Here is a 57,269-nt window from a genome sequence, read left to right on the forward strand (position 1 = left end):
ATGCCGATCAGCACGTTCTCGAACGCGCTCATGTGGTTAAAGAGCCGGATGCCCTGAAACGTGCGCGCTATGCCGCGATGCACGTTGCGATGGGGCGCGCCACCGGCAAGCGCTTCGCCGCGCCAGACGAGCCGTCCGCCGGTTGGGCGGATCACACCCGTCAGGCAGTTGAACACCGTGGTCTTGCCCGCGCCGTTCGGGCCGATCAGCGCGAGAATCTCGCCGCTGCGCACCTGGAAGCTGATCCCGCCGATCGCGCGAACGCCGCCAAAGCGACGCTCGAGGTCATGCACCTCGAGCAGGGTTTCGCGCGCGGCGGCGGCTTCGAGGCCGCCGCTATCGGCGAGAGAAACGGCCGCCGTGGATTCCTTGCCCGCCGCTTCTGCGGCTTCCGCTTCGTGCGCCACCGTCGCTTCCTCGGGCCTCGGTGCGGCGCGCCTCACGCGCGCGGGCCACAATCCTTGCGGACGCAACAACATGAGCACGACGAGCGCCACGGCAAAGCCGAAAATGCGCCACAGGTTCAGGAAGCGCAGCATTTCCGGCAGGCCCGCAACGATCAGCGCGCCGAGTATCACGCCGGGAATGCTGCCGCGCCCCCCCATCACGACGACGATGAGGATCGTCACCGACTGCAAATACGTGAACGCCGTGGGATCGATCGTGCCGAAGCGTGCGGCGAACAGACTGCCCGCCAGGCCACCGATCAGCGCGCCTAACACGTAGGCGAGCATCTTCACGCGCAAGGTCGCAACGCCCACCGCTTCGGCAGCGGCTTCATCCTCGCGGATGCTGGTCCACGCGCGCCCCAGGCGCGAACGCCCGAGCCGCACGGCGAACACGAGCACGACGATGAAGAACACCATGCCCAGCACGTACACCGAGCGCGGCGAACTGAACTCGAAGCCGAACAGGCTCGGCGGCTCGATACCGTAGATGCCGTTCGGGCCGCCGGTAATGTCGAGATTGGTGGCGACAATGCGCGTGATCTCGCCAAAGCCGAGCGTGACGATGGCGAGATAGTCGCTACGCAGGCGCAACGTGGGATAGCCAATCACGACGCCGGAAGCGCCTGCGAACGCGAGGCTGAACGGCAGCGTCGCCCAGAACGAGAAATGCAGCAGGGTTTCGAGCAGCGCCGTGGTGTAGGCGCCAATGGCAAAGAACGCCGCGTAGCCGAGGTCGAGCAACCCGGCGTAGCCCACGACGATGTTCAACCCGAGGCCGAGGATCGCATACGTGATGATGGTGAGCCCGACGTCGACGATATAGCCGCTTGCAAAGGCCGGCAACGCGGTCGCCGCCGCGATCAGCACGACGGCGGCGACCCATGTGGTTTGCCGGGATTGCCCAGCCTGTGCGCGCATGCCTCACATCCTCTCGACAACGCGTTCGCCGAACAACCCTGTCGGCTTCACCACGAGCACGGCAATCAGCACGCCGAACACGAACACGTCGGTCCACTGGGAGGACACATATCCCGCACCGAACGCTTCCAGCAAGCCGATCAGGAAGCCGCCCACCATCGCACCGGGAATATTGCCGATACCGCCGAGCACCGCCGCCGTGAATGCGCGCAGGCCGAGCACGAAGCCCATGAAGAAGTTGATCTGCGTGTAGAAAAGCCCTTCCATCACTCCGGCGACCGCAGCGAGCGCCGAACCGATGAAAAACGTGAGCTGGATGAGCCGCTCGACGTCGATGCCCATGAGGCGCGCCGCATCCTGGTCGATGGCGAGCGCGCGCATGGCCGTGCCGATAAACGTATGGTGTACGAACAAATACAGCGCGCTCATCAGCGCGAAGCTGGCCGCAACAATGCCGATCTGCGCGAACGTAATGTGCACGTTCGCAATATCGAAGCCGGTATGCGTGAGCAGGTGCGGATACGTGCGAAAGCCCGCGCCGTAGGCAATCAGCACGCCGTTCTCCAGCAGCAGCGAAACGGCGAGCGCCGTAATGAGAATGGAAAGGCGCGGCGCGCGCAGTAACGGCTGGTACGCCACGCGCGCGATCGCCACGCCGAGCAGGCCGGTCGCGAACATGGCCACCGCGAAGGCCACGAACAGTGCGAGCGCGAGCGGCAGGTGCGCGGCCGCGAGGGCGGCGAGCGCGGTCCAGCCCATGAACGCGCCCACCATGAAGAGATCCCCGTGTGCGAAGTTGATGAGCCGGATGATGCCGTAGACCATCGTGTAGCCGAGAGCGACGAGCGCGTAGAACGAGCCGATCGTCAGCCCCTCGACAACGAACTGGAAAAAGGTGCTCATGAGCGACCCGGGGCGCTTACTTCATGGTCACCCACTTGCCGTTTGCATCCTGGCGCTGATAAGGCTCGAACTGATCGTTGTGCACGACGACCGTGATGTACACGGCGCGGCTGCGATCGCCCTTCGGATTGAAACCGATCGTCCCCGTGGCGCCCGGATAGTTCGCGATCTTGTGCAGCGCCGCGCTGATGTCCGCGGGCTTGGCCGACTTCGCATCGGCCATGGCCTTGGCCGTCACGCCCACGGCGTCGTATTCATACACGGAGTACGGCCCCGGCCCTTGACCATAGGACTTGTTGTACTGATCCACGTAGTCGTGCGCACCCGCGAGGAACTGCGCGAGCGGCGCGGTCGTGATGATCATGCCATCGGCGGCCGGCCCCGCCGTCTTCATGAGCGTCGGATCATTGGTGCCATCGCCGCCCATGAAGGTCATCTTCAGGCCCACCTGGCGCGCTTCCTTCACGAGCAGACCCGCCTCCGAGAAGTAGCCCGTGTAATAGATCACGTCCGGGTTCAGTGAGGACACCTTGGTGAGCGTCGGCGAATAATCCATCTGGCCCGGCGTGATCGAGTCGGCATACACCACGTCTACGCCCATCTTTTTGAGCGATTCGACCGTGTTCTGCGCGAGACCCTTCGCGTAGGTCGTGTTGTCGTCGATCACCGCCGCGCGCTTCACGTGCAGCGAATTCTTCATGAAGCTGGCCGCAAACGGCCCTTGCTCGTCGTCACGGCCAATCGTGCGAAACACGTTGTCGTAGCCCATTTCCGTGAGCTTCGGATTGGTCGAGGCATCGAGCACATAGGGAATGCCGGCCCGGTGGAACGCAGTCAACTCGGGCAATGCGGCGCTCGAGCAGTAGCCGCCCGCCACGGCGACCACGCCTGCATCCACGAGCTTTTGCGCAGCCTGAACCGCCGTTTGCGCATCGCAGGCGTCGTCTTCGGGTACGAGTTCGATCTGCTTGCCGAGCACCCCGCCTGCCGCGTTGATCTTCGCGGCCGCGAGCTTCGCGCCATTCAGGATATCCGTGCCCGCTGCGGCGCTGCTGCCCGAAAGCGGCACCGGCACGCCGATCTTGATCGTCTGGGCTTGTGCGAAGCCAGGCGCGAGCGCGGCAAGCGAAAGGAAGGTGAGCGCGAGGGTTGCGTGCAGCGTGCCATTGTTCTGAGGATTCATGTGAGCGGCTCCTGAGCGTGGACCCGACCGGGCGATGCCGCAACGCAGGCGAGCCCGCGCGGTCAGTTAGCGAAACGAAATAATTCGTCCGGTGCGATGCCCTGCAGGACTCGCTCGCTCATGGCGCGCAGCTTGCATGGGGACCGGTGCATAACGACTTATCCATGATAGATGCATGCCAGCGTTTAACTGCTATAGGGTATGCGCGTATACAAATCGCGTGCGCTTGGGGCGGCGTGAAGGTACTTTGTATACACGCATGGAGGCGCGCGAATGAAGACCATCGTGCTGGGCGGCGGCATAGCAGGCGTCACGAGCGCGTACTACCTCGCGCGCGACGGCCGCGACGTCACCGTGGTCGAGCGACGCGGGGGCGTTGCGCTCGAAACCAGTTTCGCCAACGCGGGGCTCGTCGCGCCTGGCCATTCGTACACGTGGGCTTCGCCCCGCGCGCCGAAAATCCTGCTCAAATCGCTGTTCGTCGAGGGCCAGGCGCTGCGCCTGCACCTCAGGGCCGATCCGCACATGTGGGCATGGTGCGCGCAATTCCTGGCCAACTGTACCGAAGCGCGCTCGCGCGAAAATACCTCGCGCAAGGTGCGGTTATGCCGCTATTCGCAGCATCAACTGCAAGAGGTCACGACGCGCGAACAGCTCGAATACGACCGTATCAGCCGCGGCCTGCTCTATCTCTATCGCGACGCCGCCTCGTTCGAACGCGGCCGCGCTCACATGTCGATCCTCGTCGAAAACGGCCTGCCGCTCGAAACGCTCGACGCCGCGGCCGTCGCCGCACGCGAACCTGCGCTCGCCCACGCGCGCGAGCGCATTGCCGGCGCGATTTACTGCCCGAGCGACGAGAGCGGCGACGCGCACCGCTTCACGCGCGCGCTCAAAGAGGTTTGCGAACGTATGGGCGTGCACTTCGTGTTCGACGCCCCGATCGAGGCCATCGAAGCCGCCGGCGACCGCATTACCGGCGTGCATACGCGCGCCGGCGTGATCCAGGGCGACGACTACGTGCTCGCGCTCGGCTCCTGGTCGCCGATCCTCGCGCGGCCGCTCGGCTACCGCATCGCGATCTATCCCGTGAAGGGCTATTCGGCGACGTTCCCCTGCGGGCCCGAACATCGGCCGCCCGACATGGGCGGCGTGGACGAGAATCACCTCGTGGCGTGGGCGCGATTCGGCGCGCGCCTGCGCTTCACCGCCACCGCGGATTTCGCGGGCTACGACACGCGCCATACGCCCTCGGATTACACGTCCATGATGCAGGCGGCACACGAACTCTTTCCTCAGGGCGCCGACTACACGCAGCCGACCTACTGGGCCGGGTTGCGCCCGATGACGCCCGAAGGCACGCCGCTGATCGGCCGCACGCGCCATCGCAACTTCTTCCTGAACACGGGGCACGGGCACATGGGCTGGACCATGTCGTGCGGCACCGCGAAACTGCTCGCGGACATCATGGCCGGGCGCGAACCCGAACTCGACATGACGGGACTGACGCTGAGATGAACACTACCGCACCGCCGCAAGATCACGAGGACGCCTACACGAAGCTCGATTTCGCGCTCGACGGCGGCATTGCCCGCCGCGCCGCGATTGGCCTCGTCGTGCTGGCCACCGACCATACGATCGAACACGAATGGCGCGACTTGTTGCGCCAGCCGGGCGTGGCGTTCTACGAGAGCCGCGTGGAGAATTCGCCGGACATCACGCCGCCGCGTCTGGCGGAAATCGAAGCGCGCATCGCCCCGGCCGTGAGCCTGCTCTTGCCCGGCGAGCGGCTGGACGTGGTGGCGTTCGGCTGCACCTCGGCTTCGATGGTCATAGGCGAAGAGAAAGTCGCTTCGCGCATTCACGAGGCACGGCCCGGCATCGAATGCACCACGCCGATCACGGCGGCGCTCGCCGCGCTGCGCGCACTCGACGTGCGCCGCGTGGCGCTGCTGACGCCCTATGTGCGAACGATCAACGACTTCATGCGCGATTACATCGAGGCGCGCGGCGTGGCCGTCACGCGCATGGCCTCGTTCGAGCATGCGAACGACAACGAGGTGGCACGCATCGACGCGAGTTCGATTCGCAGTGCGATAGACAGGCTCGCGCGCCACGACGACGCCGACGCGGTGTTCGTCTCGTGCACGAGTCTGCGCGTGGCCTCGCTGGTGCCGGAGATCGAAGCGCAGACCGGCAAGCCCGTGCTGTCGAGCAACTACGCGATGGCCTGGCACGCGCTGCGGCTCGCAGGGGTGCGGGATAGCGAGCCGCAGTTGGGGAGGTTGTTTGCGCGTTAGCGAGAGTCAAAGCGAATCACGCGTAAACCGGCTTCCCGGCAAGCGCGCTGCGAATCGCCCCCGCCAGATCGCCAGCGGCGAACTTGGCCACATAACCGCTCGCGCCAGCGTTCTTCACGTGCGCTTCATTCGCGGTGCCCGTAAGCGACGAATGGATCACCACGGGAATATCCACGGTACGCGGGTCCGCCTTGATCTTGCGCGTGAGCGTGAAGCCATCCATCTCCGGCATTTCGAGGTCGGTCAGCACGAGCGCAATGCGATCCTTCGCCCGCACGCCGTCGCGCTCCGCGCTCGTCGCGATCGCGTCGAGCTGTTTCCATGCTTCGAGGCCCGTCTTCGCCATCGTGTATTCCACGCCGAGCGCCTTGAGGCTCTGGCCGATCAACTCGCGCGCGAATCCCGAGTCGTCGGCGGCCAGCACCTTCGCGCCCGCCGGAATCATCGCGGGCTCGCCCACGTCCTCCGCCACGACCGCGCCGTGCTGCGCCGGGAACACGTCGCGCAGCACCTGCTCCACATCCACCACCTGCACGAGCCGCTTGCTCTCGGGGTCGTTCTCGAGCCGCGCGATGCTCGTCACGCGGTTGCCCATCGTGACATCGGCGGTCAGCACCTGGCTCCATTCGAGCCGCACGATCTCGTCCACGCTTTCGAGCGCGAAGCCCTGCGTGGAGCGCGCGAATTCGGTCACGAGCAGGATGTTCAGCCCCGTGGCCGGCTCGCAGCCCATGAGCCGCGGCAGGTCGATCACGGGCATCACCTGGCCGCGAATGTTCGCCGCGCCCAGCACGTAGGGCGACGACGCCGCGATCGGCGTGATCGCCGGCATGCTCAGGATTTCCCGTACCTTGAAAACGTTGATGCCGAAGACTTCGCCCACCTCGCTGCCCGGCGCCGCGCCGAGACGGAATAGCAAGAGTTCGAACTGGTTCGTGCTTGTCAGGCGCGTTCGTTCGTCGATTGCGAAGCCGCTGTCCATGATTCTCTCGTGTCCTTATCGTGTGCCGCTTTGTCCGGTGCGAACCGATGCTCGTGGCATCGGTTCCCTGTCTTCCGTCTACGGCCTCGCGCGGGAATTCTTGAGCCAGCTTTCAACCTGTTACTTCCGCACGACCGTGCCGTATCCGGGCACATCCACGCGCCCTCACGCGCCCTCCCGCACGTGGCCGGCGGCATGCTCGCGCAGCAGCGCCGCGCAGGCCTGGGCGCTCACCGGACGGCCGAACAGGTAACCCTGCTGCCGCTCGCAGCGCAGCGAGCGGAGAAACGAGGACTGCTCGGGCGTTTCCACGCCTTCGGCGGTCACGCGCATGCCGAGCGAATGCGCCATCGCCACGACGGCCTGGGTGATCGCCACGGAATCGCGGTTGCCCGGCAAGCCCGCCACGAACGTGCGATCGACCTTCAGATGGTGCAGCGGAAAACGCTTCAGATACGAGAGCGACGAATAGCCGGTGCCGAAGTCGTCCACCGAAATACGCACGCCAATGTCGTTGAGCGCGTGCAGCAGAGGCAGCACGCTCTGGCTGTCGCTCATGAGAATGCCTTCGGTGATCTCCACTTCGAGCGCGTCGGGCGCGAGTCCGGTACGCGCAAGACAGTCCTCGACCTGTTCGACCAGCCCGTCCGCAATCTGGCGCGGCGAAAAGTTGACCGCCATGACGAAGTCGGGCGCAAAGAGGCGCCGCCACTGCGCGGCCTGGCGGCACGCATGCTCGAGCACCCACTGGCCGATCGGGATGATCATGCCGGTGTCCTCGGCCACGGGAATGAACTCCGCGGGCGAGACCTGCCCCAGCTCCTCGCTCTCCCAGCGCAGCAGCGCCTCCGCGCCGATCATGCGGCCGCTTTCGCCATCCACGATCGGCTGATACACGAGGCGCAGTTCGCCCGAAGCGAGCGCGCGGCGCAGCCCCCGCTCGATCTGGAAACGGCGCTGCAGGCGCTGGCGCAATTCGGTCGTGAAGAACTGGAACTGGTTGGTGCCGCGCTGCTTGGCCGCGTACATGGCCGAGTCGGCGTTGCGGATGAGCGCGGCGGCGCTGCGGCCGTCGTCGGGATACAGACTGATGCCAATCGACGCACCCAGGTAGTACTCGTTGCCCGCCACCGCGAACGGCGCAGCGATCGCGGCGAGCACGCGCTGCGCCAGCGCGACGAGTTCGTCCACGCTCTCGTAGCAGCACACCGCGATCACGAATTCGTCGCCGCCCACGCGCGCGAGCGTGTCCGCGTCGCTCACGCAAGCGGCGAGCCGCCGCCCCACGTCGCGCAGCAGCGAGTCTCCCGCCTCGTGGCCGCCCGTGTCGTTGACCTTCTTGAAGCCGTCGAGATCGACGAAGAGGAGCGCGGGCCGCGCCGAGCAACTCGCCGTTTCGAGCAGCGTGTGCATGCGCTCGGCGAGGAACGTGCGGTTATAGAGCCCCGTGAGCGGGTCGCGCGTGGCGAGATAGCGCAGTTGCTGCTGCGCTTCGCGCACGGGCCCGATGTCGGTGAACGAAACCACCACGGAAACCGGCTCGCTTTCGCCGGGCCGGAAAATCGGCAGCACGTTCTCGCTCACCCACACGATCTCGCCATCCGCGAGTTCGAGGCCAACCGTCTCGCCGAGCACCGGCTTGCCCGTCTTGAGCGCCTGCATGCTCGGGCGCTTCGAGATGGGCAGCGGCTTACCGCTTTCGTCGAGCACGCGTGGAATCACCTTCAGGATGCTCAGGCCGATGGCGTGCTCGGGCAGCCGCAGCATGCGCCGCGCGCTGCGGTTGCAGGCGAGCACGGTGTCGTCGCGGGCCTGCATCACGATGCCTTCGTTGAGGTGATCCACCACGAGCCGATGATGCTCTTCGCTCAGCGCGAGACGCTCGGCCATGGTCTGCTGGTTGAGCATGGCCGCGACGCTGCTGGCGATATCGCACAGCAACGCCTCCTCGGCCGCGGTGGGCCGCCAGGGCCGGCTCTGGTACACGGCGAGCGCACCCATCACGCCGCCACTGTCGTCGTCGAGCGGTGTGGTCCAGACTGCGCGCAGGCCGCTGTCGAGCGCGATGCGGCGGTACTCGCCCCATTCGTCTGCGCGTTCGAAGTCGTCGACGCAAACCGTGCGCCGCTCGTGGATTGCCGTGCCGGACGGGCTCGTGCCGGAACCGACCGGCGTGCCGTCGAACGCGGCGTGATACTGCGCCGGCAAGGACGGCGCGCTGCCGATGCGCAGGCGCCGGCCGTCGCCGTCCAGTTGCAGGATCGCGCAGTTCGCGCCCTCGCCCAGCAGCCGTTCGGCGCGGCAGCAGACCTCCGCCAGCAGTTCCGGCAGCGGCATGCTGCGCGACACCAGCCTGAGTACGTTTCGCTCTTCAGCGAGCGCCGCATCCGCTCCGCTCACGGCCTCGCTCGATTCTTTCGACACCTCCGACTGACCGCCCCGTGATCCCGCTGCGCCGAACGCTCCCGCCGCCTGGGAATAGACCATACCTTCTTCCCCTCTTCTTGCCGCAGTGCGTGTGATGCACGTCGCGCCCGCGGCCGGCCCGATCTTTGTTGTGGTGTGAGGCGCACCGTTCGCCGCGAGGCGAGCGATGACGCCGCCCCTGCATTAACGGCAGGGGTGGCGGTATCTTGAAGTGTTGAGTGGGAACGCCGCGAGGCGGATTACAGGGCGCAGACGGGAAGGCGCGCCGAGTGGACCGACGCGCGCGAAGCGTAGGTACGCGCGAGGGTAAACGCCTACGAATGCCCGCGCGTAGCTGAAAACCGCCTTACGCCTGGCTCTTCTCGCTGCTTTCGCTGCTGCCGTCCTTATGGAACACGCGCTTGGTCGCACGCTTCGTGGCCTCGTAGCCTTCTCGCGACACATGCGCGATGCCGTGGCCCACTGTCTTCGCCGCATTCGCGGTGGCGTGGCCGAAGTCGCGCGCGGCGTGGCCGGTTTTCGTGGCCGCTTCCTTCGAGTCGTGCTTGATGTTCTCCTTCACTTCGTGAAGGTCGGCGTGCGCCATCGTGCTGGCCATGCCCAGCACGAGCGCGGCAAGTATGAACCGTTTGGATTTCATCGTCGGGCTCCCTTTTGTATTGTCATCGAATGACTGCGGACGCGTCGAGCATGACCGCCGCGCGTCCCGTCAACAGCACGCGGCCCTCGCCGCGCAGCGTAAAACCATAGAGGATCGTGTTGCCGCTGCCGCTCACGCGCTCGGCTTCGATCGCGAGCGGCATAGCGAGCGTATCGAGGCGGTCAACGTGCGCAATCACGTTGCGCACGCTAGCAAGAAAACCCACGCGCGGGCGGTCCGCCGCTGCACCATCCATTGCACCGAGCAACGCGCCGTGCACCGCCATCGCCTGCGCGGCATATTCCACGCCGCATACCGCCGCGAGACGGCCGCGCGAGCGCAGCGGATTGTGTGGATCGCGATGGCTCGTTGCCGTGCAACGGATATGTGTTTCGTCCCACGCTTGCACGCCATCGAGCAGGCACATCGCGCCGCTATGCGGTATGCGCGCCGCGATCCATGCGCGGTCGATCGGCGCAATCGTCGCGGCGCTCGCGATCACGTCCGCGAGGCTACCCGGCAGGGCGGCTTGCGTCGTCATGCGCCCTCTCCAAACGCACCCGCGGGCGCCACGTCGATTTGCACGCGCAATTCGGGCAAATAGTCGATAACCACGCTTGCCGGCCGGCCGGACTTCTCCATGCACGCCAGCGCTTCGAGCAACGGCAGCGCACGCGCGGCGGGATTGTTCGTGCGCAGCGCTTCGAGTTCCGGCGAGGCAAGCGGCGTCGCGAGCGCTTCGGTGAGCGTCACATCGAGCCGCGCGATCGTCGCCCCGCTCGCCTGCGGCGCAAGCACGAGCGCCACGCCAAATGCATCGGCCACGGGACGCAGCGCGTGCAGTGGCTCGGGATAGTCGGCGTCGTAGGCGATCAGCAAGGTAGGCACGCCGTCCACGGCCACCTGGCACGCGCTTTCGATCAGTCCCGCTGCGAAGCTGCCGTCGTGCGCGCACAGCACGTTCGACGTGGCCTGGTCGCGTGTCGCGATGCTCCAGTAGCCCGCCGGCGCGTTGTGCACCGAGTTGTGAAAACGCGTAGGCGAAAGCAGACGATCCTCGCCGGCAAGCGCGTCGCAGATTATGTGGCAGTTCTGACCATCTCCGCCCGAAGCGGCGAACACAGTGGCCAGCGTGGTGGCGTCGCGGCCGCTCGCCGCGACGGCTTCGTGGCCCACGGCCAGCGCGGTCTTGACGACCGCGCCGGTGCGGCGGCGCTCTGCCGCCGGCAGACCTTCCGGCGGCGGCAGCACCGTGCGTGCGCTCGCGTAGGGCGTGCGCGCGGCGAGCACGTCTGCGGCCTGCGGCCAGCTGGCAAGACCCGGGCCAATCACGCCGACGCTTTCAATGAATGCGCAAAGTCTCATGGCGGTCATCCGTGATGTGCGCGGTCCGCGCGGCCGAACAGGAGGCTGCAGTTCGTGCCGCCAAAACCGAATGAGTTGCTGAGCGCGGCACCCACTTGCGACTCGCGGCTTTCGAGCACATAGTCAAGGCCGAGCGCCGCGTCGGGCTGCGTGGTGTTGACGCCGGCGGGCACGAAGCGATGGCGCAGCGCGAGCGCCGAGATCACCGCTTCGAGCGCGCCCGCCGCACCGAGCGTGTGCCCCGTCGCGCCCTTGGTCGAACTGCACGGCGTGCGCTCGAACAGGGCGTTGACCGCGCGGCTTTCGGCGGCGTCGTTGCTCGGCGTGGCCGTGCCATGCAGATTGATGTAGCCGACCTCGCTTGCGGCCACGCCTGCTGTGGAAAGCGCCTGCGTCATCGCGGCGCGCGCGCCGAGTCCCTCGGGATGCGGCGACGACATGTGGTGCGCATCGCTCGATTCGCCCACGCCAAGCAGCAGGATGGCGTCGTCGTCCGGCGTGGCGGGCGTACGTTCGAGGAAAGCGAACGCCGCGGCCTCGCCAATCGAAATGCCGTTGCGATTCACGTCGAACGGGCGGCACGGGTCGCGCGAAAGCAGTTCGAGCGAATTGAAGCCATACAAGGTTGTCAAGCAGAGCGAATCGACGCCGCCCACCACCGCCGCGTCGATCAGCCCCGCTTCGATCATGCGGCGCGCGGACCCGAACACCTTCGCGCCCGAGGAACAGGCAGAAGAAATCGAGGTTGCCGGTCCGCGCAGGCCGAAATACGCACGCACGAATGAGGCCAGCGCGAACGGGTTGTGCGTTTGTGCGTAGTGGAAGCCCGGCCTGAGCGCGCCGCTTTCCAGGTCCCGCTGCCGGTACGCGTTTTCGGTTTCGAGAATGCCCGAGGTGCTGGTGCCGACGAACACGCCCACGCGATCCGCACCATAGCGTGCAATCGCGGCCTGAACGTGCTCGGCGAACCCGTCCTGCGTGAAGCCGATTTGCGCGAGGCGGTGGTTGCGGCACGCGTAGTCCGCGAGGTCGGCACGCACGGTCTCGCTCTCCAGGTCCGCCACCGCGCCGATCCACGTATCGAGATCCGCGCGCGCGAAGTCGCAGCGCGCGAGCCCACCGCGCTTGCCGCGCAACGCAGCGAGCGTCGCGTCGAGCCCGCGCCCGAGGCAGCTGGTAGCGGTGAAATGCGAAAGGAGGAGTGGTTTCACGTCAGTCGGTCCGTTGTCCGTTGTCGCTGCGGTGGAATCAGGGTTGACCGGCTTCGCCGTCGAGGCACGCGCGCAGTGTGGTCCACTGCAGCTGGCGTTCGGCGGCGGCGCGCAGGAGCGGCGGCAGCACGTCGAGCACGAGCGGCTCGCCGCGCGCGTCGCGCGCTGCATGGCCATCGTGCACAAGAAGGATGTCGCGCTCGGCCAGGCCATCGAGCAGGCGGTGCGTGACCGTGCCGGCGTCTTTCGCGCAGGTGTCGAAGCCGCGCCGCGTCCAGCTTGCGAGGCGCAGGCCGAGGCCGCACAGCACCGGCTCGAGGAACGGATTGCGCAGGCCCGCCGGTGCGCGGAAGAAGCGCGGCGGCGTACCCGCGATTTCGGTGAGCGTGCGCTGCGCCGCCTCGATCTCGCGCTTCATCGCGAGCGGCCCCGATAGGGAAAATGTATGCCGATGGCGCTGGCTATGATTCTCGACGGCATGGCCGCGCGCCACGATCGCCTCCACCAGATGCGGGTAGCGTTGCGCCAGATCGCCGATGCAGAAGAACGTTGCGCGCGCATCAAACCGGTCGAGCAGGTCGAGCACACGCGGCGTCACTTCGGGGTCCGGACCATCGTCGATCGTGAGCGCGATACGCTGCCCCGCGTGCTCGGGCAGTCGCGTCCAGTTCGGGCCGAGCAATGCGCTGCGCGGCCACAGGCCCGCGGCAGTCAGCGCGAGATGCGAGGCGACTACGCTACCCGCGGCCCACGGCCACGCACCCGGATGCGCAACCAGGCCGGCGGCCGCGCCCGCGTGCACCGCTGCCGCTGCGCCAATGAACGGCGAAGGCTTCCAGCGGCGCGCCGTAGCGGTCGCGGCCTTCACGCGCGTAGAGGGCAACGAAGCCGAGTTCATGCGCGGCCTCCGTGCGGGTGGCTCATGTGCGTGCGTTCGGTGCGCGGGCTGGCCGCCTGCCGCTCTTCGGGGTTATCGGCAGCCCTATGCGCCTCGTCGCTCCCGCGTACGAGCGGCGGCGCGAGAATCGCCGCGAATATGAGCGCGAGCATCGCGCCCGGCCCAACCGTGAGCCCGAACGTTTCGAGCAGCGGCACGTGCGAGAGCGCGAGCAGGCCAAAACCCGCTACCGTCGCGAGATTGGCAACGAGCAGCGAGACGAGCGTGCGCGGCGTGATGCCCGCTTCGTCGTCGCGCTTGCAGAAGAACAACGCATAGTTCGAGCCCACCGCGACGATGAGCAGCATGCCGATCAGGTGCAGGATGGTGAGCGATACGCCCGCCAGCGCGAATCCCGCCGCCACCACCAGCACCGCCGCGACGAGCGGCGCGAGCGCACGCGCCGCGCGCGAGAACGAGCGCAGCGCGAGCGCCAGCAGCACGACAATGACGACAAAGCCCGCGAGCGAGAGGCGGATGTCTTCGTGCACGTAGTCGAGGTACATGCGGTCGGCTTCGGTCTTCAAGTCGACGAACAGTGCGCCCGGCACGTTCGCACGCGCGACGGCGTCGCTCACGGTGCTGGCGTCGAGGCTCGGCGTGTTCGCGGCCTGCGTGGCCTGTGCGCCCAGTGAATGGCGCGGCGCGCGCAAGGCGAGCATGGCGTTCCACTGGCCGTCGCGCTGGGTCAGGAGCGCGTCGACGGCGAGTGCCATCGACGTGCCTTTGAGGTCCGTGCGCGTGACGAGCGGCGCGTTGCGCGCCGCCTCGACATCGGCGAGGAAAGGCGCGAAAGCGTCGGGTCTCACGTCCACTGGCTGGTTCTTGATTGCCTCCTGCATGCGTGCTGCGAGCACGTCCTTCTCCGGCAGGCTCGCCAGGCGCGCATGCTGCGTGGCGTCGCTCGGCAGGTAACGCGCGGGGCTCTCGAAGCCGCCCAGCAAGCCACGCTCGACGAGCGGCTGCAGTTGCGCCCCGACCTTCTCCGCGCCTTCGAGCGCGGCCTGCTCGCTCGCGGCCGGAATCACCACGAGATAGCGCACGTCGGGCGCACCCACGTCCGCACGCAGGCGCGTGTCGAGCGCCTGGCTCGCGGCGGGCACGGGGCTCAGGGAGGCAAGCTCGTGGCTCCAGAGGTCGTCGCGATGCAGCCAGAGCGAAGCGACACCCGCGAGCACAAGTGCCGCGAGCGGCCAGCGCAGACGCGGCGCCGCGTGCGCAAGCCGCGCGAGCACCGCGCCGATGCGCGAAACGTCGCGAATCGCCACGGCGCCGCCGCACAACTGCGGCAGCACGAAGCGCGTCACGAGCGCGGCGCTCACGAGGCCCGCAATCGAATAGAGCCCGAGTTGCACGAGGCCCGGAAAGCCCGAGAACAGCATCGTCGCAAAGCCGCACACCGAGGTGAGCACGCCAAGGCGAATGGTCGGCCAGTAGGCGGCAAGCCATGCACGCATGGTGTCGCGGCTCTGCGGCGCGCCACTCGGGCCGCCCTGCGACGACTGCACGAACAGATAGATCGAGTAGTCCACCGCCTCGCCCATCAGCGTCGTGCCGAAGCCGAGCGTCAAGCCATGCACCGTGCCGAACACGAGCGATACCGTGGCGATGCCCGCCGCCACGCCCGAAAGCACCGGCAACAGGCCGAGCGCCAGCGTGCGCGGCGAGCGGTACAGCGTGAGCAACAGTGCGACGATCAGCACGAGGCTCAAGGTGGAGAGGCGCTCCACGTCGTGGCGGATGGCGTCGCGCGTGGCGACGCCGAACACGCCGGGCCCCGTCAGCAATACCTGGTAGGCCGAAGCATTGGGCAAGGTGCGCGTGGCGGCAGCGAAGGCCGCGCGCACAGCGTCGATGGCATGGGCCTGCGCGTCGGTGTCGGAGCCGGCGGCGGCAGTTTGCGCCACTAGCACGGCGCGCCGGCCGTCGCGCGAGGCCCATACGCCGCCGCGGCTCTCGGGCTGCGACGCGCTGTCGAGCTGGCCGAGCATCGCCGCCACTTCGCCGGTGGGATCGCGCGGCAGCAGGTCCTTGGCAACCAGCCCGGCCGAAGACGTCAACAGATCGAGGCTCTCGCCCAGCGCCTCGTGCAGCCCCTGTTGCGTGAAATGTTGCGGCGTGACCGCGGGGCTCAGCACGTAGCGGTGCGAGAACATGAACTGCTCGTCACGTGCGTCGTTCTGGCCCGAGCCGTTGTGAATCGCCACGAATTGCGGGTCCGCACGCAAGGTCGCCGCCACGCGGCGCGAGAGCGCGGCGCGCGTGCTCTCGTAGCCGCCGTCGATGCCAATGAGAATGAGCCGCGAAGCCAGACCGTCGCGCAGTTGATCGACGAGCACTTGCTGCGTGGGGGTCGGCGAGCGCGGCAGGAACGCCGAGAGGTCGGCGGTGAAATTCGCGCGCCCGATCGCCACCGCGCACGCAACGAGGCACAGCAGCCACACCGCGACGGCGCGGCGCTGCGCGAGCGCGAAGCCGCGTGCGAGGAGCGGATGGGCGCGCGGGTTCATCAGTTCGTGTCCGCGGAAAGGGCGTGCAGGCGCATCACCGAATGGTCGCCGTCGGCCTGCTGGATCGAGACGCTGCGCATCGCGTCGCGCGTGCCGTCTATCGTGATCGTGCTCACCACCTTGCGCATGCGCGAGTCGAGCGGCGTGAGCGTGAGCGTCCAGTCGTCGCCCTCACCCGCGAGCGCGACCTTGTAGACCTGTTCCAGCGCGAAGCGGTTGCCCGCGAGCGTCGCACGGATGCTTTCGATGAACGCGCCCAGCTCCGGATAGCGCGCAAGCGCGAGCGTGTATTTGTGGTTCTCGCGCTGCACGGTCAGCATGTCGCCGTCCACCACGAGGTGTTCGGGCTTCGGGTTCTGTGTGATCTTTTCCAGATGGTCGGGCGCGACGAACACGAGTTCTCCTGACGATTCCACGGGCTGCGTGGCGATCGAGAGGTATTTCGTCTCCGTGAAGCTCGCGCGACCGGACTTGCGCTGCGCCAGCGTGGACATCAGGCGGTCGAGCGTCCATGCCGGTTGCGCCGATTCCGCAGCCTGCGCCTGCACGACCGGCGCGCCCGCCGTCACGATGAAACCGCTGAGGAAAGCGGCGCTCGCCAGCGCGCGCAGGCAGCGCGCGCGTAACCTTGGGGAACGGTGGATCGCGCTCATGCGTCGGTCACCTCGTGCACGGGAAGCTCGGCGTGAGGTCGCGTTTCACGGCGGCGCACCGGGGCCGGCGCGCGGGATGCAGCAGTTGCCGCCACAGTTGTGGATAGCGGCGCGCCGACACTCGCGCCCTGCTTGCCGCCCTGCCAGAAGTCGTAGTAATTGAACCAGTTGTACGGCGCCTTGCGGCAATAGCGGTCGAGCAGCGTGACGTAGCGCACGAGCGCGGCGTCGATCGCGCGCTGGCGCGCTTCGCGCGGCACGTCGGTGAAGTCCGCCAGCGTTTCGAAGTGCACGTCGTAGCGATTGCCGCCACGGTACAGACCGGTCATGAAGAGCACCGGGCGCTTGAGCATCGCGGCCATATAGAGCGGTCCGAGCGGGAACGCCGCCGGCTCGCCGAGAAAACCCATGCGCCGCATGGTGGCCGTGTCGTCGGCAAGCAGCGTGCGGTCCGCGAGCATGCCCACCATGCAGTTCTGGTCGAGACGCTCGTGCACCTTCAGCATCGAGCCGACCTGGCCTAGCCCGATCACTTCGGGCTTGGCCGCAGGATTCACGGCGGCGAGCGTCGCGTTGATCTTCTGCGCGTTCTCTTCGTACATCGTCACGACCACACGCAGATCGGGCCGCGTGCGGCCGAGCGCGCGCACGACCTCGAAGCTGCCGAGGTGCGCGCCCATCAGAAACACGCCGCGCCCCTTGGCGAGCGTTTCGTCCACGAGCGTATGGCCATGGGGGCGGATGTCGAACAGGTCGAAGCGCGCGTTGGCCAGATAAACGCGGTCGTGGATCGTCGAGGCAAACGTGAACACGTGGCGGTACACGTCGCGCCAGTGCGCCGGGCGGCCCAGCACGCGGCGCAGGTAGTCGCGCGAGGCCGCGCACGCGCGCGGCGAAAACAGCACGAAATACAGCGCGATCAGGTGCAGCAGCGCGCGGCCCGCGCGGCGGCCGAGGCGCAGCGAAAGCCACGTCATGATGCGCAGGAGCAGCGTATTGCTGCGCTCCTGCTGGTTCGCCCAGTCGGTGCGCTTCGTCATGGTCGCGCTCCGGTTTGCGCGCTTGCAGGCGCGAGCGGTCCGGCGCGGAATACGTCGCTCATCGCGTCACTGAGCACGCCGCTCGCGACATCGCGCGCGCCCGCGCGCAGCGTGAAGCGGATTGCGCCGCTCGCCGCTGCGTCCCAGGCAAGATCGAGTGTTTCGCCGGGCGCGGCCGGGCTCAGGAATTTCGCGCTGCTGAGCTTCCACGTGGCGAACGGCCGGTTCAGCGCCGTGCCGATCGCGTCGATGGCGCGATCGAGCAGCACGACGCCGGGCACGATCGGGTGGCCCGGAAAATGGCCGGGCAGCGCGGGATGATCGGCGGGAATCGCAAACGAAAGCGTGGACGCGGGTGCCGACGCGGCGCTCGCTTGCGTCGCCTCGGGGGCGCGCTTCGCGGCGCTCGCGAGGCCGCCGCGCATATGCAGCGCGACGAACGCCGCGAGCACGTCGTGGGGCAGCTTGCCGGTGTCATTGCGCGGCAGCGCGTCGACGAACACGAGCGGACGCGGCAGGAACGCACGATCGATGCGCTCGCGCAGCGCGCGCTGCAGATCGGCGAGCGGCAGTGTGGGCGCGACCACCAGCGCGACGAGGCGCTGCACGACGTCGTGGCCCGTGAGCGCATCGTGCTCGAGGTGGGCAGGCATGAAGAACACGCCGTCCTCTACGCCCGCAATCGCATTGAGCTGATGGTTGAGGTACGCAAGCGAGGTCCGCTTGCCCGCGATGTTGATGAGGTCCGCCTTGCGCCCGTGCAGCAGGAATCGCTCGGCATCGAGCAGTTCGATGGCGTCGCCCATCGGCACCGGCTCTTGCACGTGGCCGCCCGAGACCCACATCGTCGGGCCTTCGTCGTCCTGTGCCGCGCTTTCGCGCGCTTCGAAACGGACCTGCGGGAACAGTTGCCACGTCGCGCCCTTCGCGGTGCGGCGCGTCGCGATCTGGCCGGTTTCGGTGCTGCCGTAGATTTCGACGAGCGGCGCCTTCAGGCGCGCTTCCGCTTCGAGTGCGAGCTTTTCCGAGAGCGGCGCCGTAGCCGAAAGTACCAGTTCGGCCGGCGGCAGCGCGTGGCCGGTGGCGAGCAGCGCGCGCAGATGGATCGGCGAGGTCACGAGCACGCGCGGATGCGGCACCGCTTCGAGCTCACTGCGGATATCGACGGGATAGAACGGCAGCCGGTTGCTGAACGCGAAACCGCCGATCAGCGGGAGCAGCACGGTCACTTCGAAACCGTACATGTGCTGCGGCGGCACGGTGCCCACGATCGTGCAGTCGTGCGCGCTGAGGAGACCGTGGCGCTCGGCCGACGCGCGCACGCCCGCCACGAGCGCGCCCCAGGTCTTGCCGTGCGGCACCGGCGCGCCGGTGGAGCCCGACGTGAACACGTAAGCCACGATGCGCGAGGCGTCGATCTGCGGGACGGCGAACGGCGCGTCCCCAGCGGCTTCTTGCTGCGCTTCGGGCCAGGCGAAACGCGGCAGGTCGATCGCGCAGTCGGGCGCGTCGTGCAGGCAGAACGCGTCGGGCGCGAAGGTTGCGAGCTGGCGCACCGTCTCCGGCGTCTGCGTCGAGGGCAACAGGCTGACGCGGCCCGAGACGAGCGCCGCGCACACGCCCACGGTAAAACGGTAGCGGTCGCGGCAAACGTTGAACACGTGGCCGCCCGCCGGCAGCGCCGCGGCCACACGCGTGACATCGGCGAGGAAAGCGCGCACCGTGACGGGCGCGCCGTCGCGCCAGGCAATGACCTGTTCGGGCGACGTATGAAAAACGAGCGGATGAGTCTGCATAACTTCGGTCGATACGAATTCCTGTGCGGATTCCTGTGCGGATTCCTGTGTTTGGCCCTGCTTCGACTCGGGCGGGCGAGCGGCACCCATGGTCAGGAATGCTCCGCGTGCGCCGGCGTCGTGTGCCGGGTCGTCTGCCGGTAGGCGCGAATCGCGTCGAGCATGCCGGCATTCGGCTCGCCCGGCAGCGCGAAACGCCGGCAAGCATGCTCGGCGACGAACATCACCGCCACGAGCGGCAACGCCAGATAGTTGGCGAACGTCGACCACGCGACGATCGGTGCAACCGCGAACAGCAGCGTCGAAACGCCGGCAATCGCGACGAAAAAGAGCGCCCATGCGAGCGTGATGCGCCGCGTATAGCGCGCGACGGCCGGCGGGAGCGTGCCGCCATGGATCATCGTCGCGAACTGCGTGCACAGCGGCACGCGCCCCGCCGCGAGCGTGCGCCCGAACAGCAGCGCCATCGCGAGGTTGAAGCTCACATGCTCCAGATACAGCCCCCATTCAAAATGCAGAGCAAGCGGCGTGCGCATGAACCACAGCGCGAGCGCCACGAGTGTCCACAGCGGCAACAGCCACGCACGGCGCGGCGAGCGGGCGGCCGCGGCCAGCGCAATGGCGAGCGGCGGCACGAGCGCCATGGCAAGGCCGAAGCCATGCGCACCCGGCGTCGCCACCGCGTAGTGCGCGCCGATTTGCCAGGCGGCCACGGCCGCCACCCCAAGCGCCGCGCGCGCCGCCGCTGCCAGCGCGCTCATCGCTTGCCTCCGCAAAGGCGCGCGCCGCCCTGCCGTGCACATGGCGCCGGCGGGCGGGCGGCCCCGGTGCAACCCGAGGCGCAATGGCTAAGCGGACAAGGCATCTGGCAACGATCGCAAATGGCGCTGTAAGTCAATCGTAGGGCGTGGCAAGCGCGACGAATCATCATAGGAAATGCAAGTATCGGGCCGGTTTCTTGCAAGCACGCACATTTTAAGATTGGCGGGACCCGATCACCTGTCCTGCCGGCTGCCGGTTTGTAACTGAATGTTCGGAATCGCGCCAGGTAAGGCTTTTGTCCGATCCAGACAGGCCCGAAGCCGCGCAAGCATCTCGCGCGTTCCGATCCCAAAAATGCGCGCCGCCTGGCACCGACCCTCTGTAACCCTTTCGCCGGGGAGCACCGTATACGCACCGATACCCTTCACTTAGAATCCTGGTAACTTTTACATCCAACGAACCCTAAAAACGGGCAGCCGCCGCTACGGTCCGCATGCCCGGAGAGCCCACGCATGATGAACGAACTGGAACACGAGCTCGCCGCGCAGATCGTGAAAGAGCTGAATCTGGAAGATGTCTCGCTCGACGAAGTGAGCGCCGACACCCCGCTGTACGGCGAAGGCTTCGGGCTCGACTCGATCGACATCCTGGAAATCGCGCTGCTGATCTCGAAGAAGTACGGCTTCGAGCTGCGCTCGGACAATCCGGAAAACGAGAAAATCTTCGCGACGCTCGGCTCGCTGGCTGCCTATGTCGCGGCGCACCGCGTGCGGTAACGTCATTGCCGGCGCCAGCCAGGATTGATGGAGAAAAACGCATGCGTGCACTCGTGACGGGCGGCAGCGGCGCACTCGGCCAGGCCATCAGCGTTGCGCTCGCGCAAGCGGGCCACGAGGTCTGGGTGCATGCGAACCGGCGTCTGGCAGAGGCCGAAGCGGTTGCGCAGCGCATCGTCGCGGCGGGCGGCAGCGCGCACGCCATTGCCTTCGACGTGACCGACGCCGACGCGACCGAGGCCGCGCTTACGCGCCTCGTGGAAGACGCGCCCGTGCAGATCCTGGTGAACAACGCGGGCATTCACGACGACGCGCCGCTGGTGGGCATGCGGCGCGAACAATGGCGCCGCGTGATCGACGTCTCGCTCAACGGCTTTTTCAATGTCACGCAGCCGCTTCTCATGCCGATGATCCGCACGCGCCGCGGGCGCATCGTCAACATCGCTTCGATCGCTGGCGTGATGGGCAACCGCGGCCAGGCGAACTATGCGGCCGCGAAGGCCGGGCTGATCGGCGCAACGAAATCGCTTTCGCTGGAGCTGGCCTCGCGCGGCATCACCGTGAACGCCGTGGCGCCCGGCATCATCGCTTCGCCCATGGCGGAGCGCGCGTTTCCCGCCGAGCGCATCAAGCAGCTCGTGCCCGCGCAGCGCGCCGGCCAGCCCGCGGAAGTCGCGGCCATGGTGGCGTACCTGGTGTCCGACGCGGCCGCCTACGTGACGGGGCAAGTGCTCTCGATCAACGGCGGCCTGGCCTGAACACGCGGCGCGTATTCCGCCGCTGCATCCTCTGAGGAAATACGAGTGTCTGTGCAACCCTTCGACGCAAAGCGGCAGTCGCGCTCCGCGCCCGGCACAAGCACGGGCTCGAGCGCCGAAGCATCCGGTTACGAAGTCCCCGCGCACGATGCGCCGGACGTCCGCCACGGCGGTTATGCACGCGCAGCGGCGCGACCTAAAATTTTTTCAGGGTCTCACGCTGTAGAGGCACCCGCTGCCATGTCCACGCCTTCGTCCACGCATCTTGTCCTGATCCCGAGCTACAACCCCGGTGCCAAGCTCGAAGAGACGGTGCGCAGCGCGCGCGCGCAATGGAACCCCGTATGGGTCGTGGTGGACGGCAGCACCGACGGCAGCGCCGCGCGCCTGCAAGCCATGGCCAACGACGACCCCGGCCTGCACGTCATCGTGCTGCCCACCAACCGCGGCAAGGGCGGCGCGGTGCTCGCCGGGCTCGAAGCCGCCGCCGCGCGCGGTTTCACTCACGTGCTGACGATGGATTCGGACGGCCAGCACCCCACCGCGTTGATTCCCGAATTCATGGCCGCCTCGCAGGCCGCGCCTGAAGCCATGGTGCTGGGTCGGCCGAAGTTCGACGCAAGCGCGCCGCAACTGCGCGTACAGGGACGGCGCGTCTCGAACTTCTTCGCCGACTTCGAAACGTTGTGGGCCGGTATCGGCGATTCGCTGTACGGCTTTCGCGTGTACCCCATCGCGCCGCTCAAGGCGATCATGGAGCGCCAGACGTGGATGCGCCGCTTCGACTTCGATCCCGAAGCCGCCGTGCGCCTGTGCTGGGCCGGGGTGCGGCCCATCCAGATCGAAGCGCCGGTGCGCTACTTCGGCGCCGATGAAGGCGGCGTTTCGCATTTCAACTACGTGCGCGACAACCTGCTGCTCGCGGGCATGCATTTGCGGCTCGTGAGCGGGTTTGCGCTGCGCCTGCCGCGCTTGATCGGCAGGCGCCTGCTTCCCTGATCGCTTTTACGCCTCTCACGCCGTGGCGCGCTGCGCCGCGGGCGTGCGGTAGTCCGCGAGCAAGCGCTCCTTCTTTTTCTCCACCGCAGCGAGATTGCGCGCCTTGACGTGGCCGAAGCCGCGAATTTCATCGGGCAGCGCGGCAAGCTGGAGCGCGGCGGCCAGGCGCTGTGTGTCGAGGCTCGCGCAGAATTCGTCCACGAGCGCCACGTATTCCACGATCGAGCGGCGTTCGTCGCGACGTTCTTCGGTCTTGCCGAACACGTCGAACGCCGTGCCGCGCAGCCCCTTCATGCGGGCCAGCGTGCGCAACACCGGCAGCACCCACGGACCGAAGCGGCGCTTCACGAGATGGCCGTGCTCGTCGCGCTTCGCGAGCAGCGGCGGCGCGAGCCAGAAGTTCAGCTTGTAGTCGCGGCCCGGCTCGCCTTCGAACTGCTCGCGCAATTTCTGCAGATACGCAGGATCGGCATAAAGACGCGCGACTTCGTATTCGTCCTTGTACGCCATCAGCTTCGCGAGATTCACGGCAACGGCGCGCGTGAGCGGCAGCTTCGTGTCGCCGCCAAGCGCTGTCTCCTTCGCGCGAATACGGTCGACTACGCGGCGATATTGCTGCGCGTACGCGGTGTTCTGATATGCCGTGAGCAACACTTCGCGCGCGGCGATCACCTTGTCCAGCGATTCGGGCATCTGCAGAACGATGGCCTGCGGCGCTGCGGGCGTTTTCGTGAACGCGCGCACGGCCGCCTCGCCATGATGCGCGACGTAGCGCCCCCAGTTGAACGCCTGCTGGTTCTTTTCCACGGCCACGGCGTTGAGTTCGATCGCGCGCCGCAGATGCGTGAGTTCGAGCGGCAGCCAGCCCATTTGCCACGCGTAGCCGAGCAAAAGCGGATTGCTGTAGATCGTGTCGCCAAGCAAGGCGAGCGCGAGTGCATTGGCATCCACGAACGCACAACCCTCGCCGATGCTCGCGCGCAGCTCCGCTTCGGTTTGCGTGCCCGGAAACGTCCACTTAGGATTCTTGACGAATTCCGCAGTAGGCGTCGCGCCGCTGTTGATCGCGGCGACCGTCACGCCATGCTGGGTGCGCGAAAGCACGTCGCCCGAAGCAGAGACGATCGCGTCGCAGCCGATCACGAGGCGCGCCTCGCCCGTGGCGATGCGCGTGGCATGCAAGGCAGCGGGCGTGGCCGCCACCTGCACGTGGCTCAGCACGGCACCGCCCTTTTGTGCGAGGCCAGCCATATCGAGCACGGTCACCCCCTTGCCCGCGAGATGCGCGGCCATGCCGATCAGCCCGCCGATGGTCACGACACCCGTGCCACCCACGCCCGTCACGAGAATGCCGTAGGGCTTCGCCAGTTGCGGGAGGAGAGGCATGGGCAACGCGTCGAAATCGATCGATGCGGCGCTCGACGCATTCGCCGCGCGCGGCTTGCGCAACTGCGCACCTTCGGCCGTCACGAAGCTCGGGCAAAAACCCTTGACGCACGAGAAGTCCTTGTTGCACGACGACTGGTTGATCTTGCGTTTCGTGCCGAGCGGCGTGTCGAGCGGCTCGACGGAAAGGCAGTTCGACTGCACCGAGCAGTCGCCGCAGCCTTCGCACACGGCGTCGTTGATAAACGCGCGGCGGGCCGGGTCCGGATACGCGCCGCGCTTGCGGCGGCGGCGCTTTTCCGTGGCGCAGGTCTGGTCGTAGATCAGCACGGTGGTGCCGGCGGTGTCGCGCAAGGTGCGCTGCACGCTATCGAGCTGGTCGCGATGATGGACGTCCACACCGGCGGGTAGCACGATAGTGGAGTCGTATTTTTCCGGCTCATCCGTCACGATAACGATGCGCTTCGCACCTTCCGCATGGACCTGGTGCGCGATCTGCGGCACGGTGAGCACGCCGTCCACGGGCTGGCCGCCCGTCATCGCCACGGCGTCGTTGTAGAGAATCTTGTAGGTGATATTGGCGTTCGACGCGATGGCCGCGCGAATCGCCAGCAGTCCGGAGTGAAAGTACGTGCCGTCGCCGAGATTCGCGAACACGTGCTTGTCGCCCGAGAAGTGCATCTGGCCGATCCACGCCACGCCTTCGCCGCCCATCTGGCTGAACGTTTCGGTCTTGCGGTCCATCCACATCGACATGTAGTGGCAGCCAATGCCCGCCAGCGCCCGCGACCCTTCGGGCACGTTGGTCGACGTGTTGTGCGGACACCCCGAGCAGAACCACGGCTTGCGCTCCACCGTCACGCGCGGCTTGGCCGCTTCACGCTCCTTCGCCTCGATGATCGCCACGCGCGCGAGCATGCGCGCGCGCACTTCCTCGGGCACCGCATTGGTCAAATCCGCGCGCGCGAGACGCCGCGCGATGGCCTTGGCGATCAGCGCGGGCGAGAGTTCGTAGTGCGCCGGCAGCAGCCAGTTGCCGCGCGGCACCGACCATTCGCCGCCTTCGTTGTCGCGCTCGTCGAACTTGCCGTAGATCTTGGGGCGCACGTCTTCGCGCCAGTTGTATAGCTCTTCCTTGAGCGCGTATTCGAGAATCTGGCGCTTCTCCTCCACCACGAGAATTTCTTCGAGCCCCGTGGCGAAGCCGCGTGCGTCTTGCGCGTCGAGCGGCCACACGCAGCCTACCTTGAGCACGCGCACGCCGATCTGCGCGCAGGTTTCATCGTCGAGGCCGAGGTCGGTGAGCGCCTGGCGCACGTCGAGATACGCCTTGCCCGCGGTCATGATGCCAAAGCGCGCGCGCGGCGAATCGATCACCACGCGGTTCAGGCGGTTCGCGCGCACGTAGGCGAGCGCGGCGTACCACTTCTCGTCGAGCAGACGCGCTTCCTGGGCGAGCGGGGTGTCCGGCCAGCGGATATTGAGGCCGCCTTCGGGCATGGTGTAGTCGGCGGGCGTGACGATCTCCACGCGATCCGGGTCGAGATCGATCGACGCGGTCGATTCGATCACGTCGGTCACGCATTTCATGGCGACCCACAGGCCCGAGTAGCGGCTCATGGCCCAGCCATGCAAACCGTAATCGAGATATTCCTGCACGTTCGCGGGATACAGCACGGGAATGCCCGCAGCGATGAGCGCGTGCTCCGACTGGTGCGCCACCGAAGACGACTTCGCCGCATGGTCGTCGCCCGCGAGCACGAGCACGCCGCCGCGCGCGTCGCTGCCCGCCGAGTTGGCGTGCTTGAACACGTCGCCGGTGCGGTCGACGCCCGGGCCCTTGCCGTACCACATGCCGAACACGCCATCGCGCTGCGCGCCGGGCCAGAGATTGATCTGCTGCGTGCCCCACACGGCCGTGGCGGCGAGGTCCTCGTTCACGCCGGGCTGGAACACGACGTCGTGCGCCTGGAGGTGCTTCTTCGCCTTCCATAGCGACTGGTCTAGCGCGCCTAGCGGCGAGCCGCGATAGCCGGAGACGAAGCCCGCGGTATTCAACCCGGCCTTGCGATCGCGCGCCTTTTGCAGCATGGGCAGGCGCACCAGCGCCTGGGTGCCGCTGATGTATACGCGGCCTTTTTCCAGCGTGTATTTGTCGTCGAGCGAAACAGATGCGGCTAGCGATGCGGCTTCTACGGCGGCACGGTCGGGGGCGTTCATGGCGGGGCTGTCTCCGGAATCGGTGCGAAATCTGACGTTTCGCGGCCGAGTATAGGAAGCCGATATGCCATCGTAAAATCACAAATTGGAAACACTGGTATGCGAAAAACGGATGGCTGGGCGTGGAGCGAGCCATTAGTCGGCGAGCGCTTTCTCAAGCCCCTCGGGCATTTGCCGTTAACACACGGGACCAACAACCCCTCATTCCGGAGTCCCGCTTGAACGCGAAACCGCGCGCTCTGCCGTCTGCATTTGTCCTGTTCGCATCCCTGGCCGGAACCCTGCTGATTAGCGGCTGCGTCAGCAGCCCACGCGTGGCCACCGCACCCGCGCACCCCACCGTCGTGGTTGCCGCGCCCCCGCCGCCTCCCCCGCCTGTCGTCGTCGCCCAGCCGGTGTACGTGCCGCAGCCCTACGACGCGTACGTTTCGGTCGTGCTCGATCGCGACGTGGTCTACGCCGGCGGCAGCACGTATATCTGGATTGTGGGGCCGGACGGCCACCGCCAGCGCCGCCTGTACGGCCGCGGCGACCTGCGCGGCGAAGTCCTGCACCGCCGCGCGGAATTGCGCGTGGTGATGGCCCGCAACGAAGGCCATCTGCCGATGCAACACGCACGCGTGCCCGAATCCCAGCGCGTGCACGTGACGATGCAGCCGCACGGCGCGCCGCCGCATGGCATGCCGCCACATGGCAACCGGCCGCAGCCGGGCGGGCATGCGCCGGTGCACACCACTGCCCATCGCCCGCCGCCCGCGCCGAACCACAACCAGAACGCGAACGCCAGCGCGAATGCCGGCCACCACCGCCACCCCGACGGCCATCCCAACGCCGCGCCTGCGCCACGTCTCGCGGGTCAGCCGCCGCATGCCGGTAATGCCAGCTAATACAGGCTTCAGGTCGAACCGGCCGCCAGCCTGATAAAAGCGTCGCCGCGCCCGCGGCGGCGCTTCTACCGCTGCCTCAACTGCCGCCACACGCTGCGCGGCTCTCGTTGCGCCCCTCAAAATCTCCCGCCTCCGCGCCATCCTCGGGACAACCCGAAGCGACGAAGTGTCGCGATATATATCACGTTGAGATATAATTGCGCTTCTTTGGGCGGTGCCGAGCCGTCTGCGCTCCCTATCCGTTTCAAACCCGCTCCGAATCGTGTCCCGCTTCAAGGTCCTTCGCTGGCTCACCCGCTTCATCCCCTCCGGGGTCACCATCACATGGCGCGAGCGCCTGCGCTCGGGCGGCGGCGCGCTGGTCAGTATCGCCCTGACCGGCGCAGTGACGCACCGGTTGCTCGGCGGCGATCCGGCCATTCCGTATCTGATCGCGCCCATGGGCGCGTCGGCCGTGCTGCTCTTCGGCGTGCCAGCGAGCCCGCTCGCGCAGCCGTGGTCGATCATTGGCGGCAACCTCGTTTCCGCCACCGTCGGCGTGAGCGCTGCAATGTGGATACACGACCCTGTGGCCGCCGCCGCCGTGGCCGTTGCTGTGGCGATCGTCGCGATGTTCACGCTGCGCTGCGTGCATCCGCCTTCGGGCGCGGTCGCGCTCACCGCCGTGCTGGGCGGTCCGGCCGTGCATGCGCTCGGTTATGAGTTCGTGTTCCTGCCCGTCGCGCTGCAGTCGTTCCTGTTGCTCGGCGGCGCGCTCGTTTATCACGCCGCCACGGGGCATCGCTACCCGCACGCCGGGCGGCGCCCAAGCGTGGCCGTGCCCGCGCCCGCGCAAGCCGGTTTCACCCGCGCCGACCTCGAAGCCGTGCTGCGCGATCGCGACGAAATGCTCGACATCGACACCGACGACCTCGAAGCCGTGCTGCAGGACGCCGAGATCCGCGCGTACGCGCGCAGCTTCGGCGAGCTGACCTGCGCGGACGTCATGTCGGCCAACGTAGTGAGCATCACAGCCGCCACGACCGTGGGCGAAGCGCGCTCGCTGCTCAAGCGCCACGACGTGAAGGCACTGCCCGTGGTCGACGCGCAGCGCCAGGTGAAGGGCATCGTCACGCGCGCCGACCTCGCCGACGAGGGGCGTGAGCGGCATCCGCTGCGTCTCATGCTCCATGCGATTTCGCGGCTCGTGCGGCCGAATGCAGAGTCCGGCCAGAACGTCGGCACGCTGATGACCACGCATGTGCTGACCGTTGCGCACACGACGCCGATCGTCGAACTCGTACGCATCTTCGCGGGCCGCGGGCACCATCACGTGCCGGTGGTCGATCACGAACACCGGCTCGCGGGCATCATCACGCAAGCCGATTTGATCTCCGGGCTCTACCACCAGGCGAAGACGCCGCAGCAGGCGCCGGCCTGAGCGCGTTTGCGCCCGGGTTCGCTCCAATCGATCTGGTCGCGATGCCGCTGTAACGGACGCTTTCGGAGAAAAATATCATATCGTGATAAATTAGGAGACTGAACCGTTCCATGGACTTCCAATGAAAAAAAGCGCGCGCGATCTCGACAAGGCCGACTTCGAACAGCTCTCCGAATTCCGCTACCAGATGCGCCGTTTCGAGCGTTTCTCGGAGCAGGCCGCGCAGGCCGAGGGCATTACGCCGCTGCAATACCTGCTGCTGCTGCATGTGAAGGGCTATCCCGGCCGCACGTGGGCAACCATTGGCGAGCTGGCTGAGCGTTTGCAGGCACAGCATCACGGCGTGGTCGCGCTTGTCTCGCGCTGCGAGGCGATCGAGCTCGTCGAGCGGCGTGTGAGCGAGCGCGACCGCCGCCAGGTGGAAGTGCATCTGCTCGCCGCCGGAGAAAAGCTGCTCGCGCGCCTGGCCGAACTGCATCGCGCCGAGTTGAAGTCGCTCGACGGCGCATTCACCGTTCCGCGTATCGATTTATAGAGACCATGCATTCCGACGATTCCCACAAGCGCGATTTTTCGGCGAACGCACGCCTGCCCGGCATCAGCGCGCTGGCCGCCGTAATTGGCGTACTGGCCACGCTCGCGGCGTTCGTGCTGCTGAGCCTGATCCACTGGTTCACGAACCTGTTTTTCTTCGGCCAGTTCTCGTTCGCCGACCGCTCGCCGGCGCTCAACACGCTGGGACCGTGGGTCATCGCCGTGCCGGTGGCAGGCGGGTTGATCGTCGGGATGATGGCGCGCTTCGGTTCCGAGAAGATTCGCGGCCACGGCATTCCCGAGGCCATCGAAGCCATTCTCTTCGGCAAGAGCAAGATGTCGCCCAAAGTGGCCGTGCTCAAGCCGCTCTCGTCGGGCATCGTGATCGGCAGCGGCGGCCCGTTCGGCGCGGAAGGCCCGATCATCATGACGGGCGGCGCACTCGGGTCGCTGCTCGCGCAATGCGTGCGCGTCACCGCTGCCGAGCGCAAGACGCTGCTCGTGGCGGGCGCGGCCGCGGGCATGACGGCCGTGTTCGGCACGCCGGTTGCCGCCGTGCTGCTCGCCGTCGAATTGCTGCTATTCGAATGGCGGCCGCGCAGCTTCCTGCCCGTGGCGCTTGCGAGCGCGGTCGCGGGCTTCGCGCGCTCGGTGTTCTTCGGCACGGCGCCGCTCTTTCCCATGCAGACGCTGCCGCCGCACGCCGTGGCGCTCTTCTCGTGCGTCGTTGCCGGGCTGCTGGCGGGCGCGCTTGCATCGGGGCTATCCGCGGCGCTCTACAAGGTCGAGGACCTGTTCGGCCATCTGCCGCTGCACTGGTCGTGGTGGCCGGCGATCGGCGGGCTCGTGGTGGGCATTGGCGGCTTCATCGAGCCGCGCGCGCTCGGCGTGGGTTACGACGTGATCGGCGACCTGCTGCATCAGCACATCGTGCTTCAGGTCGCCATTGCCATTCTGGTGGTCAAGGCCGTGATCTGGGTCGTGGCGCTGGGCTCCGGCACCTCGGGCGGCGTGCTCGCGCCGCTGCTCATGCTTGGCGCGGGGCTTGGCTCGGTACTGAGCCATGTGCTGCCCGGCAGCGACCCGGCGCTCTGGCCGCTCGTGTGCATGGCGGCAACGCTCGGCGCCACGCTCGGCGCGCCGCTCACGGCCATCGTGTTCGCCTTCGGCCTCACGCGCGACACCAACGCGCTGCTGCCGCTCCTCACGGCCACGCTGGTCGCGCACGGCTTCGCAACGGTCGTCATGAAGCGCTCGATCATGACCGAGAAGATCGCGCGCCGCGGCTATCACATCTATCGCGAGTACGGCGTCGATCCGCTCGAGCGTCATTACGTTGATGAAGTGATGACGCGCAACGTCGATACGATCGACGCGAACGTCACCGTGCGCGACGCGCTCGACCGTTACTTCGGCTCGACGCAGCTGCGCCGCGCCTTCCCGGTGCTGCGCGACGGCGCGGTCCTCGGTGTAGTGGATCGCTCGATGCTCGACGCCGTACGCGCGAGCGCGGCAACCGAAGCACTCGACACGCCGCTCGACTCGTTGCTCGCGCAACGTTCGCCCGATATGGCGCTACCCGAGGAAACCTGCCGCCAGGTCGCCACACGCCTCGCGATTCATGGGCTCGAACGCCTGCCCGTGGTGGCCGACCGCGAATCGCGACGGCTCGTGGGCATCGTTTCGCGCAGTGACCTCGTCAAGCTCTCGCTCTCGCACTTCGAGGAAGAGCACAAGAAGGAGCGCTTCCGCCGTATTCCCATGGGTGGGAATAGCAAGCGGCGCTTTCCGCCGGTGCGCAAGGCCAGCTAGAGAAAGCAATGCTTACGGCGATGGCGGGCGCCTGGTTCGCTCGCCATCGCCGCGTGTGCCGCAAGCCGTTGCGCTCGCGGTGTTTCCGCCGGCTCGGCAGTTAGTTGCGATACGCTCGGACGCCTATTGATGCAGCGCCAACCCCTTCACGGCTTTGTCCACGGCGTTTTTCGGACCGTATAGCGCGATTCCCACCAGATCGGGATTTTCCGGGTCCTCCGCGCGAAATACCTCGCGGTTGGCCGCGTCGTGGCCCGTCGAAAACATGGCGTGCACATACGGCACGATCGTCAGCTCGCGCGACACGCCGCGCCGCAGCGCCGCCTGCAAACCGCCAACATCGGCGCCATAGATCATCATCGGCTGGCCCAGCATCCTGCCGTAACGCTGCCCGCGCGCGTCTTCGTAGGGCTCGCCAAGCGCTTCGGGCACCGCCGCCGCAATGCCGGTTGCGAGAAACGCGGTCACATTGAGCTTCTGCCAAACCGCGAGATTGTCCCGCACGACCAGCGCCACTTTCGTATCGAACATGCTTGCTGCCTCCTTTTTCGAGGCACTCATGATCCGCGAGACGCGGCGGCAAGTCTGGAACGTTTGTGCAACGCCGTCGCACGCCGCACGCTCAGTGCAAATGCCGCAGCTTGTCCGGATTGCGCATGACGTAAATGGCCGTGACCTTGCCGCCTTCGATTTCGAGCGCGGTGGTCTGCAACTCGCCATCGGCCTCGCGCGTGACGAAGCCGGGCAGCCCGTTGATGAAGCCCGCGCGCACGAGCGTCGATCCATTCCTGCGAAACAGGTCGGCTAGCTGGGCGTGCAGCTTCATCACACTCTCGAAGCCGAACACCGGATGGCCGATCGCCGGGCGCTTGCCGCCGCCGTCCGCATGCAGGCTCACGTCGTCGGCGAGCATGGCGCCGAGCGCGCTCATGTCGCCGCTGCGCGACGCCGCGAAAAACGCCTGCGCCAGTTCGAGGCCGCGCGCCTTCTCGACATGAAAACGCGGGCGCGCTTCCCTCACGTGACTCCGGGCGCGCGCCGCGAGCTGGCGGCATGCGGCGCTCTCGCGCCCGATCGTGGCCGCGACCTCGTCGAACTCCAGCCCGAACACGTCGTGCAGCAGGAACGCCGCGCGCTCGAGCGGCGAAAGGCGTTCGAGCGCGAGCATGAGCGGCAGCGTGACGTCCTCCTGCTCGTCTTCTTCGACGACCGGGTCCGGCAGCCACGGGCCGATATAGGTCTCACGCTGATGCCGCGCCGACTTGAGCTGGTCCAGGCACATGCGCATCACCATGCGGCGCAGGAAGGCCTCGGGCACGCGCACCTCGTCGCGCTCCACGTCCGCCCAGCGGATAAATGCGTCCTGCACGATGTCTTCGGCGTCGGCGACCGAGCCGAGCATGCGGTACGCCACGCGGATCAGCTTGCGCCGCAGCGGGTCGAAACTCGCCGCGGCATCCTTGAGTGCCGGGTTCGTCATGCGGCGACCATCTTGCTGGCCACAGCCTTGGCCGCCGCCGGATCGACCCACAGGCCAAAGCCGACCGCCAGGCGGTTCCAGCCGTTGATCACGTTGATCATCAGCGTGAGCTTCACCTGCTCCTCCTCGGTAAAGTGGCCGGCGAGCGCCGCGCGCGCCTGCTCCAGCGCGTGGCCTTCGGAAAGGCGCGTGAGGGCGTCGGTCCAGCCGAGCGCCGCGCGTTCGCGGTCGGTGTAGCACGGCGCTTCTTTCCAGGCGGAAAGCAGGTAGAGACGCTGTTCAGTCTCGCCTTCCTCGCGTGCGTGGGCGGTATGCATGTTAAGACAATTCGCGCAGCCGTTGATTTGCGACGCGCGCACCTCCACCAGCGCAATGAGGCTCGGCTCGAGGCTGCCGGACACGGCGAGCGACGTGCCCATCCAGGACTTCATCAGGGTCGGAGCAGCGGCAAACAGGTCGAGCTTGGCAGTCATGGTGTCATCTCCTTTCGGTTGGGTTGCCATGACATGACGAGATAGCCTGAGCCGTGTGTGACATCGGGGGAAAATTTTTTGCCGCCCCGGCCGGTATCGCGGCCGCAGGTGGAGATGCGGGTGACGGATGAGAAACCCACCCTGGATGGGTGGGTCAGACTGATCTGACGGAACCTAAACTCGACCAGGCGTCGTTGCCCGGATCGTTTCTCCCTCAGGTTCGGGCCACGCAGCCTGATCACTCGCACAACAAGCCCCCTCTGGAGACACCCGCATGGCCGCCCCCGCCGACGCTTGCTCGCAGGCGCTACCGTATCGCTCCCCGCGTATTCCTGCCTGGGACGTCCACACGACTTACCGCGCAGACGGCACCGTCATTCTCTCGTCTGCGCAAGCCCCTGCTATCGAGCAGAACGGCTTCGTCGACTTTCTGCCGTACTGGGCGCAACGCCGCGCTCACTCGCCGGTGTTCTGCGAGCGCGACGCACAAGGCGGATGGCGCTCGATCACCTGGTCCGGGCTCTGGAACCAGGTCAGACATGTGGCTGCGGGCCTCCTCAACCTCGGACTGGGGCAAGGGCGGCCGCTCATGCTGCTGTCCGGCAACTCGATCGAGCAGGCGATCCTGCTGCTCGCCGCGGAGTATGCCGGCGTGCCCACGGTGCCGGTGTCGCCGGCCTACTCGACGATCAGCAGCGACTTCGCCCGTCTGAAGGGCATCGCCGCGCTGGTTCAGCCCGCCGCCATTTTCGTTCAGGACCGCGAGACGTTCGAGCGCGCGATTGCGGCGCTCGGCTTGCCCGAGGTCCCTGTCATCGCTGTGCACAGTTCAACGGACGAAGCATGCTCATTCAACGCGCTGGCCAGCCTCGAACTGACGCCAGCGCGCATTGCCGCGCTTGCCTCCGCGCGCGCAGCCATCCAGCCCGCCGATGTGTTGCGCATCCTGTTCACATCCGGCTCGACAGGCGCGCCCAAGGGGGTCGTCTCCACTTACGCCAACTTCAAGGCGGCGACGCGTTATTTCGTCCGGATCTACGGCACGCTGTCCGAGCCGCAACCGGTATTTCTCGACTGGATGCCGTGGCATCACACCATGGGCGGGGTGCTGGCATTTGGTCGCACGATGGTGACGGGCGCGAGCCATTACATCGACGATGGGCGACCGGTAGCGGGCCACTTCGAGCGCACCTTGCGCAACCTGCGTGACGTTTCGCCGACCGCATTCAGCAGCGCTCCCTCAGCGTTGACGATGCTCGCAAACGCGCTCGAAGACGATGCGCAGCTGGCGCAAAAGCTCTTCGCACGGCTTATCAATTTCGGTTACGGAGGCGCGAGCCTTCCGCGAGCCACCTGGGAGCGCATCCAGCGGGTGGCCGCAGAGACCATCGGCGAGCACCTGACGTTTTGCACTTCGCTGGGCGCGACCGAAACCAACGGCACGGGCACCTGGTTCGCCATGCCGTCCGACGATCTCGGAAACATCGGCGTGCCGGGCCCCGGCGTGGAACTCAAGCTGGTGCCACTCGAAGGCGGCGACGGGCGCTTCGAAATCCGCATGCGGGGCGCAGCGATCTTCGGTGGCTACCTGAAGGACCCGTCCCAGAGCGCGAAGGCCTTTGATGAGGAGCGCTATTTGTGTCTCGGCGACGCGGTGCGCCTCGTGAACGCGCGGAATCCCTCGGAAGGTCTGCGCTTCGCCGGGCGTGTAGCCGAAGATTTCAAGCTCACCAATGGAACGTGGGTCCGCACCGGGAGTGTCAGGCTCGGTCTGCTGGAGCAATGCGCCCCGCTCTTGACCGATGCGGTCATATGCGGCCATGACCGCGACTATGTGGCGGCGCTCGCGTGGCCAAATATGGCGGCCTGTCGGCGGCTCGCGCCGGAACTCGCCGCGCTGGAAGTCGAGGCGCTCATTGCGCATCCCGTCGTCATTGCCGCGTTGAACGAGCGGCTGCGCATGCAGAAGGCGTCCGGCGCGAGCCTCCATGTCAGGCGCCTGATGCTCATGGCCGAGCCGCCCTCGATCGACGCAAACGAGACCACCGACAAGGGCTACGTCAATCAGGCAGCCTGCCGCGCGCGGCGCGGCGATCTGATCGACGAAGTCTATCGCCCCACGCCTCCTGCCTTCGTCGCAAGCACGGCCTGAGGGCGGCTGCGGCGTCGTCAGGTCTGCCGACCTTCCGGACGCCGCTTTTGGGGCCCCCACTGTACAATCGACCAGCGCATGAATGCGGGCACGTCGTTGCGCCGCGGCATTTGCCGGGCAAACATTCTGCTTTATGTGACCCCATGGAATCTTCCCAGTCACAGTTGGCCTCCCTGTTGAGCGAAGCCGAACAGCGACTGCAGCCGCCGCGTATGGACGCACGGGTGCTGGCGCGCGAACGCCTGCTCGCGCAGTTGACCGAAGCGCGCCGGCGCCGCTGCCTCATACTCGAGGGGCCGGCGGGCTGCGGAAAGACGGCGCTTTTGCTGGCCTTGCGCCGCGCGTTGTTGCCACTCAGCTTCGACGTGGCGTGGCTCACGCTCGCCCCCGAAGACAATGACATGTCGCGCTGGCTCGACGACCTCGCCGCGAGCCTCGCCCAGGTCGATCCCGCCATACCGCAAGAGGCCGCGCTGCTCTCTGGCCGCGGCACCGACGACGAAGCCGTCGAGCGCTCCCTCGTCGCCCTCGTAAGCGGTATTGGCCGGCACCCGCGCCACTTGATGCTGATGCTCGACGACGCACACCACGTCGTCGATCTTCAGGTGCGCGAAACCGTGCAGTGGCTGCTCGACTACGCGCCGCCCAACCTGCACATCGTCATGGCCTCGCGCAGCGCCGTTCCCGTGTCGCTTGGCAGGCTGCGCGATGGCGGCCAGTCCCTCGAACTCAGCATGCGCGACCTTCGGTTCACCGCAGAGGAATCCGAAGCATTCCTGAAAGCGAAGGTCAGTCATCTGGAGCGGCGCGACGCGCAAAAAATGCATGAGCTCACGGATGGCTGGGTGGCGGGCTTGCTGCTGCTCGCGGCGCATTTGCGGCGCGGCGAGCGGGGCGAGCAAGGCGCTCCTCTTGCCGGGCATGTGCCCCGCAGCCACTTCCTCGACGCGCGCGGCGTTGCCGACTATTTCGAGCGCGAAGTCCTGCCGCAACTGTCTGCCGAAGAACTCGACCTGCTCGTCAGGCTCGCGCCCTGCACGATATTTTGCGCTTCACTGTGCGCCGCGCTCGGCGCGAATCCGGAGCTGCATGGCCGGATCCCTGGCCGACTCGAATGCGACAACCTTTTTGTCGAGTCCATTGCGTCGTCGGGAAGCGAGAAATGGTATCGCCTGAATCCGCTCTTTCGCGAGACGCTGCTGCAGCGCTTTCGCTCATGGCCGCTCGAGCAGCAACGTGAGGTGCATCACAGGGCGTGGCGCTGGTTTCGCGAGCACGATCGGCACGACGAAGCAATCCGCCACGCGCTGCTTGCCGGAGAAACCGCAACGGCCGCCGACGAGGTCGTGCAGGTTGCGCAACAGATGCAGATCCAGGGCGACCTGCGCAAGCTCGCGGCGATTATTCGCATGCTGCCGGCGTCCGAGATCGAGGCGCGCTTCGGTCTGCGGTTATGGAGCGCGCGTTTGAAGCTCTATGCACGAGACTTCGACGCGTGCGAGGCTATCCTTGACGGGTTGCTCGCCGACGTGGCGCCCGACGACCACGGCGCGCGCTATCGGCTCGCGATCACCCAGGCGACACTGTCTGTCCAGCGTGACGATAGTGACGGCGTGAGCGCTGTGGAGCCGTGCTTGCTGAATGTGCCCGCCGAGATCGACAGCGTGGGCATCGGTGGGCGCAACAACATCCTGTCGTGGCTCTATATGCATGCCGGCGAGTACGAGCGGGCGCGCGCCATCCAGACAGACTCGCCCGCCCTGCTCGTCAACGGTGTCGAGCTGATGGGCACGCCGGCCGGCATGCTGTACGGCAGATGCGTCATGGGCCTCAGTTTTTCGCTCGAAGGGCGCTTTCTGCAGGCAGAGCGAATCTGCCGCGACGTGATGGCCGAAGCCGACCGGCGCGGCCGCGAGGCCGCCGAGGCCGCATCGCTTGCGGCGGCGCTACTCGGCGAAGTGCTCTATGAGTTCAATGAGCTGGACGCCTGCCGGCGACTTCTGGAAGAGCGGATCGAGGTGCTCGAACGCGTGTCGATTCCCGATGCGGTGTTGCGGGTGCTGACGGCGCTGTCGTCCGTGCACTGGATCGCCGGACACGAGATGGACAGCTTTGCGTGGCTGGAACGCCTCGAAGAGTACGGCAGGCAATATCGCTTGAACCGGCTCGTCGCGCACAGTCTCGCCGACCAGGTCCAGCGCCACCTGCAACGCGGCCGGACCAGCGACGCACAAGCGGCGCTCGATCGCCTCGACAGGATTGCCGAAGGCATTTCCGTCGAGCGCACGGGGCCGCTTGGGCACGTGGCGGTGCACGCGGCACGCGCCAACATGCTTTGGGCTTTCGCCCATGAGAATCATGAGGCCGCCTCAGCGCAGATCGATCGATTGGTCCCAGCGTGCGAAGCGCGCGGCTGGCAACGCCACGCCACACACTTCCAGCTGCTCGGGGCGCTCGCGCATGCCAGCCTCGGACGAACTCATGCCGTGGCGCCAGCGGTGACGGCAGCACTGCGGCGCGGGCACCGGCTCGGTCTCGTGCGCAGCGTGCTGGATGCCGGCCCCAGTGTGCTGGAACTAGTCACACGCGTCGTGCAGAGCGAGCCGGCGGACCCGGTCCTCTCGTTCTATGTCGGCCGGTTGCAGGCCGCGCACAGCATGACGGATTCGGTCCACCCGGCACAGCGGCCAGTTGATGGTGGAACTGGCGCGCAACAAAAGCCCGCCATGATGTTGAGCGAGCGCGAAGCGGATGTCGTGCAGCTGCTCGCCCAGGCCATGCCCAATAAGCGGATTGCGCGCACACTCGCGATTTCGCCGGAAACGGTGAAGTGGCACCTGAAGAACATCTACGGCAAATTGGGCGTGTCGAGCCGCGATGAAGCCGTCGCACGGCTCAGAGACCTCAATCTTGGGTCGGGCGGAGCCGGCCCGTCATCGGATGGCCCGGCCTAGCGCCTGCTGCCGCTCACCCTCGCCTCATTTGCCATGACGTGTCAGTACTATTCACGACCTGAAACCCAAAGCGCTCGTAAAGGCCGATCGCGCGATTGCCTTTCAAAACACTTAGCTTGACAGGCACACCGGCGCCGTCCGCCTGCTTCAAAAACTCATGGAGAAGATGGGCCGCGATGCCGCGACCCTGCCAGGCCGGGAGAATCTGGATTTGCACGATGGTCCATTCATCCGCATCCCGAAAGAATTTGAAAAGGCCGAGTCTTTCGGACCCGCAGCAAACGATATAGGCATCGTTGTAGCGGTAACGAAGACGCGCCCAATGCGCGCGCTCGTCGGTCGGCTCGCCAGCGCGTGCCAGGTGTTCGTCCATCGTCGCCCTGCGCAAATCGAACAGAAATGGCTCGTCGGCAGGCGTCGCTGCGCGCAGCGTAACTTCAAGATTGTTCATTCGCCCCGGTCATTCGTATCGTTGGCACTTCCGGTAATTGTTGACGGTCGCCAGTACGTTGTCGACTGCCCGCGTAACCCCAACGCTAACAAACATCCCCCTCGAGTGCCCACGCCGCGCAACACGAAGCGCTCTCACCATCGTCCTACAATGTCGCGGTAGTCGCACGTCGCCACGACATCACCGGCGAAAGCCCACTTTCCCAGGAGCAGACGATGGCAAAGATGCACGCAGTACAGGTAGCAGAACCGGGCGCCCCGCTCGAACTGGTTGAACGCGATATTCCCGAGCCGCCCGAAGGACACGTCCTCGTCAAAGTGCACGCCTGCGGGATCTGCCATAGCGATTCGCTCACGAAGGAAGGCCATTGGCCAGGCCTCCAGTTTCCGCGCGTGCCCGGCCACGAGATCGCGGGCGTGATCGCAAAGCTAGGCGAGCGCGTCGAGGATTGGCAGGTCGGGCAGCGCATCGGCGTGGGCTGGCACGGCGGCCATTGCGGCCATTGTGAACACTGCCGGCACGGCGACTTCGTGCTTTGCAAGAACGGGCAAATTCCCGGCATCAGCTACGACGGCGGCTATGCCGATTACATGGTGGCGCCGCAGGAAGCGCTCGCGCGCATGCCCGACGACCTCTCCGACGTCGACGCCGCGCCGCTTCTGTGCGCCGGCATCACCACCTTCAACGCGCTGCGCCACAGCGGCGCGCGCGCGGGCGATGTCGTAGCGATCCTCGGTATTGGCGGGCTCGGCCATCTCGGCGTGCAGTACGCGCGCAAAATGGGCTTCGTCACCGTAGCCATCGCGCGCGGGCAGGACAAGGCGCCGCTCGCGAAGCAACTCGGCGCGCATCACTATATCGACAGCGCCTCGCAGGACGTCGCGCAGGCGTTGCTCGCGCTAGGCGGCGCGCGCGTGATCCTCGCCACGGCCACGAGCGGCAAGGCCATGAGCGCCGCGCTGGGCGGCCTTGGCCTGAACGGCAAGATGATCATGGTCGGCGTCTCGCAGGAGCCCGTGGAGGTGCCGATCACGCAGTTCATCATGGGCCGCCACTCGGTGCAGGGCTGGCCCTCGGGCACCGCTGCCGACTCTCAGGAGACCCTGGCGTTCAGTGCGCTCTCCGGCGTGAAGCCGATGATCGAGGAATATCCGCTGTCGCGCGCCGCAGAAGCCTATGAGCGGATGATAAGCGGCAAAGCGCGCTTTCGCGTGGTGCTCAAGCCCGGCGCCTGAGTCGGCGAGCGTTGCGAACGGCGCACTTCCGTCACACTAGCGCCCCTCTTGCGGCCCGGCCTCGTCCTTTGCGAGGCCGGCCTCGCCGACATAGCGATCGACAGCACTGCTTACGGTCGGATCGAAACGGTCCGGGCCGATGTCCTCGAGCAAATCGAAGCGCTTGAGCTTGTCGCGCACCGGGTCTTTCATCTCCGCAAAATGCAGCGCGACGCCGCGCTCGCGCAACGCGTGGGTCAGCTCGCGCAGCATGTCGGCGGACGTGACGTCCACGCTCGTCACGGGCTCCGCCGCCACCACGACCCGGCGCACCGGTGTGGGCGACGCTTCCACCGCCTCCATCAGGCGTTGCGCAAACAGCTCGGCATTCGCGAAGAACAACGGCGCGTCCCAGCGAAACAGCACGAGGCCCGGCGTGCGCACGGCTTCGGGATAGCGCTCGATATCGTGATAGCCGCGCAATCCTTCCACGCGGCCAAGCACCGCGAAGTGGGGCCGCCAGCCGTCCCAGAGAAATTCGATCACGGCGATCAACACGGCGAGGCCTATGCCGGGAATCGCCCCGAACACCGCGACGGCCACGAAGCAGCCGATGGATAGCCAGAACTCCCACTGCTGAATGCGGTAAATGCGTTTGAGATCCGCGAATTCGAACAGCCCCAGTGCGGCGGCGATCACCACGGCCGCCAGCGCGCTGTTGGGCAAATAGCGCAACAGATTGGGCGCGACCATGAGCAGCGCCGCCACCGCGAGCGCGCCCACCACGCCGGTGAGCTGCGTGCGGGCGCCCGCAGCCTCGGCAACCGGCGTGCGCGACGCGCTGCTGCTGATCGGAAAGCCCTGGAACAAGCCCGCCGCGAAGTTGGCCACGCCGAGGCCCACCATCTCCTGATTGGGATCGACGCGCGCATGAAAGCGCGCCGCATAGGTGCGCGAGAGCACGCTCGTATCGGCGAAGGCGATCAGCGCGACGGCCGCGCCGCCCAGGACGATCTTGACGAGGTCCACGTTGGCGACCCACGGCAGCGAGAGCCCAGGCAACCCCTGCGGAATCGTGCCCAGCACTTTGACGCCGAGGCTGTCGAGGTGGAAGAGACTCACCGAGAGCGTGGCCACGATCACGGCGATCAGGATGCCGGGCACTTTGTCAAAGCGCTTGAGCAGCAAGATCAGCACGAGGCTTCCCGCGCCCACGGCAAAGGTGTACCAGTTGGCCGCACCGCGCGCGACACCCTCGACGAGGCTGAACAGGTCGCGCATCGGGCCCTGCTCGTCGATAGAGATGCCGAAGAGTTTCGGCAACTGACTAATGAGCACGGCCAGCGCGATGCCGTTCATGTAGCCGTATCGAATGGGCTTGGACAGCAGCTCGGTAATGAAGCCGAGGCGCAAGAGCCCCATGACGACGCAGACGAGACCGGAAACGATCGCCATCATGCTCGCCACGCCGATGGCGCGCGCGGGGTCGCCGCCGGCCACCTGAACGACCACGGCGAGTATGGGCGCCGCGAGCGCGGAATCGGGGCCGAGTACGAGAATGCGGCTAGGCCCGAATAGGGCGTACGCCAGCAGCGGAATGATCGTCGCATAGAGACCGTAGACGCCGGGCACACCGGAAGCCGCCGCGTAGGCAATGCCGACCGGCACGAGCATCGTGGTCAGCACGAGGCCCGCGGCAAGATCGTTCAGTAGCCAGGCGCGTTGGTAGGTCTTGAACAGCGTGACGCCGGGCAGCCAGCGCAGCCATGACCGGCTTGCGGTCGCACTTGCGGGCGGTGCATCGGTGGAAGCAGGTCTTTCCATTTCCATTGGCCGGTTAATTGTCGTGAGAATGCTGGCGCTGGGAATCGTGGAGCCGACTGCGTGCGCTAAAAAGAATAGTTGAAATGCCTTCGTCACAAAAGGCGAGTTTGGCCGCACTGACTGCGCAAGCCTGAGCGCCCGTGCGGACCGCACTTTTTCGTGCATCGCCCGCGGCCACTGCGCCAACTGGGTGCGCCCCGCCGGCGCCCGCACTGCTGCGGTGCACAACGCAGCATGCGCCGCGGTGCGTTGCGCCGCGCCCAAAGTTCCGTCCGGCAAGGTTCTCCGGCCAGGGGACCAACTGGCACATACCTTGCTGAACACTCATGCGCGCCCAGCGATGGCGCACAATGCACCGATTAACCGTCGAAGACGTCATGCCGACGACCACCGAATCCCCATGCTGCGCGTACTGCTCGTAACCGACACCGACAAGCCTATCGGCGACCTGCGCGACGCGCTCGCCAAGCTCGGCTACGACATGCTCGCCGAGCCTGCGACACCGCAGGCGCTGCACCGCGTCGTCGAGCGCGAGCGGCCCGACGTCATCATCATCGATACCGAGTCGCCCTCGCGCGACACGCTCGAACAGCTCGCGGTGATGAACGCCACCGCGCCGCGTCCGGTGCTGATGTTCAGCCACGACGCCAACCAGCAGCTCATCCGCTCTGCGGTGAGCGCGGGTGTGACCGCGTATCTCGTGGAAGGGCTCGCGAGCGAGCGCCTCGCGCCGATCCTCGAAGTCGCGCTCGCGCGCTTTGCCCAGGAAGCGCAGTTGCGCGAGCGTCTCACGCAGGCTGAGAACGAGCTGGCCGAGCGCAAGCTGATCGACCGCGCCAAACGCATCCTGATGGAGCAACAGAAGCTCACCGAGCCCGCCGCCTATGCGGCGCTGCGCAAGCGCGCGATGAACCAGAGCGTGAAGCTCGCCGAAGTCGCCCGCCAGATCGTCGCGGCGGGCGACGTGCAGGACCGACCATGAACGCCACCACCACGCTCGGCGCGCCCGAGAAAACCCATCTGAAGATCGGCTTCGTGCCGCTCGCCGACGCCGCGCCGCTCGTCGCCGCGAAGCTGCTCGAGTTCGGCCACGCGCACGGCCTCACGCTCGAACTCTCGCGCCAGCCCTCGTGGGCCGCGCTGCGCGACAAGCTGCTCTCTGGCGAACTCGACGCCGCGCATTCGCTCTACGGGCTCGTGTATGGCGTGCAGCTCGGCCTTGGCGGCCCGCAAACCGACATGGCCGTGCTGATGGTGCTCAATCGCAACGGTCAGGCGATCACGCTTTCGAACCGTCTCGCGGACGCGCTCGCCGAACACGGCTCGCTGCCGCGCGCGCTCGCAACGCTTGCGCGCAAGCCCGTGTTCGCTCAGACCTTTCCCACCGGCACGCACGCGATGTGGCTGTATTACTGGCTCGCTTCGCAGGGCGTGCATCCGCTGCGCGACGTCGAGAGCGTGGTGATACCGCCGCCGCAGATGGTGGCCGCCCTGGCCGAAGATCGCCTCGACGGCCTGTGCGTGGGCGAGCCGTGGGCGGGGCTCGCCGAGCAGCGCGGCGTGGGACGCACGATCATCGCGAGCGGGGCGATCTGGCCGGATCATCCCGAGAAAGTGCTCGCCTGCCGGCGCGATTTCGTGGCGCGCCACCCGAATACGGCGCGCGCCCTGGTGCAGACGATGCTCGAAGCATGCCGCTGGCTGGACGGCGAAGGCAATCGGCGCGAGATTGCGCAGTGGCTCGCGCGCCCCGAGATGCTGGGCGTGGACGCCAGGCTGATCGCGGCGCGGCTAGAGGCCGATGCGGCTTCGAACGCGCCCGGAATGAAGTTCTTCGAAGAAGGCCGCGTGAACTATCCGCGCGAATCGGAGGGCGTGTGGTTTCTTACGCAGTTCGAACGATGGGGCATGCTCGCGCGGCGAAGCGACTATCGCGAGATCGCTTGCGCGCTCAATCAGACGGCGATGTATGCGCAAGCGGCCGCGACGATAGGGGTTGAAGTGCCTCGCGACGCGGTGAGCGCGCCGTTCGTCGATGGCCGCGTTTGGGACGGGGAAGATGCAGTGCGCTACGTGGAGGGGTTCGATATCAAGGCGTAAGCGCAGCGGGCAGCAACACTGCCGCCGCCCGCGCCCTGCGAGTTACTTCACCACGACCTGCGTGTGCCCCACGACCGGCGGCTTCTCGAAGTACGGGCCGACGAGGCGCCGCCACTCCTGAAAGTCATCCGACTCGCGAAAGTGCACCATGTGATCCTCGACGGTATCCCACTGCACGACGAGCACATACTGGTTCGGCTCTTCCACGCCGCGCTGCAGTTCCACGGCGCGGCAGCCGCGCGCACGGTGAAAGAGCGGCAGCGCTTGCGCCACGGCCGCCTCGAATTCGGCGTTCTTGCCTGCGCTCACTGCGATATGCGCCATCTCGTAGACCATCCTGTTCTCCTTGTGATTCGCGTTGATTCGCTACTGCAGTCAGTTCATGTTTAGACGTTCGACCACCTCGTCCGCAATCGCGAGCGAAGCCGTCAGCCCCGGCGACTCGATGCCGTAGAGGTTCACGAGCCCGCTTACGCCGTGCTCGCGTGCGTCCTGGATCACGAAGTCGCCGCCATGCTTGCCCTCGGCCAGCTTCGGGCGGATGCCAGCATACCCCGGTTGCAGCGAGTCGTCAGGCAGCGCTGGCCAGTAGGTGCGAATCGCCTCGTAGAATTTCGCCGCGCGGCCCGGGTCCACGGTGTAGTCGATCGTGTCGATCCACTGCACGTCGGGGCCAAAGCGCGCCTGGTGGCCAAGGTCGATCGTCAGATGGACGCCCAGGCCCCCTTCCTCCGGCACAGGGTAGATGAGCCGCGAAAACGGCGCCGCGCCTGTAAGCGAGTAGTAATTGCCTTTCGCGTAGCGCACCGGCGGGATCGATTGCTGCGGCACGCCTTCGATGCAAGCCGCTACCTGCTGCGCGTAGAGGCCCGCGCTGTTCACCACGCGCGTGGCAAGCAATTCCATCGGCTCGTCGCCACCAACCTTGAGCAGCGTCGGCTGGCCCGGCTTCACCAGGCCACCCGTGACCGGCGAGCAAAACGCGAGCATGCCGCCCGCCGCTTCGAAGTCGCCCTGCAGCGCGAGCATCAAGCCGTGGCTGTCCACAATGCCCGTGGAGGGCGATTCGAGCGCCGCCACGCAATTGAGCGCGGGCTCCATGGCGCGCGCCTCGTCGCGCTCGAGCCAGCGCAGGTCGTTCACGCCATTGGCGGCCGCCGTCGAGCGAATCGCGCGCAGCGCGTCGAGCTGCCCTTCCTGTGTTGCGACGATGAACTTGCCGCAGCGGCTGTGTTCCACACCCTTCTCTTCGCAATACGCGTAGAGCTGGCGCTTGCCCCGCACGCACAGCTGCGCCTTGAGCGAGCCTTGCGGATAGTAGATGCCCGCGTGTATCACTTCGCTGTTGCGCGAACTGGTGCCCGTGCCGATGGCGTTTTCCGCCTCGACGAGGACGGTTTCCCAGCCTTGCCGCGCACACGCTCGCGCAACCGCGAGACCGACTACGCCCGCGCCGATCACGACGCAATCCACCGTGTCCGTCATGAAACTTCCTTTCTCGTCACGCGAGTGCTGTTTCGACTGGCGCTATTTTGCCCAATTCGCGTGCATTGCGTGAAAGGACGCGCAGCATGAAAAAACGCCGCGCGATCAGGCGACCGGGCGGCGTCAAACAACTACCGGAGAAAATGAGGCTAGACGTGCATCAGAAGTGCGTATGCAGGCCCACGCGCGCAACCGCCTGGCTCTGACCGCTCGAAGCGCCGTCCGAGGAGTTCATGCCGTTGATCTTCGCAAGACCGCCCGAGCTGGCACGCTGGTACACGCCCAGCACGTACACGCTGGTGCGCTTGGAGAGCGCGTAATCGACGATCGCCGCGACCTGGTGAGCGTGATTGTTGTCGACCACCTCGTTGCCCTTCATGTACATGTACGACGCGCCGGCGCTCAGCGCAGGCGTGAAGTTGTAGTGCGCGCCTACCGAGCCCTCGTACACCGAGCCGCCGTTGGCCGAGTTATGCACCGTGGTGAAGAGCGCATTCGTAATCCAGCCGCCAAAACGATAGTGCGCGCCAATACCCCAGTTGCGCACGCTCACGTCGCCTTCGCCCGTCACGACGGTCTTGAGATTCGTATAGGCCGCGTTCACGCCGAAGTCATGCGCCGAGTAGTTCAGCGCGAAGCTCGTGCCGTTGCCCGTGCCGATCGAACCGGCCACGCCGCCGAAGCTGTACATCGCGCCCGCGCTGAAGCCGCCGAACGTCGGCGACAGATACTTCACGGAGTTGTTGACGGTCTCGCCTGCCATGCGGTCCCAGTCGAACGCACCGGTCGCGTTGTTCGGCAGCGCGAGCTTCTGGAACGGACCCGCGCGGAAATCATAAAAGTGGCCCGAGAGTTCCGCCGGATCGTTGCCTGCGAAATACAACGAGTCCGTCATGAAGTCGTACTGGTTACCGAGCGTGAGCTTGCCCAGCTTGTCGTTGCTCAGGCCCAGAATCGAGGTACGGCTAAAGAGGCTCTTGTTCGGCATGAAGGCGCCGTTGTCCACCTGGAACTGGTTGACGAGCTGGAAGAAGGCCTTCGTGCCGCCGCCCAGATCTTCCGTGCCGGTGATGCCCCAGAGGTTCGGGCCGTTCACGCCGTCGTCCATCTTGAGGTTGTGCTTGCCGCCCTGGTTGCTCACGTAGGTAATGCCCGTGTCCATCATCCCGTAGAGGGTCACGCTGCTTTGCGCGAACGCAGGTGCCGCGCATGCCATCGCGCCGATGGCCCCCATAATCGCCAATGCAATTTTTTTGTATTGCTTATGATCCTGCATTCTCCAAGTCTCCTGTTTTGAACAAACCTGTTTATTCGAGCATCGAAGGTTATCCGGCTCGCCACCCCGAGATCAGGCGAGCCGCAAGCAAGCGCGCGGCATATGGGCCGCGCGGGTCAAACGCGCTCGAGCGGGCAAAACGCCCGCTTAAGCGCAAAAGCGAATCGGGAGATCAAGCGGGATAAAACGGTCGATCGAGCGATCAAACCGCGTCGGGCACCTTGCGCGTCTTCAGGAACGCCTCGAGGGTTTCGCCGCGCATGCTCGCGTACATGCCGAGATTCGTGATCTTCACCACGCGCGCGAACTTCTCCAGCACGAAAAAGCACACGCCGTATTGAATGAGGCCGAGCCAGTCCGTTGCGTCGATGAGCGCGCGCTCCTCGTTGGTAAGCGCCGCTGCGTCGTAGGCGGCCTTGCGATCGCTCAGCCACAGTTCGCGCGCCTGCGGCAAACGCATTTCCCAGAAGAAGCGGTTCAGGCGCATGGCCTTCATGCTCTGGCGAATGTCGAACGGGTAGGTGCCCGTGAGTTCCTCGATGCCAGCCAGTTGCGGATTCATTGCTGGCCCTCTTCTTCGTACACCGTGACCGCCATCGCCGTGCTGGTCGCAAGATAGTAGTTGCGATGGACTTCGCGGATCTTGCCGCCCAGCGCCCCGCGCATGGCGAGCCACATGATCGTCTCCACGCTCTCCGCGCCGCCAAGGCGCACGTAATCCACGTGCTTCATGCGAGCGAGGCGCTCCGGATCGTTCACGATCAGGTCGAGAAACTCCATGTCCCATTCGGTGTTGTTGTAGCCGCTGCGCTCGCCGTGTACCTGGTGCGAAAGGCCGCCCGTGCCCACCACGACGATATCGAGGTCCTGCTCGAACGATTCGATCGCGCGGCGCAGCGCCTGGCCGATCCGGTAGCAGCGGTTGGCGGTCGGCAGCGGATACTGCAGCACGTTCACCTGGATCGGCACCAGCGCGGCGGGCCATCCGCCTTCGTGCGGCAGCATGAGCGAAAGCGGCGAATTGCAGCCGTGGTCGAGCGGTTTGTCCTGGAAGATCGTGAGGTCGAACTCGTCGTTCACGAGTTGCTCGGCAATGTGGATCGCGAGGTCGGGGTGGCCCGCAATGTCCGGCAGCGCGCGTTTGCCCGCGCCTTCGTCGGCGAACTCGTGCCTGGCGGAAACGCCCAGCGCGAAGGTCGGGTAGCAGTCGAAGAAGAAGCTGTTGGCGTGGTCGTTGTAGAACATCACGAGCGCGTCCGGCTTGCGCTCGGCGAGCCACTGCGCCACCGGTTCGTACCCCTGGAAGAGCGGCGCCCACGCGGGTTCGTTCTGCTTGCCCTTGTCGTATGCCATGCCGATTGTCGGCACGTGCGATGTGCCGATGCCGCCCACTATTCTTGCCATGATCTTGCCCTCTGCTGCTGTTCATGCGGCGCACTCGCGCCGCGCTGGACCGGATACGTCGGCAGACGCCTTCGATCCATCAATTGGGATACGAAATTACAAAAATGCCGCCCAAACCGTAAGCAAGGGTTAACCACGAATTTTTCCCTTTTCCTCATGAATTCAGGGCTTTTGAGCGTTTTTACACACTCGGCCGATCGCTCAAACCCGCGCGCCGTAACGGTTTTTGGTATCCTGAAAGACCATTGCGGGAAGTGCGGAAGATCCGCCCCGGCAACGCCCTCATAAACGAAACAGATATCAAAAGAACGAACTCGCAAGGGCCACGCGCGCCATACGCCGCGCGCCTCGCACACTGCGATTCACGCAAGACATGAACGGGACGACCCAGCAAACTATCGTGCAGGCGCTGCGCACGCGCATCCTGTCCGGCGAACTCGCGCCCGGCGAGCGGCTCGTCGAGGCCCAGCTCGCCGAGCGCCTCGGTATTTCACGCACGCCGCTGCGCTACGCGCTCAGTGTGCTCGCCACCGAGGGCCTCGTCGAGCGCTCGGGCGCGCGCGGCTATACCGTGCGGCGCTTTTCGGTGACCGACGTGCTCAACGCCATTGACGTGCGCGGCGTGCTCGAAGGGCTCGCCGCACGCACGGTCGCCGAGCGCGGTGTGGATGCGGCGCTCGCGCGCGCGCTCGAAGACTGCCTGCGCGAGGGCGACGCGATTTTCGCGGCCGGCGTGCTCGACAGCGAAGCGGAAACGCGCTACGCCGCGATGAACGGCCGCTTCCACGCACTCATTGTGGAAGCGGCGCACAATCTCGCGGTGAGCGCCGCGCTCGCGCTCAACGACAAGATTCCATTCGTCTCGCCGGGCACGGTGGTGTTCGACAAGGCCGCGCAGCAGCGCCAGTTCATGATGCTCTCGTATGCGCACCGCCAGCATCACGCGATTGTCGGCGCGCTCGTGAACGGCGAAGGCGCGCGCGTCGAAGCGCTGATGAAAGAGCACACGCATATTTCGAAGGAGAGCCTCAATCTCTCGGTCGACCGCCTGCATCTGAGCGCAGTTGGCGCCGCAGTGGCCGCCGCAGTGGCCGCATGAGACACGGCACGTATCCCACCCAAAACGACATGATCGCGCCGTGAGCCAGCCCGAACTCCTGAATCTCGCGCATCTGCGCGCCTTTCGCCTCGTTGCCGACACCGGCAGCGCCACGCGCGCCGCTTCGGCCCTGTATCGCGCGCAGTCGGCCGTCACGCGCTCGGTACAGGAACTGGAGACGGCGCTCGGCGCGCCGCTCTTCGAGCGCAAGCCATCGGGCATGCTGCCCACGGCCGTGGGCCGCGTGGTGCTCGAGCGCTGCGCGCGCATTTTTGGCGAACTGGAAGAGCTGGCGCAGTGGTGCGCCGCGCGCCAGGCGCGCCGTCGCGCGTTGAGCGAAGGCACGCTGCCCGCGTATCTGCTCAACACACGGCGGCTGCAGCTATTCGTCGCGCTGGCGCGGCATCGCCACATGCCGAGCACGGCCAATGCATTCGGCATCAGCCAACCCGCGGTGAGCAGCGCCATGCGCGTGCTCGAAAGCGGCTCGGGCGTCACGCTCTTCCATCGCGGACCGCGCGGCGTGCTGCTTACGGCTGAAGGCGAAACGTTCCTGCTGCACGTGCGGCGCGCGCTCAACGAATTGCGCCACGTGCCCGACGATATCGCGGCGCTGCACGGCAATATCCAGGGCTCGGTGACGGTGGGCGCGCTGCCGCTGGGCCGCACGCTGATCCTGCCCGCCGCGATCGCGCGTCTTTCCGCGCAGCATCCGGGCGTGCGCGTGGTGACCGACGAAAGCGCTTATGAGCTGCTCGTGGCGGGCCTGCGCGCGGGCGACGTGGACTTCGTGCTCGGCGCGCTGCGCGAAAACGACGCGGCCAGCGGCCTTGGCAACGAGCGGCTGATGTCGGAGGACATGGTGGTGCTCGCGCGGCATGACCATCCGCTCGCGAAAAAGCATGGCCTCACGCTGAACGATCTGCGTGACGCACAATGGATTCTTTCGCGCACGCATTCGCCCTCGCGCGGGCTGCTCGAGGCGCAGTTCCGTCGCGTGAAGCTCAAGCCGCCGCTGCCCACGGTCGAAACCGCTGACCTCGCCGTGATTCGCGGGCTGCTGCTCGGCACGGACATGATCACGGCGCTCTCGGCGCAGCAGTTGCATTACGAAATCGAGTCGGGCCAGTTGGTGATCCTCGACGTGCCGTTGCAGCACACGCGCCGCGATATCGGGCTCACGCTGCGCGCGCAGGGCTCGCCCTCGCCTGCGGCGCGTGCGCTGATCGACGCGATCCGGCTCGCGGTCATGGACGTTGCGCCCGCAACGCGCGTGGTGGAGGGACGGCGCGCGGGCTGATCGTCGTGCGACAGAGCGTAGTGGTTCGCCAGCGCGGGAGTGCATACATGACAGAAGCATGGCAATTCCAGGTCCGTATCACCGTCACCCCCGCGTTGGCCGATGCGCTGCGTGCGGGCAGGCCCTACGACGGGCGCGATTTGCTCGAAGCTGTTTTGCGCGAGTACGACGCCTCTTTGAAGTGTCAGTTCGACGCGTTCGCCGACTATGTCGACGCAGCGGAACGCGAGGGGCGCGAGCGCTATCCGTTATATCAATGGACGAAAGACACGATTGGCAATCGCGAGAAAAAGGCGAAATACCTGAAGTCGTTCACGGTCTACATTCGCGGTGAAGAGGTCTACGACAGCGAGGCCGCCGACTCGCTGTATGCGCGGCTCTCCACCCTTGCTGATCAGGTGGGCATCGAAAGCGTGAGCCGGTTCGATACGAACCCGGCCAATAATCCGCAGCCGCCCGCGCGCAACCAAGACAGACACTGACTCTGCCGCATCGCACCATTGTCACGGGCGACGCGACGCTTCATGCGTGCGCCGGATAGCCGGTAAAAATATGCCCCAAGCGACAGACGGCTTTCGTTAGAATCTATTTCCGTCGCGGCATAAAACATTTTGCATTGTTGCGGCAGTAGCGAACCGCAAATACTGCTCACAATGTTCATCCTTTATCGGAGGCGAGCGTGCCAGGTTTACTTCCCAACGTCGACCGCGAGGGACTCCTCGAATATTCAGTGGTCTACACCGACCGCTCGATCAATCATATGTCGCAGCTCTTTCAAGGCGTCATGCGAGATATCTCCGCGTCGCTGAAAAAAGTCTACAACGCGAAGTCGGTCGTGGTGGTTCCGGGCAGCGGGACTTTCGGCATGGAAGCCGTTGCCCGCCAGTTCGCGACGAACAAGAAATGCCTCGTCATTCGCAACGGCTGGTTCAGCTTCCGCTGGTCGCAGATTTTCGACATGGGCGGCATTCCGTCTGAATCGATCGTGTTGAAGGCGCGCCCGGTCGAACAGGGAAGGCAAGCCGCCTATGCACCGCCGCCCATCGAAGAAGTCGTTGCTGCGATCAAGGAGAACAAGCCCGATCTGGTCTTTGCGCCGCATGTCGAAACCGCATCCGGCATGATGCTGCCCAACGCGTATTTGCGCGCGGTGGCCGACGCTGTGCACGCCGTAGGCGGCATGTTCGTACTCGATTGCATCGCCTCCGGTACGGTCTGGGTCGACATGGAGGCGAGCGGCATCGATATCCTGATCAGCGCCCCGCAAAAGGGGTGGAGCGCTTCACCTTGCTGCGCATTGGTCATGCTCAACTCGCTCGCCCGCGAACGCATTGATGCCACGACCAGCACCAGCTTCGCCTGCGATCTTCGCAAGTGGCTGCAGATCATGGAAGCCTACGAGAACGGCGGGTTCGCTTATCACGCCACGATGCCCACGGACAGTCTCGCGACGCTGCGCGACGTGATCAAGGAAACCGAGGCTTACGGCTTCGACAAGGTGATGGCGGAGCAGCTCGAACTCGGCAAGCGCATTCGGGCGCTGCTCGCGAGCAAGGGGTTCAGAAGCGTAGCGGCCGAAGGTTTTCAGGCGCCGGGTGTCGTGGTCAGCTACTCCGACGACGATGGCATACGATCCGGCAAGAAGTTCGCCGACGCCGGCTTGCAGATCGCGGCCGGCGTGCCCCTGATGTGCGACGAGCCGGAAGACTTCAAGACCTTCCGCATTGGATTATTCGGCCTCGAAAAACTGCATGACGTCGAAGGCGCGGTCGGCAGGCTCGCCAAGGCGCTGGAGCGCATTCTCTGACGCAACGCCTCATGTAGTCACAAAGCGAAACGAGCGCCCTTGCGGCGCTCGTTTTCGTGCTTGCTGCTAGTGCGTCGTGCGTACCGGACTCAAGCGTCTGCCGCAGTGTTGACGTAGCGCAGGCCCTTTTCGGCAAGGCGCTCGCGCATGCCGTAATAGTCGAGGCCGAGCGTGCCGCCGGCGAGCACCGCGCGCGTTTTTTCTTCCTTGGCAAGGCGCGCCTGCGTCGCTTCCACGACCTTCGCAACCGTGTCGAACGGCACCACGACCACGCCGTCGTCGTCGGCCACGATCACGTCGCCCGGATGCACGATCTGCTGCGCGCACACCACCGGCACGTTCACCGAGCCGAGCGTTTCCTTCACCGTGCCTTGCGCCGAAACGGCCTTCGACCACACCGGGAAGTCCATCGCCTTCAGTGCGCGCACGTCGCGGCAACCCGCGTCGATAATGAGCCCGCGCACGCCGCGCGCCGCAAGCGAGGTGGCGAGCAGTTCGCCGAAGTAGCCGTCTTCGCAGGGCGACGTGGGCGCGGCCACGAGCACGTCGCCTTCACGGCACTGCTCCACGGCCACGTGCAGCATCCAGTTGTCCGAGGGCGGCATCAGCACGGTCACGGCCGAGCCCGCAATCGCGGCGCCCGAATAAATGGGCCGCAAATACGTGGCGAGCAAGCCAAGACGGCTTTGCGCCTCGTGCACGGTGGCCGAGCCGGCTTCCTTGAGGATTTCGATGTGGCGCGCGTCGGCGCGCGGAATCTGGGTGACGACTACACCGCGTTTCATGACAGATCTCCCACTACTGCGGGCGTCAGGCGCATATAGCCTTCCGCGTATTGAATGTCGCGCTTCGCCGTAATGCCGATGTTGCGCTTGGCCTGCACGCCGCGCTGCTGCGCGACACGCGTGTAGTACTCCCAAAGGTGTTCCTGGCCCGCCATGCACTCAATGGCGCGGCGCTTCACGTCCCACACTTCGGTAATGTCGAGGAAGGTGTTCGGAATCCACTCGCACTGCTCGGTCTGGTGCGGTTCGAACGCGTAGACGGGCGGCGCGCCGACGATCTTTTGCCCCGGATTGTGGCCCTCGGCCTGCGCGATGATGCGCGCTTCCTGGGCCACATGCATGGCGAGCGGATGATCGAAGTTGTACGGGTCCTTCTGCGAGTGGCTCAGCACGAAGGCCGGTTGCACGTCGCGATACACATCGACGAGGCGCATGAGCGCTTCATCGGAAACGCGCAGCGGATAGTCGCCCAGATCGAAGAACTCGCATTGGGCGCCCAGGATCTCCGCGGCGGCGAGCGCCTCCTCGCGGCGCGCGGCCTTCACTTTCTCGATGGTCATGTCGGGGCCCTTGCGCCAGAGCTTCGCCGACTCGCCGCGCTCGCCAAACGAGAGGCACACCACTTTCACGCGATAGCCGTTTTTCCTGTGCAGGGCAATCGCGCCACCCGCGCGCCATACGAAATCCGCGCTGTGTGCGCTCACCACGAGCATCGATTGTTCAGTCATTTCCGGTTCACCAGACGTCCTTCATCACGAAGCCCCATTGTAGGTTTGGGCGCGCCTCGCGAACCAACGAAAGGACTGCCTAAAGGTATCGAATCTGCTTATTGGCACCGCAAACAAACCGTCTTGCGAACGAACCGGGCCGGGTTTTTCCCATGCGGCAGTCAGGAGCGCGTGCTGCATTGGTTGAGCGCGCAACGTTGAGTGAAAACGTACGCACTCAAGTCTTACGACCCTGAAATTTTTCGAACCTTTCGTTGCGCCCACATCGAATGCCTGATGCTGAAATTGTTGCGTAAACGCTGAATACACCTATTGACAGCAATATTTAAATAACAAGCATTCTCATTTGCAATACAATCCGCATACTTTTCCGGGCCGCTCATGGGGCCAGCTCCGCGAGCCCTGTCTGACCGGCAAAGCATAACCATTCGCCCGGAGCCTGAGCGCAGCACCAAGGCATCACGGAGCGCCAGCGCTACCTTGCTACGAACCCTTTTTATGTCCGCATCACGTTTGTCCTCGTCTTTCAACTTGCCTTCGCGTCTCCCGACTTCCCGCGCTGCCATCCTCGCCGCCATTGCTGTCGCCTTCAGCCTGCCCGCCGCGGCATTCGCGCAAGCTGCCGCAACGCCCACGGCAGCGAGCGGCGCCGCCGCAACCGGTGACGCAAGCAACGCCACGCTGCCCGCCGTGAAAGTGCAAGCGGCCCAGGAAAGGCTGCCGGGCGATCTGCAGCCGACCTTCGGCGGCGGCCAGGTGGCGCGCGGCGGCGACTTCGGCGTGTTCGGCTCGCAGAAGAACATCGACATGCCGTTCAGCATGGCGACGTACACGGCGAAGCTGATCGAAGACCAGCAGGCGCGCACCATCGGCGACGTGCTCTCGAACGATCCTGCTGTGCGCACGGCTTATGGCTACGGCAACTTCCAGGAGATCTACGTCATTCGCGGCTTCACGCTCGACAGCGACGACGTCTCGCTCAACGGCCTCTACGGCATCACGCCGCGCCAGCTCGTCGAGACCGCCGCGCTCGAGCGCGTGGACATCTTCAAGGGCGCGAGCGCGTTCGTGAACGGCGCCTCGCCCAACGGCAGCGCGATTGGCGGCAGCGTGAACCTGCAACTGAAGCGCGCCGACGACAAACCGCTCACGCGCGTGACGCTCGAAGGCAGCGCCTCGGGCGAGTTCGGCACGCATATCGACGTGGGCCGCCGCTTCGGCGACAACGACCAGTTCGGCATTCGCGTGAACCAGTCGAACCGCGACGGCGAAACGAGCATCGACGGTGAAAACCGCCGCAACAACCAGACGGCCGTGGCGCTCGACTGGCGCGGCGACAAGCTGCGCCTCGAAGGCGACTTCCTGTATCAGCGCCAGCACGTGTCGGACGGGCGCCCGGTGGTCTACGTCCTCGGCGACGAGATCCCGGCCGTGCCTTCGGCCACGCACAACTACGCGCAAACCTGGTCGTATAGCGATGCGGAAGACACGGTCGGCATCCTGCGCGCCGAATACGACTTCCTGCCCGGCTGGACCGCGTATGTGACGGGCGGCGTGCGCCACACGAACGAGCACGGCGAATACTTCTCGCCCTACTACACCGATCCCACGAACACCTATGGCTCGCGCCTGGGCGTCGTGCGCAAGGAAGGCGCGACCTCGGCGGAAGCGGGCGTGCGCGGCCACTTCGACACGGGCCCGGTGAGCCACTTCGTGACCGCGGGCGCCTCGATCGTGCGCGTAGAAACGCAGTCGGGCTGGACCTATGGCGGCCCGTTCACGACCGATCTCTACAACACGCCGCAGGTGCCGTATCCGGCCACCACGATGCAGGCCGGCATGGACGGCAACCCGCCGATCACGGCGCTGAACCTGCTGCGCAGCATCTCAGCTTCGGACACGCTCGGCTTCTTCCATGACCGCGTGCTGTTCACGGTGGGCGTGCGTCACCAGGAGATTCTGTCGAACGGCTACTCGTCGTCCACGCTGCTGCAAACGTCGAACTACAACGACTCGATCACCACGCCGCTGTTCGGCCTCGTGGTCAAGCCGTGGGAGAACGTGTCGATCTACGCGAACCGCAGCGAGTCGCTTTCGGCAGGCGGCATTGCCCCTCAAGGCACGACGAACTATGGCGCGCAGCTCGCGCCGGAACGCACGAAACAGTATGAAGTGGGCGCCAAGTACGACAACGGCAAGTACGGCGCGCAGCTCGCGCTGTTCCAGCTCGAAAAGCCGCAGACGTACACCAATAGCGCGGGCGCCTATGTGGCCAACGGCAACGAGCGCCATCGCGGCGTGGAGGCGTCGGTGTTCGGCGAGGTGTACAAGGGCGTGCGTTTGATTGCGGGCGCAACCTATATCAACGCCGTGCAACTCGACACCGACGGCGGCTCGACCGACGGCAAGACGCCGGTGGGCGTGCCGAGCTTCCTGCTCAACCTGGGCGCCGAGTACGACGTGCCCTGGGTTCAGGGCCTCACGCTTTCGGCGCGCTGGACGCATACGGGTCCGCAGTATTTCGACGCGGCCAACACCATGTCGATCAAGGCATGGGACACGGTGGATATCGGTGCGCGCTATGCGACGAACGTGTTCGGGCGTCCGACTACGTTCCGCGCGAACGTGTATAACCTCGCGAACAAGGCGTACTGGTCGTCGACCAACGGCGGCTATCTGACGATGGGTGCGCCGCGTACCGTGCTGTTCTCGATGACGACGGACTTCTGATCGGCAATCGAGCGCACATAGCGCTATGAAGAAAGGGCCCGGCAGTTCATCTGCCAGGCCCTTTTTGCTTTTACCGTATGTCTACGGACAACGCACGTTCGTTATCTGCCCACCACCGTAATCGCAAACCCATCCCAGCCCTTGCTTCCCACCGTCTGCACAGCGGTCGTCGCCAGCCGCTCGTCGTGAGCCAGCATGTCGAAGTAGCGCCGCAAGCCGACCACATCGTCCTCGTGATGTGCAGGATCGGCCACGCGCCCTTCCCGCACCACGTTATCGGCAACGATGACCGTACCGGGACGCGATAGCTTCAGCACGCGTTCGAGGTAGTTCGGATTGTTGCTCTTGTCCGCGTCGATAAACACGAAGTCGAACGCCGGCTCGCCTTGCGCAATCAGCGCGTCGAGCGATTCGAGCGCAAGTCCCGTCACGACCTTGACCTTCGCATCGAGCCCCGCGCGCGCGATGTTGGCGCGCGCAACGGCCGCGTTCTCCGGGCTGAATTCGAGCGACACCATCGCGCCATTGTCGGGCAGCGCGCGCCCAAGCCAGATCGCGCTATAGCCGCCCAGCGTGCCGATTTCGAGTATGCGCCGCGCGCCCTGAATGCGCGCGAGCAGATGCAGAAACTTGCCCTGATTTGGCGCCACGTTGATCGCACGCAGGCCCGCCTTCGCGCTTGCCGCGAGCGCGCCGTCGAGCGCGTCATCCGGGCCGATCAGCCGGTCGCAGAACCAGTCATCCACTGCTTGCCACGTTTGCTCGTTCACTACCCTGTTCCCGTCTGGATCACGCTGCCAAGATTACCGCATCCGCTCGCGCAACATCAGTTCGGGATCCTGATTGAATGACTCTGAAAGCTGACTCGGCACGCGAGGCGCAAGACCCCGTTGCGCATTCGCAACGCCGCCGCTCTTTGTTGCGCGCTCAGGAATTGTCAAACGCCCCAAGCGGGCCGCCGCACCCACGCGCGCAACTGTCAAATCGGCCGCCAGGCCGCGCCGGCCCGTCTTCTGCGCGCGCTACGCAACAGGCATAAACACGTGCATTCATAGGGCACGATCCTCTGCTCTCCGCTACACTCCACCCACATTGACGCCGTTTCGAGATAACGACTGGCGGCACCACGCCGCTAATAT

At 66.1% G+C, this 57,269-nt stretch carries 48 protein-coding genes (1 of these 48 cut by a window edge); 19 read left to right on the top strand and 29 right to left on the bottom strand.

Annotated features, from left to right (window positions below):
- The 3 genes in view from U5A57_RS23825 to U5A57_RS23835 are tightly spaced (at most 16 nt apart) and all read right to left on the bottom strand, a layout consistent with a single transcriptional unit that may run on beyond the window.
- Positions 1-1,367: the 5' portion of an ABC transporter permease subunit gene (locus U5A57_RS23825; protein ID WP_321914094.1), read on the bottom strand. 502 nt of this gene lie to the left of the window's left edge; the window shows 1,367 of its 1,869 coding nt (coding positions 1-1,367); its start codon is at positions 1,365-1,367; its stop codon lies off the left edge, out of view.
- Positions 1,368-1,370: 3 nt separating this feature from the next.
- Positions 1,371-2,270, bottom strand: a complete 900-nt coding sequence (locus U5A57_RS23830) for a branched-chain amino acid ABC transporter permease (RefSeq protein WP_321914095.1) — start codon at positions 2,268-2,270, stop codon at positions 1,371-1,373.
- Between the two features lie 16 nt (positions 2,271-2,286).
- Positions 2,287-3,453, bottom strand: coding sequence for a branched-chain amino acid ABC transporter substrate-binding protein (locus U5A57_RS23835; RefSeq protein WP_321914096.1), 1,167 nt, complete (start codon positions 3,451-3,453; stop codon positions 2,287-2,289).
- Positions 3,454-3,726: 273 nt separating this feature from the next.
- Here U5A57_RS23835 and U5A57_RS23840 point away from each other — a divergent pair, with 273 nt between their 5' ends.
- Positions 3,727-4,971, top strand: coding sequence for a D-amino acid dehydrogenase (locus U5A57_RS23840; RefSeq protein ID WP_321914097.1), 1,245 nt, complete (start codon positions 3,727-3,729; stop codon positions 4,969-4,971).
- Positions 4,968-5,753, top strand: a complete 786-nt coding sequence (locus U5A57_RS23845; RefSeq protein ID WP_321914098.1) for an aspartate/glutamate racemase family protein — start codon at positions 4,968-4,970, stop codon at positions 5,751-5,753. Before U5A57_RS23840 ends, U5A57_RS23845 begins: the two co-directional genes overlap by 4 nt.
- Positions 5,754-5,769: 16 nt before the next feature.
- On the opposite strand, the gene U5A57_RS23850 is transcribed toward U5A57_RS23845, so the two are convergent.
- The 12 genes from U5A57_RS23850 to U5A57_RS23905 all read right to left on the bottom strand — a co-directional run bounded on the left by U5A57_RS23850 (position 5,770) and on the right by U5A57_RS23905 (position 20,075).
- Positions 5,770-6,735, bottom strand: a complete 966-nt coding sequence (locus tag U5A57_RS23850) for a chemotaxis protein (RefSeq protein WP_321914099.1) — start codon at positions 6,733-6,735, stop codon at positions 5,770-5,772.
- Positions 6,736-6,900: 165 nt separating this feature from the next.
- Complete coding sequence (locus U5A57_RS23855; protein ID WP_321914100.1) at positions 6,901-9,222, bottom strand: EAL domain-containing protein; 2,322 nt, start codon at positions 9,220-9,222, stop codon at positions 6,901-6,903.
- 286 nt (positions 9,223-9,508) lie between these two features.
- Positions 9,509-9,802 carry a hypothetical protein gene (locus U5A57_RS23860; protein WP_321914101.1) on the bottom strand — a complete coding sequence of 98 codons (294 nt, stop codon included), beginning with the start codon at positions 9,800-9,802 and terminating at the stop codon, positions 9,509-9,511.
- Positions 9,803-9,824: 22 nt separating this feature from the next.
- A complete protein-coding gene (locus tag U5A57_RS23865) occupies positions 9,825-10,343 on the bottom strand; it encodes a hotdog family protein (RefSeq protein WP_321914102.1) in 519 nt (172 codons plus the stop codon).
- Positions 10,340-11,167 carry a beta-ketoacyl synthase chain length factor gene (locus tag U5A57_RS23870; RefSeq protein ID WP_321914103.1) on the bottom strand — a complete coding sequence of 276 codons (828 nt, stop codon included), beginning with the start codon at positions 11,165-11,167 and terminating at the stop codon, positions 10,340-10,342. The genes U5A57_RS23865 and U5A57_RS23870 overlap by 4 nt, the downstream gene beginning before the upstream one ends.
- Positions 11,168-11,172: 5 nt before the next feature.
- Entirely contained in the window at positions 11,173-12,378 is a 1,206-nt protein-coding gene (locus tag U5A57_RS23875; RefSeq protein WP_321914104.1) for a beta-ketoacyl-[acyl-carrier-protein] synthase family protein, read from the bottom strand.
- Between the two features lie 37 nt (positions 12,379-12,415).
- Complete coding sequence (locus U5A57_RS23880; protein ID WP_321914105.1) at positions 12,416-13,276, bottom strand: polysaccharide deacetylase family protein; 861 nt, start codon at positions 13,274-13,276, stop codon at positions 12,416-12,418.
- Complete coding sequence (locus U5A57_RS23885; protein ID WP_321914106.1) at positions 13,273-15,825, bottom strand: MMPL family transporter; 2,553 nt, start codon at positions 15,823-15,825, stop codon at positions 13,273-13,275. Before U5A57_RS23885 ends, U5A57_RS23880 begins: the two co-directional genes overlap by 4 nt.
- Positions 15,825-16,478: an outer membrane lipoprotein carrier protein LolA gene (locus tag U5A57_RS23890; protein WP_321914107.1), complete on the bottom strand. Its 654-nt coding sequence runs from the start codon at positions 16,476-16,478 to the stop codon at positions 15,825-15,827. The genes U5A57_RS23885 and U5A57_RS23890 overlap by 1 nt, the downstream gene beginning before the upstream one ends.
- Complete coding sequence (locus U5A57_RS23895) at positions 16,475-17,518, bottom strand: acyl-CoA synthetase (protein ID WP_415774052.1); 1,044 nt, start codon at positions 17,516-17,518, stop codon at positions 16,475-16,477. Before U5A57_RS23895 ends, U5A57_RS23890 begins: the two co-directional genes overlap by 4 nt.
- On the bottom strand, positions 17,515-19,314 hold the full coding sequence (locus tag U5A57_RS23900) for an AMP-binding protein (RefSeq protein WP_321914159.1): 1,800 nt from the start codon (positions 19,312-19,314) through the stop codon (positions 17,515-17,517). Before U5A57_RS23900 ends, U5A57_RS23895 begins: the two co-directional genes overlap by 4 nt.
- Positions 19,315-19,406: 92 nt before the next feature.
- A complete protein-coding gene (locus U5A57_RS23905; RefSeq protein ID WP_321914108.1) occupies positions 19,407-20,075 on the bottom strand; it encodes a hypothetical protein in 669 nt (222 codons plus the stop codon).
- A 516-nt stretch (positions 20,076-20,591) separates the two neighbouring features.
- Between U5A57_RS23905 and U5A57_RS23910 the strand changes: the two genes are divergently transcribed.
- From U5A57_RS23910 to U5A57_RS23920, 3 genes are all read left to right on the top strand, one after another.
- Entirely contained in the window at positions 20,592-20,852 is a 261-nt protein-coding gene (locus U5A57_RS23910; protein WP_321914160.1) for a phosphopantetheine-binding protein, read from the top strand.
- Between the two features lie 41 nt (positions 20,853-20,893).
- Positions 20,894-21,610, top strand: a complete 717-nt coding sequence (fabG, locus tag U5A57_RS23915; protein WP_321914109.1) for a 3-oxoacyl-ACP reductase FabG — start codon at positions 20,894-20,896, stop codon at positions 21,608-21,610.
- A 240-nt stretch (positions 21,611-21,850) separates the two neighbouring features.
- On the top strand, positions 21,851-22,609 hold the full coding sequence (locus tag U5A57_RS23920) for a glycosyltransferase family 2 protein (RefSeq protein WP_321914110.1): 759 nt from the start codon (positions 21,851-21,853) through the stop codon (positions 22,607-22,609).
- A 15-nt stretch (positions 22,610-22,624) separates the two neighbouring features.
- Here the strand turns inward: U5A57_RS23920 and U5A57_RS23925 are convergent, their stop codons facing one another.
- A complete protein-coding gene (locus U5A57_RS23925) occupies positions 22,625-26,215 on the bottom strand; it encodes an indolepyruvate ferredoxin oxidoreductase family protein (RefSeq protein WP_321914111.1) in 3,591 nt (1,196 codons plus the stop codon).
- Between the two features lie 314 nt (positions 26,216-26,529).
- Between U5A57_RS23925 and U5A57_RS23930 the strand changes: the two genes are divergently transcribed.
- The 4 genes from U5A57_RS23930 to U5A57_RS23945 all read left to right on the top strand — a co-directional run bounded on the left by U5A57_RS23930 (position 26,530) and on the right by U5A57_RS23945 (position 30,868).
- Complete coding sequence (locus U5A57_RS23930; protein ID WP_321914112.1) at positions 26,530-27,102, top strand: hypothetical protein; 573 nt, start codon at positions 26,530-26,532, stop codon at positions 27,100-27,102.
- Positions 27,103-27,364: 262 nt separating this feature from the next.
- Positions 27,365-28,522 (top strand): HPP family protein, encoded by a 1,158-nt coding sequence (locus tag U5A57_RS23935; protein WP_321914113.1) that lies wholly within the window; start codon positions 27,365-27,367, stop codon positions 28,520-28,522.
- Between the two features lie 121 nt (positions 28,523-28,643).
- Entirely contained in the window at positions 28,644-29,057 is a 414-nt protein-coding gene (locus U5A57_RS23940; RefSeq protein ID WP_321914114.1) for a MarR family winged helix-turn-helix transcriptional regulator, read from the top strand.
- Positions 29,058-29,062: 5 nt separating this feature from the next.
- Positions 29,063-30,868 carry a chloride channel protein gene (locus tag U5A57_RS23945; RefSeq protein WP_321914115.1) on the top strand — a complete coding sequence of 602 codons (1,806 nt, stop codon included), beginning with the start codon at positions 29,063-29,065 and terminating at the stop codon, positions 30,866-30,868.
- Between the two features lie 123 nt (positions 30,869-30,991).
- Here U5A57_RS23945 and U5A57_RS23950 read toward each other — a convergent pair whose 3' ends face one another.
- The 3 genes from U5A57_RS23950 to U5A57_RS23960 all read right to left on the bottom strand — a co-directional run bounded on the left by U5A57_RS23950 (position 30,992) and on the right by U5A57_RS23960 (position 32,821).
- Complete coding sequence (locus U5A57_RS23950; protein WP_321914116.1) at positions 30,992-31,399, bottom strand: DUF2000 domain-containing protein; 408 nt, start codon at positions 31,397-31,399, stop codon at positions 30,992-30,994.
- A gap of 91 nt (positions 31,400-31,490) precedes the next feature.
- The gene (locus U5A57_RS23955) at positions 31,491-32,348 is read right to left on the bottom strand and encodes a sigma-70 family RNA polymerase sigma factor (protein ID WP_321914117.1); all 858 of its coding nucleotides are present in this window, start codon (positions 32,346-32,348) and stop codon (positions 31,491-31,493) included.
- Positions 32,345-32,821, bottom strand: coding sequence for a carboxymuconolactone decarboxylase family protein (locus U5A57_RS23960; protein ID WP_321914118.1), 477 nt, complete (start codon positions 32,819-32,821; stop codon positions 32,345-32,347). Before U5A57_RS23960 ends, U5A57_RS23955 begins: the two co-directional genes overlap by 4 nt.
- A 274-nt stretch (positions 32,822-33,095) precedes the next feature.
- Here U5A57_RS23960 and U5A57_RS23965 point away from each other — a divergent pair, with 274 nt between their 5' ends.
- Together U5A57_RS23965 and U5A57_RS23970 are read left to right on the top strand one after the other, a co-directional pair.
- Positions 33,096-34,973: an AMP-binding protein gene (locus U5A57_RS23965; protein WP_321914119.1), complete on the top strand. Its 1,878-nt coding sequence runs from the start codon at positions 33,096-33,098 to the stop codon at positions 34,971-34,973.
- Between the two features lie 143 nt (positions 34,974-35,116).
- A complete protein-coding gene (locus U5A57_RS23970; protein WP_321914120.1) occupies positions 35,117-37,927 on the top strand; it encodes a helix-turn-helix transcriptional regulator in 2,811 nt (936 codons plus the stop codon).
- Positions 37,928-37,940: 13 nt separating this feature from the next.
- Here U5A57_RS23970 and U5A57_RS23975 read toward each other — a convergent pair whose 3' ends face one another.
- A complete protein-coding gene (locus U5A57_RS23975; RefSeq protein ID WP_321914121.1) occupies positions 37,941-38,378 on the bottom strand; it encodes a GNAT family N-acetyltransferase in 438 nt (145 codons plus the stop codon).
- Positions 38,379-38,593: 215 nt separating this feature from the next.
- On the opposite strand from U5A57_RS23975, the gene U5A57_RS23980 reads away from it, so the two are divergent.
- Positions 38,594-39,613, top strand: a complete 1,020-nt coding sequence (locus tag U5A57_RS23980; RefSeq protein ID WP_321914122.1) for an alcohol dehydrogenase — start codon at positions 38,594-38,596, stop codon at positions 39,611-39,613.
- A gap of 36 nt (positions 39,614-39,649) precedes the next feature.
- On the opposite strand, the gene U5A57_RS23985 is transcribed toward U5A57_RS23980, so the two are convergent.
- Positions 39,650-41,416: a sulfate permease gene (locus tag U5A57_RS23985; RefSeq protein WP_321914123.1), complete on the bottom strand. Its 1,767-nt coding sequence runs from the start codon at positions 41,414-41,416 to the stop codon at positions 39,650-39,652.
- A 400-nt stretch (positions 41,417-41,816) separates the two neighbouring features.
- Here U5A57_RS23985 and U5A57_RS23990 point away from each other — a divergent pair, with 400 nt between their 5' ends.
- Together U5A57_RS23990 and U5A57_RS23995 are read left to right on the top strand one after the other, a co-directional pair.
- The gene (locus U5A57_RS23990) at positions 41,817-42,398 is read left to right on the top strand and encodes an ANTAR domain-containing response regulator (RefSeq protein ID WP_321914124.1); all 582 of its coding nucleotides are present in this window, start codon (positions 41,817-41,819) and stop codon (positions 42,396-42,398) included.
- Positions 42,395-43,516, top strand: a complete 1,122-nt coding sequence (locus U5A57_RS23995; protein WP_321914125.1) for a CmpA/NrtA family ABC transporter substrate-binding protein — start codon at positions 42,395-42,397, stop codon at positions 43,514-43,516. Before U5A57_RS23990 ends, U5A57_RS23995 begins: the two co-directional genes overlap by 4 nt.
- A gap of 42 nt (positions 43,517-43,558) precedes the next feature.
- Here U5A57_RS23995 and U5A57_RS24000 read toward each other — a convergent pair whose 3' ends face one another.
- The 5 genes from U5A57_RS24000 to U5A57_RS24020 form a co-directional block, all read right to left on the bottom strand.
- The gene (locus U5A57_RS24000) at positions 43,559-43,852 is read right to left on the bottom strand and encodes an antibiotic biosynthesis monooxygenase (protein ID WP_321914126.1); all 294 of its coding nucleotides are present in this window, start codon (positions 43,850-43,852) and stop codon (positions 43,559-43,561) included.
- Between the two features lie 39 nt (positions 43,853-43,891).
- Entirely contained in the window at positions 43,892-45,001 is a 1,110-nt protein-coding gene (locus tag U5A57_RS24005; RefSeq protein WP_321914127.1) for an NAD(P)/FAD-dependent oxidoreductase, read from the bottom strand.
- 160 nt (positions 45,002-45,161) lie between these two features.
- Positions 45,162-46,277 (bottom strand): porin, encoded by a 1,116-nt coding sequence (locus U5A57_RS24010; RefSeq protein WP_415774653.1) that lies wholly within the window; start codon positions 46,275-46,277, stop codon positions 45,162-45,164.
- A 202-nt stretch (positions 46,278-46,479) separates the two neighbouring features.
- A complete protein-coding gene (locus U5A57_RS24015; protein ID WP_321914128.1) occupies positions 46,480-46,839 on the bottom strand; it encodes a protocatechuate 3,4-dioxygenase in 360 nt (119 codons plus the stop codon).
- Entirely contained in the window at positions 46,836-47,681 is an 846-nt protein-coding gene (locus tag U5A57_RS24020; RefSeq protein ID WP_321914129.1) for a gallate dioxygenase, read from the bottom strand. Before U5A57_RS24020 ends, U5A57_RS24015 begins: the two co-directional genes overlap by 4 nt.
- A gap of 373 nt (positions 47,682-48,054) precedes the next feature.
- On the opposite strand from U5A57_RS24020, the gene U5A57_RS24025 reads away from it, so the two are divergent.
- The 4 genes from U5A57_RS24025 to U5A57_RS24040 all read left to right on the top strand — a co-directional run bounded on the left by U5A57_RS24025 (position 48,055) and on the right by U5A57_RS24040 (position 51,887).
- On the top strand, positions 48,055-48,780 hold the full coding sequence (locus U5A57_RS24025; protein WP_321914130.1) for a GntR family transcriptional regulator: 726 nt from the start codon (positions 48,055-48,057) through the stop codon (positions 48,778-48,780).
- 40 nt (positions 48,781-48,820) lie between these two features.
- Positions 48,821-50,080, top strand: coding sequence for a LysR family transcriptional regulator (locus tag U5A57_RS24030; RefSeq protein WP_321914131.1), 1,260 nt, complete (start codon positions 48,821-48,823; stop codon positions 50,078-50,080).
- Positions 50,081-50,127: 47 nt separating this feature from the next.
- On the top strand, positions 50,128-50,562 hold the full coding sequence (locus U5A57_RS24035; protein ID WP_321914162.1) for a hypothetical protein: 435 nt from the start codon (positions 50,128-50,130) through the stop codon (positions 50,560-50,562).
- Positions 50,563-50,759: 197 nt separating this feature from the next.
- Entirely contained in the window at positions 50,760-51,887 is a 1,128-nt protein-coding gene (locus tag U5A57_RS24040; RefSeq protein WP_321914132.1) for an aminotransferase class V-fold PLP-dependent enzyme, read from the top strand.
- An 89-nt stretch (positions 51,888-51,976) separates the two neighbouring features.
- Here the strand turns inward: U5A57_RS24040 and U5A57_RS24045 are convergent, their stop codons facing one another.
- Positions 51,977-52,672, bottom strand: coding sequence for a 4-carboxy-4-hydroxy-2-oxoadipate aldolase/oxaloacetate decarboxylase (locus U5A57_RS24045; protein WP_321914133.1), 696 nt, complete (start codon positions 52,670-52,672; stop codon positions 51,977-51,979).
- A complete protein-coding gene (locus U5A57_RS24050; RefSeq protein WP_321914134.1) occupies positions 52,669-53,400 on the bottom strand; it encodes a PIG-L deacetylase family protein in 732 nt (243 codons plus the stop codon). The genes U5A57_RS24045 and U5A57_RS24050 overlap by 4 nt, the downstream gene beginning before the upstream one ends.
- A 498-nt stretch (positions 53,401-53,898) precedes the next feature.
- Here U5A57_RS24050 and U5A57_RS24055 point away from each other — a divergent pair, with 498 nt between their 5' ends.
- Positions 53,899-56,130, top strand: coding sequence for a TonB-dependent siderophore receptor (locus U5A57_RS24055; RefSeq protein ID WP_321914135.1), 2,232 nt, complete (start codon positions 53,899-53,901; stop codon positions 56,128-56,130).
- A 101-nt stretch (positions 56,131-56,231) separates the two neighbouring features.
- Here the strand turns inward: U5A57_RS24055 and U5A57_RS24060 are convergent, their stop codons facing one another.
- Positions 56,232-56,900 (bottom strand): O-methyltransferase, encoded by a 669-nt coding sequence (locus U5A57_RS24060; protein WP_321914136.1) that lies wholly within the window; start codon positions 56,898-56,900, stop codon positions 56,232-56,234.
- Positions 56,901-57,269 lie beyond the last annotated feature (369 nt).

The sequence above is a fragment of the Paraburkholderia sp. J11-2 genome, assembly GCF_905220185.1.
Taxonomy (GTDB): Bacteria; Pseudomonadota; Gammaproteobacteria; order Burkholderiales; family Burkholderiaceae; genus Paraburkholderia.

Bases quoted from the DNA above. Each gene is read 5' to 3' on its own strand.
- U5A57_RS23830 (WP_321914095.1), bottom strand. From the start codon at position 2,270: ATGAGCACCTTTTTCCAGTTCGTTGTCGAGGGGCTGACGATCGGCTCG.
- U5A57_RS23835 (WP_321914096.1), bottom strand. From the start codon at position 3,453: ATGAATCCTCAGAACAATGGCACGCTGCACGCAACCCTCGCGCTCACC.
- U5A57_RS23840 (WP_321914097.1), top strand. From the start codon at position 3,727: ATGAAGACCATCGTGCTGGGCGGCGGCATAGCAGGCGTCACGAGCGCG.
- U5A57_RS23845 (WP_321914098.1), top strand. From the start codon at position 4,968: ATGAACACTACCGCACCGCCGCAAGATCACGAGGACGCCTACACGAAG.
- U5A57_RS23850 (WP_321914099.1), bottom strand. From the start codon at position 6,735: ATGGACAGCGGCTTCGCAATCGACGAACGAACGCGCCTGACAAGCACG.
- U5A57_RS23855 (WP_321914100.1), bottom strand. From the start codon at position 9,222: ATGGTCTATTCCCAGGCGGCGGGAGCGTTCGGCGCAGCGGGATCACGG.
- U5A57_RS23860 (WP_321914101.1), bottom strand. From the start codon at position 9,802: ATGAAATCCAAACGGTTCATACTTGCCGCGCTCGTGCTGGGCATGGCC.
- U5A57_RS23865 (WP_321914102.1), bottom strand. From the start codon at position 10,343: ATGACGACGCAAGCCGCCCTGCCGGGTAGCCTCGCGGACGTGATCGCG.
- U5A57_RS23870 (WP_321914103.1), bottom strand. From the start codon at position 11,167: ATGAGACTTTGCGCATTCATTGAAAGCGTCGGCGTGATTGGCCCGGGT.
- U5A57_RS23880 (WP_321914105.1), bottom strand. From the start codon at position 13,276: ATGAACTCGGCTTCGTTGCCCTCTACGCGCGTGAAGGCCGCGACCGCT.
- U5A57_RS23885 (WP_321914106.1), bottom strand. From the start codon at position 15,825: ATGAACCCGCGCGCCCATCCGCTCCTCGCACGCGGCTTCGCGCTCGCG.
- U5A57_RS23890 (WP_321914107.1), bottom strand. From the start codon at position 16,478: ATGAGCGCGATCCACCGTTCCCCAAGGTTACGCGCGCGCTGCCTGCGC.
- U5A57_RS23895 (WP_415774052.1), bottom strand. From the start codon at position 17,518: ATGACGAAGCGCACCGACTGGGCGAACCAGCAGGAGCGCAGCAATACG.
- U5A57_RS23900 (WP_321914159.1), bottom strand. From the start codon at position 19,314: ATGCAGACTCATCCGCTCGTTTTTCATACGTCGCCCGAACAGGTCATT.
- U5A57_RS23905 (WP_321914108.1), bottom strand. From the start codon at position 20,075: ATGAGCGCGCTGGCAGCGGCGGCGCGCGCGGCGCTTGGGGTGGCGGCC.
- U5A57_RS23910 (WP_321914160.1), top strand. From the start codon at position 20,592: ATGAACGAACTGGAACACGAGCTCGCCGCGCAGATCGTGAAAGAGCTG.
- fabG (WP_321914109.1), top strand. From the start codon at position 20,894: ATGCGTGCACTCGTGACGGGCGGCAGCGGCGCACTCGGCCAGGCCATC.
- U5A57_RS23920 (WP_321914110.1), top strand. From the start codon at position 21,851: ATGTCCACGCCTTCGTCCACGCATCTTGTCCTGATCCCGAGCTACAAC.
- U5A57_RS23925 (WP_321914111.1), bottom strand. From the start codon at position 26,215: ATGAACGCCCCCGACCGTGCCGCCGTAGAAGCCGCATCGCTAGCCGCA.
- U5A57_RS23940 (WP_321914114.1), top strand. From the start codon at position 28,644: ATGAAAAAAAGCGCGCGCGATCTCGACAAGGCCGACTTCGAACAGCTC.
- U5A57_RS23945 (WP_321914115.1), top strand. From the start codon at position 29,063: ATGCATTCCGACGATTCCCACAAGCGCGATTTTTCGGCGAACGCACGC.
- U5A57_RS23950 (WP_321914116.1), bottom strand. From the start codon at position 31,399: ATGTTCGATACGAAAGTGGCGCTGGTCGTGCGGGACAATCTCGCGGTT.
- U5A57_RS23955 (WP_321914117.1), bottom strand. From the start codon at position 32,348: ATGACGAACCCGGCACTCAAGGATGCCGCGGCGAGTTTCGACCCGCTG.
- U5A57_RS23960 (WP_321914118.1), bottom strand. From the start codon at position 32,821: ATGACTGCCAAGCTCGACCTGTTTGCCGCTGCTCCGACCCTGATGAAG.
- U5A57_RS23965 (WP_321914119.1), top strand. From the start codon at position 33,096: ATGGCCGCCCCCGCCGACGCTTGCTCGCAGGCGCTACCGTATCGCTCC.
- U5A57_RS23970 (WP_321914120.1), top strand. From the start codon at position 35,117: ATGGAATCTTCCCAGTCACAGTTGGCCTCCCTGTTGAGCGAAGCCGAA.
- U5A57_RS23975 (WP_321914121.1), bottom strand. From the start codon at position 38,378: ATGAACAATCTTGAAGTTACGCTGCGCGCAGCGACGCCTGCCGACGAG.
- U5A57_RS23980 (WP_321914122.1), top strand. From the start codon at position 38,594: ATGGCAAAGATGCACGCAGTACAGGTAGCAGAACCGGGCGCCCCGCTC.
- U5A57_RS23985 (WP_321914123.1), bottom strand. From the start codon at position 41,416: ATGGAAAGACCTGCTTCCACCGATGCACCGCCCGCAAGTGCGACCGCA.
- U5A57_RS23990 (WP_321914124.1), top strand. From the start codon at position 41,817: ATGCTGCGCGTACTGCTCGTAACCGACACCGACAAGCCTATCGGCGAC.
- U5A57_RS23995 (WP_321914125.1), top strand. From the start codon at position 42,395: ATGAACGCCACCACCACGCTCGGCGCGCCCGAGAAAACCCATCTGAAG.
- U5A57_RS24000 (WP_321914126.1), bottom strand. From the start codon at position 43,852: ATGGTCTACGAGATGGCGCATATCGCAGTGAGCGCAGGCAAGAACGCC.
- U5A57_RS24005 (WP_321914127.1), bottom strand. From the start codon at position 45,001: ATGACGGACACGGTGGATTGCGTCGTGATCGGCGCGGGCGTAGTCGGT.
- U5A57_RS24010 (WP_415774653.1), bottom strand. From the start codon at position 46,277: ATGCAGGATCATAAGCAATACAAAAAAATTGCATTGGCGATTATGGGG.
- U5A57_RS24015 (WP_321914128.1), bottom strand. From the start codon at position 46,839: ATGAATCCGCAACTGGCTGGCATCGAGGAACTCACGGGCACCTACCCG.
- U5A57_RS24020 (WP_321914129.1), bottom strand. From the start codon at position 47,681: ATGGCAAGAATAGTGGGCGGCATCGGCACATCGCACGTGCCGACAATC.
- U5A57_RS24025 (WP_321914130.1), top strand. From the start codon at position 48,055: ATGAACGGGACGACCCAGCAAACTATCGTGCAGGCGCTGCGCACGCGC.
- U5A57_RS24035 (WP_321914162.1), top strand. From the start codon at position 50,128: ATGACAGAAGCATGGCAATTCCAGGTCCGTATCACCGTCACCCCCGCG.
- U5A57_RS24045 (WP_321914133.1), bottom strand. From the start codon at position 52,672: ATGAAACGCGGTGTAGTCGTCACCCAGATTCCGCGCGCCGACGCGCGC.
- U5A57_RS24050 (WP_321914134.1), bottom strand. From the start codon at position 53,400: ATGACTGAACAATCGATGCTCGTGGTGAGCGCACACAGCGCGGATTTC.
- U5A57_RS24055 (WP_321914135.1), top strand. From the start codon at position 53,899: ATGTCCGCATCACGTTTGTCCTCGTCTTTCAACTTGCCTTCGCGTCTC.